The organism is Lysinibacillus cavernae (genome assembly GCF_009724685.1).
Classification (GTDB): Bacteria; Bacillota; Bacilli; order Bacillales_A; family Planococcaceae; genus Lysinibacillus; species Lysinibacillus cavernae.
In genome coordinates this window covers 115344-173014 of record NZ_WMEF01000004.1, presented here as the reverse complement: position 1 = coordinate 173014, position 57671 = coordinate 115344, and the positions used below count along the sequence as shown (strand labels likewise).

Sequence of the window (57671 nt, the reverse complement as noted above, 5' to 3'; positions counted from 1 at the left end):
TGCCCGGAAAATCATTTGTTGTGTCGATAGCGCATCACTCGTTGTATTGGCAGATTCATATAAAATACCATTTAAATTAAAGCCAATTGTGCCAGATAAGGCAGATTTTTCTCCCATACCATGCATGATATTTTGAATAATACCTGTTACTGATGTTTTACCATTCGTTCCAGTTACCCCAATCATCGTCATGTCCTTAGAAGGATAATCAAAGAACTTTGCGGCTAGTAAGCCCACTGCTCGATCTGTATCTCTCACAATTATTTGTGCAATCGTCTCTCCAAGTGGTAATTCACGTTCTGTTACAACGATTGTTGCACCGCCATCTACAGCCTTTTGAGCATAATCATGCCCATCCACTGTATATCCTTTGATACAAACAAACATACTATTTGGTTGCACACTTCTTGAATCTATTACGATATCACTAACCTGATCTGGCAGCACACCAATTATTTTTTTCAAAGGTAATGCGCTTAACAATTCCTCTGCATACATTTCATAGTCCTCCAATCAATCTCTACACTCATGTCATCATTTTTAATTATTCGACAAAAAACGACAATATGAATTCCCCCACGTACTATTGAACTTATTTTACTACTTATTTCACGATAAATAAAATGCCTCCTATGTGTTTTTTCAACGAAAACGCTTTCATATGAACAAAAAAACATGTTTTCCTCCAAATTTTCATTTATAATCACGAATCGGCATTTTTCGACATACCCAGGAAGGATTTTGAGAGAACACTCGTCTATGCTAATGAGAGGCTTTTTTACAAGGGAGGTACCAAAAGATATCTCCCTCGTTAACTATTTCATAATGGATCGTACAATTTTCACTTTTTGTTTATAAGGTGGGAACAATACATTTGTCTCAAGCTTGGAAGATTTCTTTAATATCGATTTAGGATGTGTAAAGTTTTCAAAGCTAGCTTTGCCATGGTATGCTTTTACGCCTGATGACCCAACACCACCAAATGGCAAATGTAAATTTCCAACATGTGTAATGGTATCGTTAATACATCCTCCACCAAATGGCAATTCATCTAAAAAGTATTGTGTGGCTTTTTCATGCTCTGAGAAGAAATATGCCGCTAAAGGCTTTGGTAATTGACGTATTTCATGAATCGCAAATGGTAAATCATTATACATCATGACAGGTAAAATTGGACCAAAGAGTTCTTCCTGCATCGAAGGATTTGTCCATTTTACATATTCGATGATAGTTGGCTCAATATATAAATCATCACGATCTATTCTTCCACCAAATGTAATGGCATCCCGCTCTTCTACAATTATTTGCTGTAAACGATCGAATTGTCTCAAATTCACAATGCGGCCATAATCAGGGCTTTTTAAAGGATTCTTGCCATAGAATGAACGGATTGTTTCTTTCAATATTTTCATAAAACGGTCATAAACATCTTTGTGTACAAGTAAATAATCTGGCGCTACACACGTTTGTCCAGTATTTGTGAATTTCCCCCATACAATCCGCTTCGCAGCTACTTCTAGGTTAGCTGTTTGATCGACAATAGCTGGACTTTTTCCACCAAGTTCTAAAGCAACTGGTGTTAAACGTTCTGCAGCTGCCTTTGCTACTACCTTCCCAACAGCTACACTGCCTGTAAAAAAGATGTAATCGAAGGGAGCATGAATGAGGGCTGTGACTTCTTCTTTTTCCCCCTCAACCACACGTACATAGGAGGAGTGGAACGTTTCTTCAATTATTTTTTTCACAATGGCTGCAGTGTGTACAGATGTTTCTGAAGGCTTGACGATTGCTGTATTTCCTCCAACAATGGCACCTATTAGTGGCTCCATTACAAGTTGAAATGGATAATTGAAAGGCCCAATAATTAATGTGACACCATATGGCTCACGAACAATGAAGCTCTTGCCCATCTGATATTGAATCGGTGTTTTGACCGCTTCAGGCTCCATCCATTCCTCCACATGCTTCACCATATATGAAATACTATCTAACACAATGCCAATTTCTGTTGCATAAGCTTCAAATTCGCTTTTACGGAGGTCTAAGTACAGTGCATTCAAAATGTCTTTCTCATATTTTAAAATCGAAGTTTTTAATTTCTTTAATTGCTCTTTTCGAAACTTTGCACTTTTTGTTGCACGAGAAAAATAAAATTGACGCTGCTCTGTAATCATATTTTCTACATCTTGAGACGTAAAATTCATCAATAAAGCACCCCTTTTTTTAAAATGGCATACATAGTTTTTTCATTTTGAAACAAACTATCTTTGTATATACGATACAACATCAAGAGGCAAAAATCCTCTTTCTACATCGGGGGTGAAATGGGTTTATGTGAAAATGAAATGTTTTAGTTTTTTCATCTCGGGAAATATACAACTACATATTAAAACCGAAACGGGGGCGTAGATGAATGACAACAACAACTGGGACATGGTGGGAATCCATTTTTTCTGGACCATTATCGCATGGAATTTGTGAAGAAAAATTATTGCTATTGCAAGATGAAGCTTTCTTATATCTCACTACAATACCTGTGAATAATGAAGAAAATTCTGAAGTAAATTAAAGAAAGCGCATTATAGGATGTCCCTATAGTGCGCTTTTATCATTTTTAATTGACGATTAATACTTGCTTTAATTGTGCTAACTCTGCTTCAAGTCTGCTGATAGCTTCTTCCTCAATGGCAAAACCACCTTCATCAAGACGAATAATTTGTTTATCCACAATATAAACAGAATGGGTAATTGAGGTAGCTCCTAACACAGATAAAACTGGCTTTAACGCATACTCCAATGCCAATAAGTGACCGATTGAACCTCCTATTGCAATAGGTAATATGGTCTTCCCTAGCAAGGCTTTTTGTGGTAGTAAATCCAAGTAAGTCTTTAAAATACCCGTATAGGATGCTTTATAAATAGGGGTTAGTACGACGATTATATCTGCTTCCTCAATCCACTTATTTTCTGCCTGTATTTCCTTACTTGCAAAATTTGCTGTTAATAAATCTGCAGCTGGTAGTTCATGTACATAATTGGAATGAACCACTATTCCTTGTGTGATAAAATGGTTTTCCACTTTTTCATGAATGGCAGTAACTCTAGAATTTTTCGAATTACTCCCATTAATAATTACTGCTTTTGTCATCATTCCCACTCCTTTAATTCTATTTCATCCATTAAACCACAGCATAATTGGCTACAGATTTTTTCGGGCTGACAAGTAGACGTTAACCTCAAACCGTCACGTTCTGTCACAAAAATTAACACAAGCAATCATCTTCCCCTCTAGAGAAGAGTTCTGAATCAAGATAAAAAAGGCTTCTATTTTACAATCAAACGGATTACCGTTTTGTAAAATAGAAGCCTCTAGATGCCTAGTCAACTTAAATACCAAGTATTCTTATAAAATTAATTTAACATAAATTTCTTTCATGTCAATAGCTTTTTAATTATTGGTGGATCGCTTTCCCAAAAACAGCTTTTGCAGCATCTCCAATATGCTCAGAAACAGTTGGATGCGGGAAAATCATATGTGCTAGTGACTGAGCTGTACCACCAGCATTTCTTACTGCTAAAATAGCATTAAGTATCTCTGTTGCTCCATCTGCTACAACACAAGCACCTAAAATTTGACCATTATCTTCTGTTGTTATCAGCTTCACAAAGCCTTCTGTATTTCCTTCCATCAATGCCTTTGGATTTGTTTGTAGTGGCATTTTTGTTACGGTGTAAGGCTCTTTTACCTGCTCTTCTAGTAATCCAAACGTGGCGATTTCTGGATGTGTATAAACACAACGAGGGATTGTTGTTTGGTCAATTGGTGTTGGTTGATTGCCCACAATATGATCTACAACATAGATGCCTTCAGCACTAGCAGAATGCGCAAGCTGATAACCACCCACTAAGTCACCAATGGCATAAATATGTGGCTGACTCGTCTCTAAATGTTCATTAACAGCAATTAAACGGCCATCAAATGTTAACCCTAAATGCTGAGCTATTTCTGTATTGGGACGACGACCAGTCGCAAATAAAAGATTTTCATATGTATAAGTACCTTTAGATGTATGAATTGTATTGCCTTCAAATTTTTCAAATTGGAAATCTGTCACAAGCTCGATATCAAGTTTCTGCATTTTTTCTCGAATAAGGGGTCTTGCTTCTGCCTCTTCAGTTTGTAAAATATCCTCACTATGATTAAGCATCGTTACCTTTGTACCGAGTGGTGCTAAACTAAAGGCCATTTCTACCGCAATAACGCCACCCCCAATAATCGTTAATTGCGCTGGTAGCTCATCTAAATCAAAAAATGTATCGGTCGTAAAATAGGTAGATGATTCTAACCCTGCAAATGGTGGGACAAATGGTTTACTGCCCGTTGCTAAAATAATATCTGTAGCCGTTAAAGTCTCTTTTCCAGTTGTTATTGTTAAATCCTTTGTTACTGATGCTTCACCGCGATACAGCGTTATATGATTACTGACAATATATTGCTCAATATTGGTTAAAAGCTCTTGAATAATTGTATCTTTTCGTTGCATCAATCGAGGAAAATTGATTTCCATATGAGGCACTTCTATTCCCCAGCTATTTCCCCGTTTTATTTGCTGTACGAGTTTACTATGCTCCAATAATATCTTTGATGGAATGCAACCAACATTATAGCAAGCTCCGCCCAGTTTATCTCGTTCAATTAGAGCGACTTTTTTGCCATGTTTTGCTGCATGAATCGCAGCCACATAGCCACCTGGCCCCGCTCCAATGATAGCAATATCAAATTTTTCCATTATTTTCACCTCATGTACCACCTTAACATTTGCAAAAATTGAATGCAATGACACAGCAATTATGCCTCGACGTAATTCCAACCAGATTTTTTCGAGCTTGCTCGAAAAGCTCCACTGCAATATTTGTGACATCAAATGAATCAAGATAAATTGCAGAAATAGTAAAAGCCTTTCATTTGAATGAAAGGCCTTATTGTCTTGCTCGGTATGTGCTTTCTTCTCGCGGGTATTCGCTTCCTTTCCGCGAGTATTTCAATCAACTCCGCGGGTATTCGTTTCCCTTCCGCGAGTATTTGATTCTCATAGATAGATTTGTTTAATAAATATTTCGTTGCCAAAATCGTTGTTGGGCAATGGCGTCTACAAACTTTTTCGCAAAATCTTTGTTACCAGTAGCTAACACAATACCTGGTCCTACATTAGCATTCGACATATTGAAAAATGTTGTGCCAGTAGTAGCAAATCCAATCGGCTTATAATGGCGGTATGCTTCATTAATATAATTGACGATATGTGTATTGAATTTTGCCTGATTGCTTGCCTTTACACCAACAACGTATAACGAGTCAAATAATACTGCATCGGTTGTGATAAATGTGTCACTAGCCGTTAATTGAACACCATTATTACCTGTCACTACCCCAAGTCGATCAGAGATAATGCTGTAACGTACACCTTGTCTTGTTAAATATTTCAATACTTCACCGACCTCATTTGCATCAAAACCATCACCGATTAGGACACCTACTTTAAGGGTATATGGTAATTTAATGGTATTCGCTTGACTAAGTGCAGGTGAAGAGGCTGTTACCTTGGATTGTTCTCCACTAGGGCGATTAACGCCAACATTGTCAGCCACTGTTGTAGCCATTGCTTTATCCACATGGACAAACATATCTACCACTTGCTGACGAACTGATTTACTTTTCACTTTTCCCACTTCAAAGCTAAATGCATCTATAATATGTTGTTTTTCAGGTGGAGACATACTGTTCCAAAAGAGCCTTGCTTGTGAAAAATGATCGTCAAAGGATTTACTCCGAGCTCTAGTAATTCGTCCCTCAACCTTTGTTTCATAATGAACATATCCACCCTCCCTTGCAGTGGAAGTAGCTGGTGTATTATTTGCCAGTGAATTTTTATGATAGCTAACCCTACCTAAATTAATAGTCTGTCGACTAAAGCCATTACGCTGATTATTATGCACGGGACAAATAGGGCGATTGATAGGAATTTCTGCAAAGTTTGGGCCCCCTAGACGAATTAACTGTGTATCTAAATACGAGAAGAGTCGTCCTTGTAACAGTGGATCATTTGTAAAGTCAATGCCTGGAACAACATTTCCGGGATGGAAGGCGACTTGTTCTGTTTCAGCAAAGACATTATCCACATTTCGATTTAATGTCATCTTTCCTATCTTCTTCACTGGCACCAGTTCCTCTGGCCAAAGCTTTGTTGCATCTAAAATATCAAAATCAAATTTAAATTCATCTTCAGGTTCAAGTATTTGTACACCTAACTCAAATTCTGGGTAATCTCCAATTTCAATGGCTTCCCATAAATCCCGTCGTTGAAAATCTGGGTCCTTTCCAGCAATTATCTGCGCTTCATCCCAGACAAGTGAATGCACGCCTAACACAGGCTTCCAATGGAATTTCACAAATCTCGATTTTCCCTTGTCATTGACGAAACGGAATGCGTGTACACCAAAGCCCTCCATCATTCGAAAACTTCGAGGAATGGCGCGGTCAGACATCACCCACATTACCATATGAGCAATTTCCTGATTACTGGCTACAAAATCCCAAAAAGTATCGTGTGCAGATGCTGCTTGTGGCATATCATTGTGTGGCTCTGGTTTTACTGCATGAATTAAATCTGGGAACTTAATGGCATCTTGAATAAAGAAGACTGGGATATTATTGCCCACTAAATCATAATTTCCTTCATCCGTATAAAATTTCGTAGCAAACCCGCGAACATCTCGAGCTGTATCCATCGACCCCAAGCTCCCTACTACTGTAGAGAATCTGACAAAAACAGGCGTTTTCTTTTTTGGGTTCTGTAAAAAACCTGCTTTTGTATACTCCCTCATGGATTCATACAATTCAAACTCACCGTGAGCTGCAAAACCTCTTGCATGCACTACACGTTCAGGAATTCGTTCATGGTCAAAATGCGTAATTTTCTCTCTAAGATGAAAATCCTCCATAATTGTTGGACCGCGAACGCCTGCCTTTAACGAATCCTCATCATTGGACACCCTTAGCCCCTGATTCGTTGTCATTTTCGTGCCCTCATTCTCGACACGAAACGGCTCTAGTTGATGATCCTTTGCATTTTCCTCTGTATTTTTGCGTTGATTCGACTTTGAGTTATCCACGCAATCCCCTTTCATACATTTACTGATTTCGCTCAATATACACTATATGTTGTTGAGAAATAAACATGCTTTCTTTTCAACAAAGCTTTACGTCCAAAGAAAAAGTAGGTTTCTATTCAAAAATAGAGAACCTACTTATCCTTAAAATATGTATCGTATCATTTCATGTATGTTACAGTAAGGGTTGTCACGGCTCTCCGTCTTTCGAAGAGCCATCATGTCTGTGCAGTTCTTAATCGCTACCTCATGTCGTAATGCAATCGGGGCAATGATGGTCTCATCAGCCTTATGACGAAAATAACGACTCACACCAAGATGCTGTTCCATTTTGTCATTTAAAACAGCGCGAGGATATTTTTCTGAACTGTCCACTTCTTCAAAATGCAACAGTAACCACAATTCAAATGCTTCATTTGTATAAGCAATATGAATATTTTTCTCCTCACAAAAATCATTAACCTCTTCTAATTGCTTTTCGGTTAAATCATCCTTATCAAAAACAATCCAAACCTCATCAAAATATTGATAACTGGAATCCCGATAAGCGTGTTGGGCAAGCTTGATCGCTGAACGTTTGACGTTTTTTATTTTGACACTTACCAATTTAGAGCGTTTTAAAATACGCATTTGCTCAAAATAAATGCGTTCCGTTTCACCTTCACAATAAATTAAAATGGTTTTACGCAGTGTTCGGCTCCCTTGTTGACGTACTCTCACTGCTCAAATACCTCCGTCTCTTCTAAATATTGTTCAGATAAATATTCATTGATAACTGGTGTTGCGCCAAACTCCCCTTTCAAATAGCGTTTCGCATATGAAAGATCTCCACGTTTCTTTTGTAAATCTGCAAAATCAAATAAGGAGTAAAGTTCAGATTCATTTTTAAAGCTTTTATTAACAAACCAAATTTGATCGGAACGCAGTGGTTGATCAAGCAATTCTATTTCATGACTCGTCACGACAAATTGATTACACATATTACGTTTGCTGTTCATAATGGCCATTAAAAACTCACAAATCGACACATGAAATGCCGTATCGAATTCGTCAATGAAAATAGTTTTTCCTTTATTGTAAGAATCGACCATCACACAGGCTAAATGTAACATTCGCACGGTACCCTTTGAATCCATCGTCCAATTAATCGTTTCCGTTCCTATTGGTGCGCCTGATTCATCGAATGATAGATAATGCAGATCAATATCTACTTCTTGAATCACCTCAGGCGTATCAAACTCATAGCCGATCGTATTTTTCTCTCTGCGTTCCACACGTCTGGCAGTAACATCTTGAATTGAAAAATCTGCAATTTTAAGGAGCTTGATTACCTCTTTTTTAAAAGGCTCCTCTTCAAGTTTACGAATTAGAGGATGACTTGATAACCGATTTGCTTCATCTAGAAACAGAATTTTATGTAAAAACCAATCGAATATCTTTAAGGCATCCGCGTCATTAAAAACATGTAATACGGATAAAAAGGCTGTATTGTTACGTGTATATTTTGTTAATTCCTGTGCTGTCGTTTGTGCTGTTTCATATGAATATTCAGTACCATCCCATTGTCTAACAAACAGTTCTTCTTTATCCGACTTATTTGTTTTCACAAGTCGCTCATACAAAACTTGAGAAGCATTATACTGTATTTCATAGTCATATAAGGCTCCATCTAAAAAAAGCGATATCATAAACTCTGTTGATTTGCCCTGATGCCGTCCTAACTTAAACGGTTGATAGGGTAGACGTAACTGTTTCACATTATTTAAACTTTCAAAATTAAAAAGTAAGGAACGTAATACTTTGATAGCCGTAAAAAGATTAGATTTTCCACTACCATTGGGTCCAAAAATAAATGCACTTTTCACCAGACGAAGTGAATCAAATTGTAATGTATGGGTGTCCTTCCATTTTCGAAGACGACTTCCCGCTACCATTGAAAATAACGTATCCTCTTTATAACTTAAACAATTTTTCACTCTAAAATCTACAAGCATATGTAAGCCTCCGTCCACAACCATTTCTTTAATGAATTATTATACTATAGACATAGAAAAAGACATATTACTGTGTGTAATATGCCTAAATACGTTCTTCATCCACTCTTTTGTTGGATTTCGGCTAATTTTTCATCTTGTAACGCATGCAATGTACGTTCAATTCCCTCTGCAAAAGAAGTTTTAGGTCTCCAGCCAATTGCCTTGGCTAATTTGTCATTATTTAAAAATGAATGTTCAATATCTCCCTCTCGTACTGGGGCATATTGAATTTCAAGTGGGTGATTTAAATGTTGAAGTAGTAAGATGACTTGGTGAATAGACCAAGCCTCATTTGTAGATACATTATACGTACCTTGCAAACGTGCCGTTACACCAGCATAAATAGCATCTGCAATATCATCTACATAAATGAAATCACGTGTTTGTTCACCATCACCAAAAATCGTAAAGGGTTTGCCTGAAATGCTACTTTTTAACATACTTGGGATAACAGCTGCTTCGCCTTGCATTTGTTGCCTTGGACCAAAAACATTAGCAAATCGGTAAATAAGAATGGGCAAACGATAATCTTTTTGCCATTTCTCACAATAGGTTTCTCCAATGCTCTTGTTTAGTCCATACATGGATATCGGTTCGCAGACATCTGATTCTTCTAATGGAGGATAGTGACTATCCCCATAAACAGAAGCTGAGGAGGCAAATACGAAATGTTTTACCTTATATTTGGATGATAAAAAAAGCATTTGGCTGAGCCCAACTATATTTGTCAAGATATCTTTTACTGGCTCTTGGATGGATTGTTGAACGCTTGTTTGTGCTGCACAATGGATGACTACATCAAAGTTTGTTTCTTTAAAAAGATGCTCACAAACCTCATCCTCAACATTTAATAGATAGGATTTATGCTCAAAGTCAACATTCCGTAAATGACCTGTACTTAAATTATCAATAATATAAATTGTCGCACCTTCTTCAAAAAAGCGCCTACCTACCGCACTGCCAATAAAACCATAGCCACCTGTCACTAATACATTCATCCTATCGCCCCCAAAAACAATATGATGATTTATATGCAGTATTTACTAAAAATATGCAAGAAACTTATTTGTTGGTAATTTTTAGTAAAACATCAATACTATAATGTAAAATGAAAAAGTATATATATTAGTTCATATAAAAAGCATGCTTGAAATCTACTCAAGCATGCCTGAAAAAATCTATTATTAAGCTGGGTTAATTTCTAGTTCAACAGTTATTTTAATATCTTTCCCAACAAGAACACCACCAGTTTCTAATGCTGCGTTCCAAGTTAGGCCAAAGTCTTCACGATTAATCGTTGTTTCAGCTTCAAAACCGTAAACTTCTTGCCCCCATGGATTTGTACCTTTTCCATTAAACTCTGTATCAAATGTTACTGATTTTGTAACGTCTTTAATTGTTAAATCACCAGTTACTGCATATTCATCGCCTGATTTTTTTGCAATGTTTGTCGATTTAAATGTAATTGTTGGATATTTTTCAGCATCAAAGAAATCTTCTGCCTTTAAATGATTATCGCGATCTTCACTACGCGTGTTAATGCTTGCTGGATCGATTGTAAAGCTAATGTTAGCAGTTGTTAAATCTGCAAGATCTGCTGCCTCAATGTCTGCTGAGTACGTGTCAAATACACCTTTAACTTTTGATACCATCATGTGTTTTACTTGAAAGTTAATTGCTGAGTGTCCTAAATCAATGTTCCATTTTGCCATTATAAATTCCTCCAATAAGTTGATTTTATCTCGATTTCGAGATATATTCTAAAATATGAAGCAACTACTGTCATTATGTTACCCTAAATTTAATAGGATAAACATTTGTAGTTACTTTGTTCTTTACACATCTTTGATTACGAAAAGTAATCAATTACTTTCTGTAACTTACTATATATTAATAATTAAGTTACGTCAAGTAATTAAAAAGAACTAATTTATAAATAAAAAGGATGTCCGAGTAATCGGTACATCCTTTTCTATTTTACGTCTGAACGTTTTACTAATTTCCCTTGAACGACAAAACGATGATCGTCACTCATGACAGAGTCCTTACAAGTAGATAAAGTTAGTATTTTATCGTCTGGGCTTATACCGACGTTCATTTGAATGGAAGATCGTTCTTGAACCTCCTCTAAAAATTGTTGGTAAGCCTCTCTGCTTTTAAAATCAGTTTCAATATAATAGAAATCAATTGTTGTCTCATAAGCAGCAAATACTTCAATATCATAGCCTTCATATAAGGTATCTAGATAGATGATTGGATGTTCATCCACATAGTCTTGCTTTAAATAATTATTTAAACTACCGAACATCGTATCGTTCTTCATTGCATGACCATACAAAATCGTGTTTTGGTTCATATCAAGAGTATTATTCCGATAATCCATAAAGACGCTACCTGCACGACTTTCCTGATCTTTAAAGTTATGGTTTAAATAGAAATCATTATTGTCAGCTTGTAGTATCGGATTATTCAGCTTTGTCCCATCTACTGAAATCCATCCAACGATATTAGGATTGATCGCTAATAATTCATTAAACTGTGGTCTTATAGATAAGGTTGATTCGCCATCCGTCATTTGATTTTCCACTATTTGATCTGATGGCTGCTCTTCAATAGCTGTCAATGTGGCTTGATAAATGGCTTGTACTTCCTTTAAAGATTTTGACGTTTCGTAGTACGTATATAGATACTTAGCTAATGAAAATGCAGAAAATAAAAATACGCCTAAATACAGAAATGTTAACAACTTTGAAGCCTTCTTTTTCATCCTATCACCATCTTATATCCCCACTGGCAACATATAATAGCCAAGCTGTTTATCTTCATTAAATATCGCATCGACCCCATAGACCTCTTTAATTACTTGTTTGGTAATTACCTCACGTGGTTCACCTTCTGCGAAAATTTGACCTTCCTTCATCAGAATAATATGGTCACTATAGCGAATGGCTTGATTAATATCATGAAGCACCATGATAATGGTTAATCCATGCTGTTCATTTAATGTTTTTACAAGTTCTAGCAATTCTATTTGATAGTAAATATCCAAATAGGTTGTTGGTTCATCCAAACACAATATTTCTGATTGTTGTGCTAATGCCATAGCAATCCACACACGCTGCCGTTCTCCACCTGATAATGCCTCTAAATTGGTTGTGCGTTTCTGGTGTAGATTTGTACAGGTAAGTGCCCAATCAATTGCTTTTGCGTCTTCATCGTGATTTTTTTTCAGCATGGTTTGATGAGGCAAACGACCGAAACCAACTAACTTTTCGATTGTTAAATCCTTTGGTATATCATTTTGTTGATAGACGATGGCAAGTTTTTTAGCAAATTCTTTCGGCTTGTAGTGCAGTAAATCTTTATTTTCTAATAAGACATTTCCTGATTTGGGTGAATGAAGGCGAGAAATGACACTTAATAATGTTGATTTCCCACAACCATTCGGACCAATGATTGTTGTAATGTTACCTTTTACAATCGTTGTTGAAACGCCATTTAAATGGTTACGTGTATTATCATGCGATACAATGATGTCTTGTATATCCATGTTTCGTCACTCTTTTCGTAATAAGAATATTAAGAAGGGACCACCGATAATTGCCATAATCGTTGAGGCTGGAATTTCGATAGGTGCAACAATTGTACGACCAATCGTATCTGCCACTAAAATTAACAGTGCACCCGCCAATGCCGTGAATGGAATGAGCACTAGATGATCATGTCCAACTAGGCGACGAGCAATATGAGGCACTAATAGCCCAACAAATGAAATAACGCCTGCGACGACCACTGAAACAGCTGCTAATAACACGGCGAAAGCTGCAATAAGCAAACGTGCACGTGCTACTTGGAACCCTAAACTTTTCACTGTTTTGTCTTGCAGTACAAGAAGATTACACCAACTATATAAAGCAAAAGCACCTATCAATCCAATTGTCCCATATGTCACAATTGTAGAGACATCTTTCCATGTACGCATAGTTAAATTAGAACCAATTACACTGGATGCCGACGTATTCAAGGAACCACCTAAGCTAATAAGTGCCTCTGTTAATCCTGTAAACATCGCATTAATGGCAATCCCTACTAAAATCAATTTAAGTGGACTCAAGCCAGATTTCCAAGATAGCGCAAATACAAGAGAACAAGCCAAAGCACCACCCATAAATGCTAAAATAGGTGTCATAAAAAATAGTGCAGGGAAAAAGGAGACAATAAAGAGCTGTACAAATGCTGCACCTGAAGATATACCGATGACACCAGCATCCGCTAGTGGATTACGCATCACGGATTGTAAGAGCACCCCAGAAACTGAAAGTGCTGCACCTGCAAATAATGCTACAATGATACGCGGGAAACGTAAATCTCGGATTGCCTCCATTTGGCTACTTTCTCCCTCAAATAGCGCCCCTATAAATTCAAAAAAGCCCATTTTAATGCTACCTGTTGTTGCTGAATAGACGATTGTCACAAGTAATAAAACAATTACAATAAAAAAACTGACGATTCTTTTTGTCATATTGGACTTCCTTTTTCTATTTATATTCCCTTATGGATAAGAAAAACGCTCTATGATAAGTAGTACTACTGATCATACGAGCGACATTTCTAGTTACTATTTACGATAGAAAATTTCCATCAGCTGTCCTAAAGCTTTAGGTACCTGTAAGGAGGCTGTCGTCCCGAATAATTCTTCTTCTAAATCATAGACTTTTTCGTTTTTGACTGCATCGAAATGTTTCCAAATATCATTCGTTTTAAATTCCTCATCGAACATTTTCACAACCTCATCAGGCATGCCATGTGATAAGCGCAAAATAATATCAGGATTACTGTTATGTAGATACTCTGTATTGGAAGATAAATACTCAGCGTCTTGGCCTTCCATGACATTGATTCCCCCTGCTCGCTTAACAAGATCACCTGCGTAAGAGTTTTCAGTTGCCACTAAGTAGCTTCCTGGAATACCAAGTAAAATTAGAACACGAGGACCTTCTTTATTCGCAGCTACACCTTGAACCGCTTCGATATTTTTCTGAAGGTCCTTCACTAATTCCTCTGCTTGTGTTACACGATTGTAGCGTTCACCAAGTGTTGTGATTTCCTTTAACATCGCATCAACGCTTTGGAAATTTAAAAAGTCGACAGGAATATTCAACTGCTTAAATTTATCCTGTAAATCATACTCCAAAGTCGATACAGATAATACTTCTGTCGGATTCAATGACTTTACAATCTCCATATCAGGCTCCATCGCATTACCGATAGATGGCAGACCTTCAAAACGTTTTGCTAATTGCTTTTCCGTTTCTGGTACAGCGATTGCATCAAGTTCCAGCTTATCTAGAATATCTGCCACTACAACTGTACCAGCAATGATTCGTTGCTCACTTTCTTCTGTTACCTGTTCTTTTTCAGCAACTGTTTTCTCATTTGTTGCAGGCTTATCACTGCCACTACAGGCAGCAAGAAGCAGTGATAGTAATGTCAGTACCAGTAGTCCTATTTTCCAATCCTTTTTCATTGTGTCATCTCCCACTTATTTCTGCTCAGTTCTATCCTGTTTGGCTTTTTTTACACGTCGAACAAGTAACCAGCCTGATCCAAGGCAACTAACGATAAGCAAAATAATTTTTACTATGTTTAACGGTTCAATCTGCTGACTTGCAGTAGACTGATTCACTATCTTTTCAGTTGTGGTTTCATCTTTTTTGTTTTCTTCCGGTGCATCTTTTACCGCTTTGTCCACTGATTCATCTAGTGTACGATCAAATGCTAATTTTTCTTCCTGTGGTACAACTAGCTTAGATTGGGTAGTTGGCACTGTCGATGTAGCTGCGTTCGTTGTCTTCTCAATTTTGGTTTGTACTAGTGGCTTTTGCACTTGCTTTTGCACTTGCTCTTTCACAACTATTTCTGCCCCTTTATCACGAACTTCAACTTCAGAAGAGGGTTCTTTAGAGGGTTTATTTAAAACCTTCGCAACCTGTGTTTGATCGAATACTAACTGGACAAAATATTGATGATGATAGGGAATGTCAGAAATATCAATCTTCACCCACATTCGTAATGGTTGTGCTAAATCTTCAACCTCGAATTCCACCATTCGTACATTATCTAAAAGTGAAAGCAACTTGGGTTCAACTTGCTCTCCTTTATAATCTACCTTTAGCCCTGTGACCCAAGCTGAATGTAAAATCGTCATTTGGACGTAGTATCTACCATCTTTTTCAATTACCTTTGCCACTGGATTCACATAGCTATTCATGATAGAAGGCTCTTGTTTACCATCCGCCAATAAAACATAATCCAACGCCCATTCCTGGCCAGTTATTCCCTCTGAGACAATTTCCTCAACTTGTTCTTCACCCTGTGGATTATTTGGTGAAAGTGTCTGCGTCTCTATTGTCAACTCTTGGGAAAACAAAGCATATTGTTCCTCCGTTTCAAGCGCTATATTGCCCTTTATTACAATTGGTTGATGTAATGCCAATACATCAAACTGAACTAAATTTTCTATTCTATCTAGTGTAAAAGAAAGTTCATTGCCTAACTGTTCGATATGTATATCTTTTATAAGATTTGGCTCTTCAAGTACCGCAGTTAATTGATATTGTCCATTCTTCACTGTGAGCGTTGCTACATGTTTAAAAAGACTTTCTTCAAAGCCTTCGATAGAAGAAAAACTTAGTTCAACTTGATAACTACCATCTGCGATGACAGATTCTTCGGCTTTTGCTTGTAGAAAAATGGAATGAGGAAAAAAGAACAATATGATTGTACTAACAGCCAATATGCAAAGGTTGTTTCTATTTAGTGTCATTGCATAATATCCTCCCATTTCTTTAAAAGCACAGTAACTTCCTTCCCCATGAATGTGAGAAAGGAAGTTGCTGTTAAGATTATTATTTATTCATGTATTGCAATGAGCCATTTAGAATTTTTGCCATATGTGAACGTTTTAATGGGCTATTTGCATCAATAACTGTTTTACCGTCTGCAGTAGGAGAACCCGTCATTACTTTACCTGCATACAGAAGTGCGAATGCCTTTTTCGCTTCTTCATCTTTCACTTTTGCCCCGTCAGCATAATAAGAAAGACTTGGATCACCAAAGTTCATTTCTTTCCCTGCTACATGTGTTACTGTGCGGTAAATCATTACTGCTGCCTGTTGGCGAGTTAATGTATCATTTGGATTAAAGTTTGTTGTTTTCTTAACAATCCCTGCTTCAGCTAATGCATTAATCGCTTGAACAGCTTCCGCACTAAGCTTACCTGTATCTTTAAATCCAGCATCTTTTGTAGAAGATACGTTCAATGCACGTGCAACCATTAATGCAAATTGAGAACGCGTAATGTTATCGTTTGGTTTAAAGTTGTCTTGACCTTTAACGATTCCTAAACTGTAAAGAGAAAGGATTGCATCTTTATTCGCATCTTTACTAATATCTTTAAATGGATTTACAACTGGTTTCACTGCACCTTCGACAGCGAAGCTAAATTGTACGGTATGATTAGAATCATACTTCACACCTTGTGCTGGTTCATTTACTACGATGTGTAATTGAGCATTCACAAGTTTCTTTAAATCTGCTACTTCAAATGAATACGTGCGAGCATTCGTTGTATCCTCTTGTTTCACTAAAGTTGCTTCTTTCCCCTCTACAGTGAAACCTTTTACATATTGGCCTTGAGGGAAAGTCATTGTCACAATATTTTTACCATCTTTCGCAGAAACGCCTACTTTTGGTGCTATATATTGTTTCATCATGGATTCTTCTGTTGTACCATTTTTGTAAACAGTGACAGCCACTTCATCCACTTTTACTTCTTCTTTTACTTCTTTCACTGCTTTTAAATCAAAGTCATACCATTTGTCCATATTTGCAGAAGGAACAACTACATGGATTTTTGCTGATTTAACTTCATCAACAACAACAGGGAAACTGTATGTAATTGTGCCATCGCTATTTTTTACCTCTGTTGCATCCACAAATTTATCGCCTTGCTTTGTTTGTAGTCCTGCAATCATTGGTGCAGATTTTGCTGTAACAGTAATACTAGCTTCAAATTTACCGTCTTTTTCAACAATCGAACCCTGCGGTACTAGATGAGAACTAATAGCAGGCTGCGCTTCTGTAGTACCAGGTTTAAAGATTTGGAAGTTCACAACTGCATCCTTTTTGTCTGCTTTCGTTGTTTCTGCTTTTACTTCTGTATTTGTTGTAACTACTTCAGCTGCAGATGCAAAGGATGGAACTGTAAGCGATGCTGCTAGCAATGAAGCTAGTACGATTTTAGTTGCGCGAGATTGACGTTTTTTAGCCATTATTGACCCTCCGATTTTGTTTGTAGTTTTTTTCTATAAAGTAAAAATGCAGATCCCACTAAAGCAACCATTAATAGATATGGTGTTGCATCACTTGTTTGTGGATTCGGCACCTGACTTTCTACATTAGATGCTGCTGGTTCTTTTGATTCTTTTGACGTTGTTTGTGAAGTTGAAGCAGCTGAACTAGCAGTCGATGCTGCATCAAATACTAGTGCTACGCTATATTCATGATGATAATTAATATCATCGATATCAATTTTCATTGATGTTATTACTGGTTTTGATAAGTCCTTAACCGTGAACTTCACAGTGCGTGTGTCGGCTGCTTTATCTTCACTCACAACCGTTGCCCCACCAGGTGGTTGAAATTTTGTAATCCATGCACTGTTTTTCAAGGTGATTTGTACCGTTGCAGTACCATTTTTCGCCGTTACATTCGCTGGTTTTACAAAATAATCGTTTGCAATAGATGCAGCGTTACTTTCAGGTTTATTGACCTGATATTTTATCGAATGAGTGCCATCAGCCAGTTGAGCAGATGCTTGTGTCAACCCTAAGTTAACAACAAAAATACTAACAAGCATGATCAACATGAGCATTTTCTTCATGTGTTGCACGCCTCCCTTGGTCATATTAAAACATCATAAGTGAAAAAAGTAATTTACATGAAAGCACTTTCACGTAAACGAAAATTATTCTCAATTACGATTCTACTCCCAAGAATAATCGCTGTTGCCAGTGTATGTCAACATTAAATCCAAATTCGACCTCAATATGTCAAATTTACCTCCTAATAAAAAGAACATTACCAAAATACGGTAATGTTCTTGCTATTTCTAAAATATCCTATCACTTTATTTAGCAAAAATTTCAAAAATCCCAATCGTGATTAGTAGCCAACCTGAAATCGCTGTTGAATGCTTGCCTATAAACGTCTTTGATAGTAAAGAGCCACATTGACTCCCCACACCAACTGTGATAAACGAAAACAGTCCGATGGAAATGACAGTCCAAAGAGCAGAGATACCATTCGCTCCTATAGCAATGCCTCCTGCTAAACAGTTGGCTGATAATACGAAGCCAAGTGCCATTGCTTCTCGAGTTGAAATCACTAAGTTTTTATCTTCATCAAATAGTTCAGGGTTTCCAGCTATCCGTTGATTAGAAAAATTATTAGACATTAAAGTCCATATACCAATTACACACAATAATAAACTTCCTAATAAATTGGCAGTATGCGGTGAAATATATTCAACTACCGTGCTGCCTGCTGTTACTGCGACATAGGTGACGATCATTGACATAATAGCGATCACAGCATTCGATAAAATCGGAATTTTAACTTGTTTGACACCATAAGCTAGGCCAATCCCCAAGTTATCTAAATTCGCAGCGATTCCAATTAGAATAATTGTAATCCAATGCATACTAAGCCTCCTCGAATCTTCGTCTCCATTTTCACCTATCATATGTCTTCAATAAAAAGATTTATGGGCAACACAACTTTATGTTTGAGGCATATATAATGCTTCGTTTCAATTTGACAAAAGTAGCAACTTGTTAATAAAATTAAGTTGTTACTTGTAAATTTTTCACTATAATGATTATCGAAGGGAGAAATTATATGAAATACGTAAGATTATCGAAAATAGCATTCGCTTTACTATGCCTACTAGTTTTAGCGGCATGTAGTTCGGCAGATGCGGGAATAAAGAATAACAACCAAAAAGAAATCAACTTGGCTTATGTTGAATGGGATACTGAGGTTGCTTCTACCCATGTAGTAGGACAAGTATTTGAGGATTTAGGATATAAGGTAACACTAACGCCATTAGACAATGGCATTATGTGGGAGGCACTTGTGAACGGAGAAGTCGATGGTATGGTGTCTGCATGGTTGCCTCAAACACATGCCCCTCAAGTCGAAAAATACAATAATAAAATTGAGAGTTTAGGTGACAACCTAAACGGTGCAAAGATTGGCTTAGTCGTTCCTAGTTATATGGATGTAGACTCCATTGAGGATTTAACAAACGAAGCTAGTCGCACTATTACAGGAATTGAACCAGGCGCTAATATGATGGCTACGACAGAAAACGCTTATAAAGAATATGAAAATCTAAAAGATTGGAAAGTATTAACCTCTTCTGCTGGTGCAATGACAGCAGCCCTTAGTCATGCCATTGCAAACAATGAGGAAATCATCATTACAGGTTGGTCTCCACATTGGATCTTTAATGCCTATGATTTAAAATATTTAGATGATCCGAAAGGTTTATATGGTACGGAAGAATATATTGGTACATTCGTTCGTAACGGTTTAAAGGAAGATTTCCCTGAAGCGTATAGTGTCCTTGATCGTTTCCATTGGACTTCAGAAGATATTGAAAGTGTGATGTTCGATATTATGAACGGTATGAGCGCAACAGATGCCGCAAAGAAATGGGTTGAAAGCAATCCAGACAAAGTGGCCGATTGGACGCAAGATGTAAAAGCATAATATTAGTACAAAAAATCCATTTACTAATGTCTAGTAAATGGATTTTTTGTGTTAGTCAATTACTTTAGGATGGAAGCCATCTTTTTGGAAGTAATCATCATGTGACCAAATATTTAATTTTGCATCTTGCACTACTTGCTGAATAGCTCTAAATGCTTCTTCAAATGTATTGTTCGTTTTATGAATATAACGTACAACTGCAAGACCTCCCTTTAATAGGGATTCCTGCAATAAACACATATTCTACAAAGACACAGGTAAGTACGCGATCATAATTGTCTGTCTCTGGGCCAACATCATAGACCGCTTCAATTTTTTACAATTACTTCTTTTCCAAAAACCATTAAAAAGACAGCTTATTCTACAATAGAATGAGCTGTCTGAGATTTTTAACGTTCCCAAAAAATGAGGGGGGTTTCAGGAGCGTAATCATGAACTAGCAAACTTCTGGAGAAAAGTAGCTAAAGTTCACCCTTTCTACACTGTATTGTAGTAAAGGAATATTCTTTATATGATAATGATAATCATTTTCAATTATTTTGTCAACCATATTCTAACGTTTTATTCTTCTTTATCATTCATATAAGTCACTAACAAGAATTGGTAAACCACTTTCTATCTTTGTATACAGACTACCATTTCGTGTAGAAATTAATAGGGCTTAAAAAATATAGATGCCCCATTCTCATCTAACCAAATAGAATCTACACTCTTTCATTACTTAGCCACTTTGTACAACCAATACAGTAAAAACAAAAGAATAACCTATCCATCAGCAATAAATCCCACATCTTTACTACTTTAGAAATGCCAAAACAAATTGTTATTATGGGAAATAGTTTACAAAAAAGCTGCTGTCTGTAAAACACAAACAGCAACTTCTTATAGTAGCTGTTATAATCTGCACAAGCTACAGTATTTTCTATTAATTTTTTTCACACTCAGCTTTTGAGATGCTTCTTTTTTAAAAATTTTAACTAATAAACAGCGATTGGCCCATAAGGTCCTTCAATAATTTCTATTTTTGTTTCAAAAATATCTGTCAAAATTTTTGAATCCATAACCTCTTCTACTGTTCCAAAAGCAGCAATTTGTCCATCTTTCATAGCACAAATTCTATCAGAATATTTGGCTGCAAAATTTATATCATGCATAACAGTCAGAATTGTTCTTCCAAATTCATTAGCCGCACGTCTCAAATGCTCCATCATTTGAACAGAACGAGCAACATCAAGGTTGTTCAGAGGCTCGTCCAAAAGTACATATTCAGTCTCTTGACACAAAACCATCGCTACATACGCTCTTTGTCTTTGACCACCAGAAAGTTCATCTAAATATCTATTCTCTAAATCAGTTAGGTCTAAAAAATCGATATATTTAGAAATAATAACCTCATCCTCTTTTGTTAATCTTCCCTTTGAATAAGGAAAGCGTCCAAATCCAACTAGTTGTCTAATAGTAAGCCTAGTTACAAAATGATTTTCTTGTCGCAATATAGTCAAAATTTTTGCTAAGTCTTTGGATTTGGTTTCAGAAACATTCATACTTGCCACCTGAATTTGACCTTCCTCTATATCCAAGAGTCTTCCAATCATCAAAAGTGTCGTAGACTTTCCAGCGCCATTTGGCCCAATTAAAGAAGTAAAACCCGCTTTTGGTATTTCAATATCCAAAGGTCCTATTTTCACCTTATCAGTATAGAACTTTTTAACATTATCAATTTTTATCATAAAGCCCTCTTCCTTAAAATTACAGTTAAAAATACTATTCCACCAAATAATTCGATAATAACTGAAACTACACCTTGAGCATGGAATACATGATACATTAAAAAGTATGCACTCGTTATTATCAAAAATCCTATAGCAAGAGCCATTGGAAAAATGTATCTATGATCATAAGTTGACGCCGCCTGATAGCTCAAAGTTGCTACTAAAAAGCCATAGAAAGTAAGTGGTCCAATCAAAGCTGTTGAAATTGACATCAAAATAGCAACTAATACAAGTGTATAAATTACACTAGGTTGATATTTAACTCCAAAAGAAGTAGCAACATCCTTTCCTAGTGATAATACATTTAAATTCTTAGAATGAGCAAGAATTAATAATGCTACAATGATTACCATAGGAATGACGATAGGAAAATATGCAGAATCTGCATTATTAACAGAACCAAACAATCTTGCCTGTAAAATATCAAATTCAGAAGGTGCAAGTAATCTTCTCATGAAAGTTGACACAGAATTTAGACCAGTACCAATAATAATTCCAACTAAAAGCATAAGTTGTAGATTTCCATATTTACCAGAAAGTAACCATCCGTATAGTATCAAACTCATCAATACCATAACAACAACTTGAAATAAAAATGATCCAATTCCACTAAAGTTTATCAATGCACTAGCACCAAAGAAAAATATTGTGCTCGTATGTATTGTTGAGTAAAGGGATTCGAAACCCAAAAGCGAAGGCGTTATTATCCTATTATTCGTAATCGATTGGAAAGCAACAGTCGACAAGCTCTGACAAACTGCAGCAATAATCATTGCAACAAGAGCTACTATCCTTCTCATAACAACTGGGATAAAAGAAGGTGAATCTATCGGAACTGGATTGTTATAAACTAAAAGTCCATATGAAAAAAGGATGCCCAAAGCAATCAATGTTATCAGTAAAATCCAATAACGTTTTTCTTCTTTCTTAGAACGAAAAGCCCTAGCTGATCTATTCTTATTATGAAGGCTAGAATCGATTTCGACATTTTCTTTATTTCTATATTCTAATGTGGTCATCGTAGCCTCCTTGGTTTTCTTTGTCTCAATAAAATAGTAATAAATACGACTGCCCCCACTGTTCCAAGTATTAAAGAGACAGGTACTTCAAATGGCATTATAATAGTTCGAGAAATTATGTCACAAGCAGTTATAGTACCCATTCCTATCACACAAACCCAAGGTAAATTACTCCTAAGATCATCGCCTCTAAACATTGAAACTATGTTAGGGACAATTAAACCTAAGAAAGGTAAATTTCCAATAACAGCTGCAACAATTCCAACTGCAACAGAAATAAGGCCAGTCCCAAAAAGAACAATCCTATTGTAGTTAACACCAAGGCTTGTTGCGACATCTTCTCCTAGTCCAGCTAAAGTCAGTCTATTAGCATAAATAAAAATAAGCAAAGTAACAATAACAATTAGCCATAAATATTCATATCTTCCCACCTGAACTGGCGCAAAAGAGCCTACAAACCAAGCTTCAATACTTTGCGTCATTTGGAAAAGGAGTCCCATAAAAGTGGAAATTGCAGAAATGACTGCTCCAAGCATCAATCCAATGATCGGAACTATTAAAGACGAACGAAGTTTAACTCTTCTTAAAAATAAAAAGAAAATCATAGTTCCTATAAACGAAAAAATGATTGCACCCGTCATTCTTAAAACTAAAGATGGAGCAGGAAATAATAAATAAACAAAAAGCAGTCCTAGACCTGACCATTCAATAGTTCCTGTTGTGGTAGGTTCAACAAAACGATTCTGTGTAATAAGTTGCATTACGAGTCCTGCCATTGCCATTGCAGCTCCAGTAAGCATTAATGCAGCTGTTCTTGGAACACGAGTTATGAAAAACATCTCCATTCCATCCTCTTGTCCACGTATATCATAAACTCCAGTAAACAGTGATATAATGCCTAAAATAATAACAACTATAATCGCTAATATAAAAGGTTTTGTCCATATCTTATTGTGATTATAAAACTGGGGTTGAGAAAAACTCTCAACCCTAGAAATTATATTTTTTGGCACCGTTTTATACTCCTTTACACTACTTAGCTAAAGCATTTGTAAGGTTTTCAAATAACTCTAAATAAGTCTGGATTGATTCATTCGTGTAAGTATCTGCTGGTGCATAAATAATCTGTTCTTTAGAAACAGCAGTTGTATTTTGAAGAGCAGGTGCGTTAGCAATAACATCCTGAGCAGGAGTTGAAGTAGCAGCATCAGATGTTCCTGCATCACGATCTAATACGAAAAGCCAATCAGGATTACTTTGTGCAATAGCTTCAACAGAAACTTCATCACCTTTATGATCTGTAGAAGAATCAGTAACTTCTAATGCTGGAACCCATCCGAAAATTTCATACATTGGTCCCCAAACACGCCCAGAATGAGGAGCTGCAAAGCCAATATCTCCACCAGAAACAATAACACTCATCACTTTATCTGTTCCGTTATATGCAGATTTAGCATCTTCGATCACTTTATCAAAATCAGCTACCAATTGTTTAGCTTCCTCATTTTTATCAAAAATTTTACCTAAAGAAATTGTAGAATCTTTAAGTCCATTTACTAAGTTTTCCCCAGGTGTAGCTGCTTCCTCAGAAACATCAACATTAAGATCAATAACAGTGGCATTTGGCACTAATTTTTTTATTTCTTCGTAATAGTCAGCAAATCTTTGTCCGACAATTACAAGTTCAGGGTTTGCTGCCGCTAGAATTTCAAGATTTGGTTCACGGTGATTCCCAATATTTTGAACTGAATCATCATTTTTATATGAAATACCCTCAGGCATTATATCCTTTGGAACAGCTGCTAGTTCAATTTTCCAATCAGCTAAAGTTTCAAACGTTCTATTATCCAAGGCAACTACATTTTTTGGGTTTACAGGAACAGTAACAGTTCCATGTGCATCAGTGATTTCAACCGTCGTAGGCTTAGCAACCTCTTCACTTCCGTTAGCTTCAGATGACTTTGACTCTTGTTTACCTTCATTACTTGAACTTGAGCAAGCTGCTAACATCAAAGTCAAAACCGCCATAAGAACAACAAATTTTAATGACATAAATTTTTTCATACATATACTCCTTTTATGTAGTTTATTTTGAAAATGAGAAGAAGCTCATAGATTGAATGAAATAGTACTTGCTATCCAATTTAATCGCTATTGATAATCATTTTCATTTGTGCGTCCTGTGGAATAGTATAGTCATTAATTATGTGAAAATCTTGTGAAGGATGTAAATTGATAAATAAAGTTACATCAAGCATAAATTGGGTACAAAAAGTATTACATGAAGTATTTTTTAAGGTTTCCGTAACTTCAATTTCTTCCAGAAACAATTTGGTTTTAAAATTTAATAGAACAAAAAAACGAGCAAAACTGGTTGAAACTGTTTTTACTCGTTTTTTTCGATTATGTTAATATTTATTACTGTGACAAACTGTACTTTACCTATTATCTTATTGTCACTATTCAATCATTGAATAGCCTCTACCGTGTATTGTTTGAATATATCGGTCTTTTTTGTCACACTTTAGCTTTTTTCTTAGATACCCAATATATAAATCCACTACATTTGGATTGACTGCTATGTCATATCCCCAAACCTGGTTCAAGAGTATTTCACGGCCCAATATTTTATTTTTATTCTTCATTATAAACACTAGTAAATCATACTCGCGCTTAGTAAGCTGGAGATTTTCACCACTTTTTGTCACAGTACTGCGTGATGCATCAACGAAGAGATCTTTAAACCGCAAGAAATTATTCTCGATAGTGTGGATATAGTCCCCTCTTCTTAAAATAACTTTTATCCTTGCTACTAATTCTTCTTTCTCAAAGGGTTTTCTTATATAATCATCTGCCCCTGCCTGTAATCCGTCTATACAATCCTTGCTAGACACATTGTCGGTCACAATGATTATCGGTGTCGTTTTAACAGCCCTTATTTGTCTGCAAATTTCCGGTCCAGATATACTTAACGAATCCCAATCCAATACGATAATATCCCAATCTTGCTCATATACAATATTTAAACCTTTTTTTTCATTGTGAAGTGTCCAAATGAAAGAGCCTTCTTGCTTTAAACCGCTTACAATTTTTTTTGCTAAAGACCGTTCATTCTTAATTACCAACACTTGCTTCACCTGTGATTCACCTCTACTTCACTAAATAAAATATTTATCACAAAAAAGAATATCGGATTTATAAATATTAAATTTCTAAAAACCTATTATAACAACTTATCAGGGTAGATTTGAGGCTAACTCTAACACAATGTTTGAAGTATATGTGACAACACATCGGCACTGATGTGTTTAATTGTATTAGCTAAGTTCTTATTTAGTTGAAGCAGAAGATTTTATGACGTAATCAAAAGCGTTCCATCGTTAAATCAGTGTTTACTGAAATCGCAGCTTTATTACCTTTAGCAGCTGAAATCATTAAAGAGGATGGTTTAGATCTTTCGGTTTCCCCTGCAATATATACGTTTTTTTGGGTTGTTCTACCAACACCATCTGTTATAACTTTTCCATTTTCATGAATTTCACAGCCAAGCTTCTTAGCAAATTGATTTGGGCGATAATAAGATGGGGCAACAAATCCACCTGATCTTATAATTGTTGCGCCTGTTTCAAACTCTATTTTTTGTAAGTAGCCGTCATTACCTAGTAAGCCTTTTATCTTTTCCGGTATAATTTTGATATTGTGTTTTTGTAACGCCATTTTACCCTCAATAGATAATTGAACTCCATTCGTTAAGACAACCAAATCCTGCGACCAATTATAAATTAACTTAGTCAAATGCAGTACATGCTCTTCTTTTTCTGCAATAACCACTAATGGCTTATCTTTTTGTTCCCAGCCATCACAATACGGACAACTAAATAGACTTTTCCCATAAAACTTTCTTATACTTGGTATAGTAAATATTTCTTGAATACCGGTGGCGAGTATTATTTTTTCTGAAATAAATTCCTGACTAGTAGATGTTTTGACAGTAAATCGCTCATTACCTATATCCTTAATAATTTCAGTAACTGTTGCAGTAAAATATGATACGGACGGGTAATTCTCCAACTCTTTTAACGCTATTTCTTTTAACGCTTGTGGTTTTATCCCATCACGAGTAATAAATCCATGTGACGCTTGTGTCACCCTATTCCTATTCGTTCTATCGTCAAATAATGCAATGTTTCTCCTAGCCCTTCCTAAAGTTAAGCTAGCACTTAACCCCGAAGGACCACCACCTATAATGATACAATCAAGGACATTCATTTTTTTACCTCCGTATTGTTTTGGTTTTATTTTGCATTGTTATTTGCATAAGAGAACTACATTATTTCCTACATCATGGATTTCCATTCTTTACACACTAATATTGGTTTTCTTGTTTTTATAACGAAGAATTTTTGTTTATTCCACTATGCTGCCCCGTTGTTTAAGTTCATTTATTCACGATAAATTCTTGATATTCGAATGAGTAGTGGATTACCTTATTTATTAATTTCCTCATATTGTGCGGTAAGGTACTTTGTTTTTGTGACACTCTCCAATGAAAAAAAAGATTATGTTAACCAAAAACTAAATTTATATTAACTTATATACATACCATTATTTAGGGGTGTTTTTTTGACTTACAAGAATAAAACATTACTTTGTTCAGTTAGTAGTTTGGCATTATTTACTGCAGGGGCATATAAAATCTTTACAAACAACTTAGAAACTATGTCAATACTAGTAGCATACATTTTCTTGGTTAGCGGATTGATAGGTTTTGTTTCTAGTGTTGTAATGTTGTCTAAAATTGAACGAACTTAGCGTTGCTTTTGCGCAACGCTTTTCTTAATGCTTCTGAACAATATCTTGCAGTAATACACTTAATACATTGGTGTAATTATATATTGCACTTTGATATATTTGCTCAGTAAGTTCAATAAAGAAAAAGAGCTGCATATGCAACTCAAATGTTCAATGATCTTTAATTAACGCACTCGTTAGCTTAAGTGCATTATTTCACAAGCTCTAAATTTCCTTTCAATTATTACAGGAACCCTGCTCATAGCGATATAACAAAAGAACTTTTATAATTTAATAAAACCCCATAAAAGACACTGACTAAACAGCCACTTTAGCAGTTTAAGGAAAGTCCATTAAATTCCTATTTTACTTATAATTAACAGGCAAATGAAGGGCTATAAACAATAATAAACGCTATTTCCAAGGGGAAACTAATAGTTTACACCCCTGCAACGATGCGGTTCTTTAGTTTTTTAGTACAAATAAATATACTGTGGATAGGAGTTGATCATATGTATTTTTCTTCAAAAATAAAAGAAGAACGTCAAAAGCATAATATGTCACAACAACAGCTTGGTGAAAAACTTAATATTAGTAGACAATCTATTTCAAAATGGGAACGTGGAGAAAGTTACCCTAGTATTGAATTGTTAATTAAGTTAAGTGACATATTTGATATTACTCTTGATGAATTAGTAAAGGGGGATAATTCTTTGAAAGAGAAACTCATAAAAGATAGCCAAACATTAGTCTATCCACGGTGGAAATTGTTTTTTGATATTCTTCTAATAATTGGATTTTTAATCATACTAGCTAAGATATTCATTGTAATAGGTAATAAGTTATTTGATTTAAACATTGTGTTCTTACAGGATTCTCTGTTATTTCAAGTTGGACCGTTTTTTATGACTATCATTGGAGCAATTGGCAGCGAATCTCTAGCCAAGAAATACAAATAATCATTTTGGATTTATAGTTATACACTAATTATATAGGAAGAGGCTGGGACAAAAAGAAAAAATGTTAGACCGATTGTATTTCGGTCTAACACTTTTTTGATTTAGGAAGGAACACTCTATTCATTGAAGCAAAAAAGTTATTATCTGTTTTCGCTATTTTTCAAAATAGTCGAGTTCTGTCCCAGCCTCTTTTTCAGTATATATCTTATTCAACTAACCTGCCCCGTTAGCTTAAGTATATTTGTTCACAATATCTTTGGTATACAGTCTAATCGTTTATTCAAGAATCTGTAATTAAGGTTTAGAACGATTAAAAATGCAGGTTTAAAGCGTCAAACTTACAGGTTTTTATTCAAATAACACACTCTGAATAACTTTGAAAAATACTAAACGTCATACATTTTTCCTTTAAAGGCTTCCCCAATTTTTCTTCTACACTGATGTTGTAATCCAAATCTACCACTCCAAAATCATCTGTAATTTCATTAACCCTTTTTTTAAAAGTACAGTTTTAAATTACTTTTTCTTAATTTATTAGCTTCTTTAATTAAGTTGATTTTTTCTCATGTATATTATTTAGTGAGCTTATTGCATTTTCTACGATTGCCGGAGCATCGTTTCCTAAGTTTGGTAAATTCTGATTTAAATATCCATATAAAGCCTTTTTTTCAATAGTGGAAGGAACGGTAGGTGCTAGAGGCAACTCGAATGTTGATTTATTTTCTGCCAATTGTTGAGGTGTATTATATAGAAATTGAAAGGCATTTTGTAGCATCCTCCTTTGCCTTTCATCAGTCACCTCATACATACCTTGTGAGTCAAGAGTAATTCGATCAAATTCAACCATTACTAACTTGGCTGGTTTTCTATTTTTCGTTCTGTAGTAAAGCATAACCTTTAAAACATCTTGTTCTGAAAGCTCCTTTATCGCTTTGAATTTCCCATTTTTAGGATTAGGAACCTTATAAACTTTATTTTCTTTAGAAATATACAACCATTTTATACCACCCATAATCAATCCTCCTAATAAATCAAGAACATCCGTTCTCTATTAAATTATAATGAACAGCAGTAAAAGTTCAAAATATAAATAACCCATTGAGTTCCAACTATACAAAATTCTCAAAAACAGATTGATTAAAAGTATGCTGTGAGCATTTATATTTTCAATAGAAAAACTTCATTCATTGACATCCATCTGAGTTAAAAAGATAAAATTGGACCTTCATATAATCATTGTTTTGGCAAAAAATCCACGAGGAGTAATACCTCATGGATTTCATTTTAAGTAAAATAGTATTTTTTGCTTTAAGTATTACCCCTACATCTCCTCAGGCTAAGCAACCTTAATAAAACGGTAAGTTAACCATAGTAAAAATGCTTACGATTTTAGGTAAAGCAAAATAGATTCATCTCCTTCTATATGTTATTGATAATCATTTTCATTCGAATGTGTTCTAGGGAGAAGTATAGCTTTATTTTCTGTGGAAATACTGTGAAGGTTAAATTTGTTACATTACTAAAGAAGATAGGAATAAACGATGCGTTTTTCCGTTCCAATAAAACTTGAAGCAGGAATTAATGGTTAAATAATAATGCTAGTTGTTTTTGGGAGACAACGAATAACTGAATTCCAAACATCCTTATTATTCTAAGAATAAGTTTTTATAATCACAGGCTGTATATTTGATTCAACATTAATGCAGTAAACTAGTTCCAATAGCTCCCGCAACTTGGTTTAAGGTACTATTAATACTGTAAACCCGTGGTGGTGTCTGTTTAAGTGTTAATGAATTTAATCCATGTATTTGTATAGCATATTAACAAGATAAATACTTACATTAGAATTACATATATTTTCGCAATATACAAACTTGATGTATTTTCAATTATCCAATCTTTCAAAACTAAAATAATACTAGCTAATATTTGGATATCAACTAATGTTAAATTTTCAGCAATCTTCTCGGACTTAAAATTCCCTTTAGAATTGCTTCAGGCAGTAAGATTAATCCTGTTTCTAAAGGAACTTAATCCTTGTGTATTTTGTAAATTACTCCAGTTCCTTTTCTGATTGCACTACTGGAAATGCCTAATTTTAGATGTTTTTTTATGGTAAACACTTGTGAATTGTTCAAACAAAATGGGGAAAATCCACCTGCATATGCTATACGTATACTAATTTTGACAACAAAAGGATTCTATCTACTATTGCTTATACGATGCTTACGGAGAGCAGTAGACTCCATCTACGCAAGTGAGTCGGCCATTAAACTCGGTATTTAATACTACAATAATCACTATTTATACTGGAATTTCTATAATACGACCTATATTTCTGAACATAAACAAACACCCCATCCATACATGAGGTGTTTGCATTTAACTTTTACTATTTTGAAAGCTGCTCTTTTCCATCTTCATCGTTTATATAAGAGTGAGAGTTTGCGGCTTCTTCAATTTCCTTGAATGCCCAATGTGTTGCTTTGACATCTGGGAAGCTTGGTTTTGTGACGCCGTTTAATGGACCACGTTCAAACATGCGGTTCATCATCACGACAGCTTGTGCACGTGTTAAAGCTGCATTTGGTGCGAAACTTCCATCCTCAAGACCATTAATGATGCCTGCAGCGCGGTTTGCTTCAATGACCCACTGTGCCCAATGGCCTTTTGTATCCTTGAAAGTAGTTGCGCCCCCTTCTTCTACAGAAAGCTGCTTAAAGTTGGCTACGACTGCGGCCATTTCTGCACGCGTAATGTTCGCATTTGCATGGAAGTTACCGTGTTGATCACCATTCATAATGCCTTGTTCTTTGACAAAGGCAATCGCTCCTGCAGCACTATGATCTTTTACCACATCTTTAAATGGTGATTTGTTCACTGATTGTCCTTCTGAATAACCTAAAATACGAGCCATCATAATGGCTACTTGTGCACGCGTTACATTCTTATCAGGACCAAATGTTCCATTTGGGAATCCTTTAATATATGCCTCGTGCTCACTTACCTCTGGTTTTTCAAATTGAATAATCGTAAACGTACTGAACTTATCTACAGTGAAACGTAGACCAAGTTCACCTTTTTCCATTGTCACGACTTCAGGGAAGACCACTTTTTTCTCGCCATCTGAGTGTTCAATAAACACGGCTAGTTGCTCTAAGAATGCTTGACGTGCAGCTGCTTCTGTTGGCACCTTTACGTCTCTTAGTGGTAGTGTTACTTGTACTGGACGACTTGGCATATTCGTTTCAATTGTTATTGGACGAGCTACCACACGCACATCGTTACTTTGTAGTGTCTCACGGACAACTTTCTCCACTCTAGCGCGTTCTTCAATCGCTTGACGCTCGCTTTCCTTCTTCACTGGTACTAAACGGAAGTAGAAGTTGTCGTCAATGCGTTCCATTGAGCTATGTAGAATCGCAATATGACCAGTTTCTGTTGAAATTTCTAGAGATAAACCATTGTCACGTAACGTTTGTAGAGATTGCTTTGGAATTTCTACCGTTACTTGATCTACTTCATCATTCACATCAGGAATGACGATACGTGCAATACTATTGCCAGTTTGTTTTGCTTTTTCTACTGCTTCTAATGCTTTCGCTGGTGTTAAGTTCACAAAGTCTGTTACTTCACCATTCGCATGCTTAGTGCGTTCAATTTCTACTGTTGTTTTTTCAAGTGGATTGTCACCATCAATTTCTAATGCCACTTGGATTTTCGTTGTTGTCGTGCTTGGATTAGTTGTTGGAGGGGGTGGATTTGGCGTCCATGTACCACCGCCACTACTTGATTTTTCAACAGTAAAATTAATTGTATATGTTTTTGTTGTAATCCCATCTTCTGCTGTGACAACAATTGTTGTTGTACCTGGTAAACTTGTTGCATTCGTCACAACAGCACTCGCTTTATCCTTATCTGTAACAGTCGCAATTACTTTCGGAACCGTAGTAGTGTGTGCCGGTAATTCTACGTTGTATATTTCCCTTTCAGATGCAAACTCTGCTACAGTTGTGGCGTTAACAGTTAAATTACTCAATGTTGCATTATTACTTACAGTTGGTTTTAAATTTTTAACCGTAAAATTAATTGTATATGTTTTTGTTGTAATCCTATCTTCTGCTGTGACAACAATTGTTGTTGTACCTGGTAAACTTGTTGCATTCGTCACAACAGCACTCGCTTTATCCTTATCTGTAACAGTCGCAATTACTTTCGGAACCGTAGTAGTACGTGCTGGTAATTCTACGTTGTATATTTCCCTTTCTGATGCAAATTCTGCTACAGTTGTGTCGTTAACTGTTAAGTCCCTTAATGTTGCATTATTGCTTACAGTTGGTGTTGAATTATTTTCAACATCCTCTAAAGTCTGTTCAATATTGCTATCTAAACTATAAAAATACTCAACTGTTTTAGATTCACCAGGTATCATCTTACCAACAGCAAAAGTTAAACCAATCAATGAATCATTTGTTGTTTCAGCTACTTTACCGTCATTATTAAATGCTATTGGATCAAATGGGTTGAAACTATTAATTGATGCGCGTGATTTTGAATCTGTAGACATTAATATCAATGCATTCCCAGTAATAGGACCTTTCGATAATACAACAGATTTAGCATCATTCGGATAGTTAAATGGAACCGAATTGATAGTATCAAATCTAGAATTCTTATCCGCATCAATATCAGGGTCTACAGAACGCATATAGCGTACATCTAAAAGTTCTCTATCTGTCATATTCGTCATTTTAACTGTAGCTTTAAAGAATTTATCATTTGCTTTAAATGAAACAGTTTGTTCTATTTTCAATGCACCATCAGACGTTACCCCACTAGTTTTTGCTACTAAACTATCTTCTGTTGATAAGTCTTCATTAGTGCTCATTAGAATCTCCATAGATCCTAAAGAATTTAAAAATACTTTTGTGCTAACATCACTTTCTTTATAACCAACATAAAATCCTTCATATGGGCTTCCAGGTAAGAAATAATCGCCACTGCTCATTGCTTCTCCACTATCAAACCCATCAGAATCCACTGTAAATCCTAAATTTTGACGTCCAGTAGGATGGAAACCTATTGGGGCTGCACTTGCCGTTCCAAACGAACCGCCTTTTGAAATCCCCATCTCAATGTATTTCCCTCCAAGGAAGATCTCATCACCAACTTTTTCATGTCTTGCATAGGAAACATCTTCTGGTGCTATCGTCTCCTCAGTTTGTGAACCTTCCGGCGCTGTTTGTGATTCTTCCGGCGCTATCGTCTCTTCAGTTTGTGATTCTTCTGCTCCTACAGAATATACAGGAAACAAGCTAAGTAATAACATACAAATTGTCATTATCAATAATTCTTTGCTTTTTTTCACTACTTTCTCTCCGTTTCGAATATAGAATAAAAATTAATAGGATAATGCCTCGTTTTGCATTTTGTATAATGAGTAAAAAGTATTACATAATTTTTAAACTCTTCTAGTCCAACGACTAAACGCAGATTCATTACATAGTTATAATAGAAAAACACACTCTCAAATAACTCTCAAATAAAAATAAAAACTCTTCCTATTTAGATAGAAGAGTTTTATTAGTCTTTAATAAATACATTTTATCCACACTTAAATTTGAATACTTATTCCTTTTATGTTATACAATAATTCATCTGATTTAGTCAGTTATTTGCCTTGAAAAGGAAATTTAATGGTATAATTTTATTATCACTTAATAGAGTCTTAATCCACCAGATAAAACCAAGTCCCTTCTTTAAAGAGATAGGAAATTTTAATTATTTTATTTCTTTGCTGGTAGAAATCCAGCATCCTCTGCCTCTTCTTCAGTGCAGAATATTTTTTCAGCTATTGTATTGTCATAATTAACTTGACCAGGCATATGATAAATCTTATTTCCTTTTGAATTGATATTACCTTTTATTACACAACTGTTATTATTAGTAATAGATTTTTCATTTTCTGTTCTCTTATCATTCTTATTATTTTCTGTAGTAGCATAATAAGCATCCTTGTCGTACCCACGATTCGTTACATAGTCTTCAATTGACCAAATACCAATAGCTGACTGTTGTGCAGTTTTTTGAACCGATTTAAACCAATCTACATGCTTCGTATTTGGTTCATATATATAAGCCACACGTGCTAATCCATTTTTCAACAACTGCTCTTGAACACTTATACCCTCTTTGGTATAAATATAAGCAAGTAGTCTTTTATATTTATCGCGATAAGAAACATCAAATTCTAAATATACTGTATCTTGACCAGCTAATAGTTGCTTAGTAAATTCTTTAGCTTCTGGTCCGTACGGTTGCTCTCCTAATGTCTCATGATTAGTTTCAGGGGTATCAACAAGTAATAAACGAACTTTTTCAGAGCTGCCGTTATATTTTATTCTTATTGTATCACCGTCAATTACACTTTCTAGTTCATATTCTTCAAACTTACTTACATCGTGTTTCTCAGCATTTTCTATCGATGATGATATAAGACCTTCTATATCTTCATTCATAATAATATTCGTACTAGTTTCTTCTGCGCATGCACTTAAAACCAATGTAGAAATGAATAAAGCAAAAATAATTTTCTTCAAATTTACACTCTACTTTCTAATTTATACCCTCTTATCTCCTCAGTTAAATAAAACTGAAGATCTTAGATTTATTTGAATATCAAATATAATACAAAAGCTAAAATAATTGTCCCACTTGTAATTAGCGTCTTAATATCTTTGTCACTCATTTTCCGTACCTCTCTTCTAACATTCATTAATATCTTAAATTTAAGTCTATTATCATTACACTAATATCACAATGAATTTGATTTATTATCTACTAAGAATTTTCAATTACAATTTAATTATTCCCTTACACATAAAAAAATCTTCAGTCTCAAAACCGAAGATCATAACACCAAGTGTATTCTATTGTTTTGAGACTGATATAATTGTCTGTTTCTGGGCCAACATCATAGACTGCTTACACTTTTTTAGCCTTTTCAATAAATTCTTTTGCTTGTTCAGCATATGGCTGGGCGCAACCTTTGTCATAATTCATTTCTGGTGTATCAACCATTAACAGACGAATTTTTCGTTTCTCACCATTAATTGTCGCCTGAATCGTATCGCCATCATATGCTTTAATATAGTCTATCTCAAAGCGTTTATTCCACTTGTTCGATGGATATAGTACCTTGCTGATCCGCAGGAGATCTGCCAAATATCATGTACAATGTTACAGCAAGAATAATCGTACCACTTGTTATTAATGTTTTTATATCTTACATTTTCATGTAGTAGGCTCCTCACAACTAGTCATCTTTTTTTATACTTAAGATTTGTCAACTCATCGTCCTGAAGACAAAAAGTTTCACGATTTTTCTATTGTAAAATATTAAGCTACTACATTCAAGCTATCATGTTGTTACAGCTACCCAATGGTTAGGAGAAACCTCTACAAGTTGGCTATTTTCCACTTCATAGCGAACTTTCACCTCTTCTGTATGTTCGGCATCACTATATTTCTGTTTTTCAATCACAGGATCTGGAATTGGAATGGAACGCAATAAGGCACGTGTATAGGGATGCTGTGGATTCGCATATAGCTCTTCACTTTCCGCCAATTCTACAATTTTTCCACCATACATGACCGCTACACGATCACTAATATGCTTCACCATCGATAGATCATGCGCAATAAATAAATACGTCAAACCAAGTTTTTGTTGTAATTCCTTTAACAAATCGACAATCTGCTTTTGAATGGAAACATCTAATGCTGATAAAGGTTCATCACAAACAATGAAATTAGGCTCAACCGCTAATGCTCTAGCAATGCCTATTCGCTGTCGCTGACCACCTGAAAATTCATGAGGATAGCGCATAGCATGCTCTTGCTTTAAACCGACAAGTTCAAGCAATTCTTCTACTCGTTGCAGTCTCTCTTCATGGGTCTTCACTAAACCATGAATATCAAGAGCTTCCCCAATTATATCTAAGATTTTTTTGCGGGGATTTAACGACGAATAGGGGTCTTGGAAAATAATTTGCATATGACGACGCATTGCCTTTAATTGCTTTTTCGTTAGTCGTGTTACAGGTATTCCTTGATATAAAACCTCTCCATTTGTTGGTTGATGAAGCTGGAGAATTGTTCGACCTGTGGTGGATTTACCAGACCCTGATTCTCCTACCAAGCCTAATGTTTCACCAGGATAAATATGGAATGATAAATCATTGACAGCTTTCAGTGTTTGACCACGGCCTAATGAAAATTCTTTGGACAGATGAGTTACCTCAATCAAAGGCTTATTTTTATCGATACCTGGCTGAATATTAGCAATCTCTTTTGGCTGTTTTTTCTCATGTAGCTTTGGTAACGCATTCAATAGTTTTTGAGTATACGGATGCTTTGCATTCGCAAAAATCTCTTCCGTTGTACCCTGTTCTACAATTTCGCCTTCTTTCATGACGATGACACGGTCACACATACCTGCAACAACGCCTAAATCATGGGTAATTAAAATAATTGACGTCCCCATCTTCTTTTGCATATTACGCATCAACTTTAAAATTTGAGCTTGAATGGTTACATCAAGTGCTGTTGTTGGCTCATCCGCAATAAGCAGAGACGGATTACATGCGAGTGCCATAGCAATCATCACACGTTGGCGCATACCACCCGAAAATTCATGAGGGTATTGTCGATACCGTTCTTCTGCATCTCGAATACCAACCAGTTTTAATAATTCAATAGTATGTTGATAGGCTTCTGTTTTTGACATGGACTGATGCTTGATTAAACTTTCGGCCACTTGATCTCCTATTCGAATGGTAGGGTTTGTAGATGTCATCGGATCCTGAAAAATCATACTAATATCTTGTCCACGAATCCCTTCCATTTGTTTTTCACTTATTTCCGTGAGTTCTTGCCCTTTAAACACAATCGTGCCAGATTTCAGAAAAGAAGGTGGTGATGGTAATAAACGCATAATGGATCGTGCCGTTACACTTTTTCCACTACCAGATTCTCCTACAATTCCGAGTGTTTCACCTCTATTTAGATGGAAGCTTACGTCTTTAACAGCTTCAAATTCTGTCTCCCCTGTGATAAAGGACACGCGAAGATTATTGATTTCTAAAAGCTTTTCACTCATTCGACCCATCCTTTTTAAAATTTGTGATTGACTTACTTTCAAGTATAATCCATACTTTACAATACTGATAGGAATTATACAATATAATGCTGAATATTTTATTTATGTTTGGAGGAAATGCATGGTTACTTCAAAAAATCATTTAAAACCTAAGGAATTTATGTTCTTTTCTACGGTTTATCAAAAACTAATGCATCAAAAGCCTTACAATTTGATTCTTTTTCTATTAAGTATTTTAGTTCACCCTTTTACATACTTCATCTATCGGAAAAGAAAACATTCAAACACTTATAATCAGGCTTTTGAATTGCGTAGTCAGTACTACATGGAGAATGGTTTGGTTGCTCAATGGCAGAAGGCCTTTGAACAACAAGAAATAGCAAAAGCTACATTCTTTAAAGATGCAGTACTAGAATCACAAATTCAGGCAACAGCTAAGCAATTAGCTCAAAGAAAGCTACAACAGCAAGTGGACCAGGATTTACAAAAAGAGGATATACAACAACTATCCTATGACCAATTTTTTAATCGGCAACTAACAAACAAACGTTTCGTGGCTCTTACCTTTATACCAGCTGTTTTATTTTATGTAGTACTGATCTTATTTGCGAATCCATTCTTGCAATTTACCATTGAACGTATTTTACAAAGCTTCATAGTCATTGTCGGAGTGGCTACATTAGTGTTTACCATTTTGTATTTATCACCATTTGACCCAGCAAGAAATTTACTCGGAGTTGAAGCAACTCCAGAGCAAATAACGAACTTTAATCGAATTCACGGTTTAGATCAACCTTATTTAACACAGCTATGGAATGCACTATCAGGACTATTCACTTTTGATTTAGGTACATCCTTTGCAGGTAAAGAAGATATTACACACAGTATTGCTAATAAATTCCCAGTCACACTTGAAATTGCCGTTTTGTCCTTGTTAATGGCTATCGCCATTGCTATTCCAGTCGGTATTATTTCAGCTGTTCGTCCAAATTCGTATTTGGATTATACCTTTATGTTCATTGCTTTAATCGGTTTATCAATTCCAAGTTTTTGGCAAGGTTTAATATTTATTTTGACGTTCGCTTTAAAGTTGCAATGGTTTCCAGCAACCTATAACCCTCAAAATTGGTTATCGCTCATTATGCCAGTTATTGTTTTGGGCACATCCATCACAGCATCCATTGCTAGGATGACACGGTCAAGTATGTTAGAGGTAATTCATGAGGACTATATTATTACAGCAAAAGCAAAGGGCTTAAGTGAATTCAAAGTAATTTCAAAGCATGCCATTCGCAATGCCATGATTCCGATTATTACGGTGATTGGACTTCTTTTTGGAGGTATGTTGGGGGGCGCATCTGTTACAGAAAAGGTATTCAACATTAGTGGGATTGGTAGCTATATCGTTGATAAACAATTTATCCCTGATATTCCAGCCATTCTTGGAGGCGTTGTTTATATTGCCATCACGATATCTATTGTCAATTTACTGATTGATATCATGTATGCCTTTTTTGATCCACGCATTCGTTCAAAAATGAAGAAGTCTTAAAGGAGGATCACCTGTGAAAAACATCTTACATGTCAAACTACTCTTGAAGATTACACAGGAATATGTCAATTCTCATTTTACTTTTGTCTTTTCCTTACTGTTTTCTTTATTGTTTCTGGCCTATAGCTATAATTTTTCTTCTACTAGCTGGCGACCAGTTGTCTTACTCTTTTTTATTACTTACGCCGTTACCACGGCTTATGTAGCTTTCGTAAATTTAAGACTTAAAAAGGATTTAGCAAAGCATGGTGAAATTCAAAAAAGCACCCGTATGTTTGGCTACCCACTGTTATTAACTATATTGTCCGGTAATATTTTTTCGACGTCTTTTGCGTTTATGCTTGTGTCAAAAAGAAAGACAGCCGAATATACTTTTGCTGCCTATGCCTTTATTACACAATTTTTCATCATCGGTATTGCAGCGTTGAACTTATTTAAACCATATGTAACAGATACCTTTTTACTGGCGATGGGTGTTTTCTTAGTACTCGCTCTTATTTATATCGTGATGGCTATTTTATGCACTAAATTTGTCACACCCACTGATGCGCCTAAATGGATGTTCATTCCTGGTATTTTACTGCTATTTGCCACTTTCACTGGTAATCTATTTGCGACATTACTAGGATATAGCCTTATTCAAAAAGCACGAAAGGCAAATCCTTCTTCTATTGAGAAGTGGCAAAAAATATGGGAAAAGATTTTACGCAATACGATGGCAGTATTCGGCTTATTCTTCATTATTTTCATGTTCTCATTGTCTGTCACAAGCTCTTGGACCTTCGACTATGACTTTGCTACAGAAAATAACTACGGAGCATTATTGCAAACACCATCAATAGAATATCCACTAGGCACAGATAATTACGGGCGAGATTTATTTTCTCGCATTGTATTCGGGGCGCAGATTTCGTTAATTGTCGGATTTTTCTCAACGATTATTCCAGCAGTTATCGGAGGAACATTAGGAGCGTTTTCGGGCTATTATGGGAAATCAACAGACAACATCATCATGCGCAGTCTTGATATTTTATATGCCATCCCGGGCATTTTGTTAGCGATTGCTATTATCGCTGCGTTTGGTGCTAATACGGTGAATCTCATTATTGCACTGAGTGTTGGAGCAATTCCAACCTATGCTCGTACAATGCGCGCAAATGTTATGCAGCTTGCTAATTATGAATTTGTAGAATCAGCAAGAGCTTTAGGTGCATCTGATGCAGCTATTATTTTCAAGCACATTGTACCCAATTCATTAGCACCAATGATTGTAAAAGCAACCTTAACGATTGGTGGAGCCGTTATCTCAACAAGTAGTTTAAGTTTTTTAGGGCTTGGTATTGAGCCTCATATTCCCGAATGGGGCAATATTTTAAAAGTTGGTAGTACGTACCTGGAAACACATTCATATGTCGCTATTTTCCCAGGTCTTTGTATTATGCTTCTCGTTCTCTCCTTTAACTTCTTAGGAGACGGTTTGCGAGATGCTTTAGATCCAAAAACAAATTAATTGGAGGTAACTATGAAGAAATTTCTTGTATTTTTATTCGTCGCAGTTTTAGCTTTAGCTGGCTGTGTACAAACAAAAACGGATGTAGAAGGTAATAAAGATTCGAAAGATGGTGACAAGAGTAATGGTAAGGTTGCCATTGAACTATTAGGAATGTCAGCTTCTGAAGAAGATATGAATATTGTACGCGATCAACTCGTGAAAAATGGTTTTGATGTGAAATTAAATATTCAACCAGATTACGGTTCATTCTCTGCTCAAAAAGATGCGGGTAATTATGATCTTGCTCTATCAAGCTGGACGACAGTAACAGGGAATCCTGATTACGCAGTTCGTGGTTTATTTAAAACTGGCGGTGACTACAGTGTTGTTGCAGATTCAAAATTAGATGCGTTGATTGATGAAGCAAGTACATTAACTGCTGATGAAGCAGCAGCTAAATATAAAGATTTAGAGCAATTATTAGTATTCGACCAAGCTTATATTGCTCCATTATATATTTCCAATAAGTATCAAGGTATCTACTCTGAATTAGTAAATCCTAAAACTGTACTTTTACCAAAATCTCGTGCACAAGTATGGGAAAAAATTGAATTTAATGATTCGGCTAAAAACGCAACTGAACCTTTGATTTTACACCAAACGATCAATTCCCTTACTTCACTTGACCCAATTAAAGGGAATGATGGTTCAATTAATACATTAAACACCAATATGTATGTTCGATTGGTTAACTTAACAGACACTGATGAAGTTGTTTCAGATGGTTCATTATCTTATAACCATGTAATGGCTGAAGGCAATCAAGAATATTACTTCATTTTACGTGATGATATCCATTTTGCAGCTGTGAAAGACGGTGCAGCAGTCGATACAGGTGAATTAGTGTCAGCTGAAGATGTGGTCTTCTCATTAAACCGTGCAAAAGATGCTAACTCAGTACCAGATCATCGTACTTATAGCATTCATGAAAACATTGAAACAGTGGAAATCGTTTCTGATTTAACTGAATTACAAAATAAAAAAGTATCTGGCTCTGATCAATCAGTTCTAGATGCATTATCACAAAACCTACCTGCTTCGGTTGCTCAGTTAGCAAAGGAAAAAGGCGCTGTTAATAATGCGGCAGGTGCATTCCAAGTTGTCAAAATTACAACACCAACACCATTCCCACAAGTGTTAAATTATTTAGCACACCAATCTGGTGGTATCGTGTCTGAAAAACAAGTAACAAGCATTAATACGTATGATGTGGCTAGCTATGATCCTGATAAAGACATTGCCTACGGTGATCAAGCTACAATAACAGAAGGTTCAGCAACATTCAACAACCAACTATACGCAAGCGGACCTTATATTTTAGTGAAGAAAAACGATTATGAAGCACAATTTGTGAAAAACCCTGCTTACCGTGCTGGTAGCGAATATGAACCAAAAATCGCTAAAATCAATGTTCGTTTCATCTCTGATGTTGATAGTGCATTATCAGCATTACGTAATGGTGAAATTCATGTTCTTCAAACAGTACCAGAAACAAAACTTGATATTGTTAAATCAGACGCTAAATTAACATTAAATACTGCAGATAGCAATGCTGTTTCTTACTTACAAATGAATACGTCTGGACGTGCAGTTTCTGAATCAGCAGATTTACGTAAAGCGATTCTATACTCCATTAATCAAGACGAATTCATTAGCTATTACCAAGGCAATAAAAAACCAGCTGTATCCACAGTATCTCCATTAATCGATACTGGTTTAAAACTTGAGGCAAATAGCGACAAAGTAAAAGAATTTGTAAAAGCGTATAATGAGAAATAGTAAATATAAATAAAAAATAGCCTATACTAATTTGAGCCTTCTCATCATTTGAGAAGGCTCGCAGACTGTAGACAAACTCAAAAAACTTGAGAGTTTGCCTACAGTCTTTTTACTTTTACAATGAAATAAAGGAAAGCCGTTGATTTCCACTACGGGCGGACGCTTTCCGCGGGCGGAGTCGCCGCCCTTCGTTCCAATCAACTTCTACATAAAGAACTCCTTATTCATATGTGATAAAAAGTAAACTTTCGAGGTGATCAACCATGAAAAATCAAATCAATGAACGTGAACAATGTTAACGATTGAACAATAGGTACCTGAAGATCTTTTAGTACGAAAACTAAAGGCTGCTATTGATTTTTCTTTTATCTATCCATTAATAGACAACCTGTCGTTCTCTTTAAAATGACGTTTATTCAATATGTCTTTGACATTCGCTCCATGCGTCAAACCATCAAAGAAATCGAAACGAATATCCTATCGCAGGTTTTTAGGATTTGGTTTCCATACAGAAGTTCCGCATTTCTCTACCTTCAGTAAAAATTATGTTCGCCGCTTTCAAGACACGGATGTGTTTGAACAGATTTTCTATCGTATATTAAATGAAATTATACATCAATGACTCCTGCATGCAGGCGATGCTTACTTTTGCTGCCATGAATTTAAAGAAACTGGCTACTTGGACATGGCAGCCAGCTTAAAAGAGTTCTTATGCTTGAGGAGTATGTTTAAACGGGTAGAAAATCACCATTTTTAAACATATTCATAGAAGAAAAAAGACAAAAGGAATCGAGTGTGCACTTCTCGATTCCTTTTGTCGACAGTCTGTGAGACTTCTCATCATTTGAGAAGGCTCATTTTAATATAGTAGAAACTCATATTAAATTTCATTATGCGATTTTGGTTTTGGCCCTAGCTCTTCGGGTTCGATATCAGCAAATGTTTCGCCTTCTTCTTCTAGATCACGCATACGGTGAGCAATACGTGAAGCCGCTGAAGCTGCTATACTGCCAACTAAATCATCTAAGAACGTGTTGACATGATGTCCAGGTTCTGTGTCGAGTTTTTTGATAATACCTATTTTTTGCTTGTCTAAATGACCAAAAGTGGTAACAGCAATGCTGCCATATGTAAAAACGGATCCTAGTGCAATTGTTTCATCTACACCAAATAAACCTTCATCCGATTCTATAATTTGCTGTAATGGAGAAGATAATAACTTCTTCTCTGCTAGTTCATCTAATTCTATGCCTACTAATAATGCATGTTGCACTTCTCTCTTACGTAATACACGCTCAACTGAATGAACACAATGTTCCAGTGTTAAACCTTCATTATAGGTTTTTTGCATTTCGTAAACAATTTGCGCGATATCCTCTATCGCTACACCTCTACGATTTAACGCGGCTTGTGCTGCCTTCGCTACTTCGTCAGAGTGCACACGAATACTTTTATTATGCATAATTAACCCTCATTTCGATTTTATTGCTAGTATAGTGCTAGCCCAACCTATTATACCTTTACTTAAGTAATATGGTACAATTTTGTCACAAACACAAGAAGGAGTGTCATCATTGGATAAGGGAACAGTACAGGATTTAACATTCTATAGTGAATCATTACAGGAAGAATTACAGCTCTATATTTATGTTCCTGCAAATTATTCTCCACTATATAAATACAACATTTTAATCGCATCAGACGGTAAAGATTATTTCCAAATTGGCGGTATTACAAAGCTAGCTGATGAACTGATTGATGACTATGAAATCGAAAATTTAATTATTGCATTTGTTCCTTACAAAGATATTAAAGATCGACGTCATAAATATATTCCAAGTGGTGAGCAACATGAAGCCTATCTTCGCTTTTTAGCACATGAGCTAGTACCCTATTTAGATAGTGAATATGCCACTTACCAAATGGGTATGAGCCGCGGAGTAATTGGTGATTCTATGGCTGCTACTGCTTCATTAATGGCTGCATTAAAGTACCCAAGCATCTTTGGCAAAGTCATTCTACAATCGCCATACGTGGATGATGATGTTTTAAAGGCCGTTGAAAATTTTAAAGATCCTGGGTCTATTTCTATTTATCATATAGTAGGTAAAGGCGAAGACCAGGTTGTTACAATGGATAAAACCATAAAAGACTTTTTAACACCTAATCGTCAATTACATCAAATGATGATTAGTAAAGGGTTTACTACATTTTATGACGAGTTTGATGGCAATCATACATGGAAATATTGGAAACCAGACCTTCGACGTGCATTGATTGAAAATTTCAATTAATATTGGGTTATTCAAATTACGAAAAGTGAAATTTCTGGTATACTTAAATAGAAAAATTGTTTATTTTCGGGAGGTAATGGACTATGAAGTACGGTATTGTGGCATTTCCATCAAAAAAATTGCAAGATTTAGCGAACACTTATCGCAAACGATACGACCCTCATTATGCAAAGATTACACCGCATATGACGTTAAAGGACAGCTTCGATGCGTCTGAAGAAGAGATTCAAACCATCGTCAAGCAATTAGATGAACTTGCTGCTAAATATGCACCTTTAAACATTCATGCATCTCGCATAAGTTCGTTTTTCCCTACAACAAATGCGATTTACTTCCGCATTGAACCAACTGAACAATTAGCAGCATTCCAACATGAACTGCAAGAAAAAATGCCTAATGGGGAAATGAAACATGTATTTGTTCCACATATTACAATTGCTCAAAAAATGTCAGACTCTGAACACGACGACATCTTTGGACAATTGCGAATGACTGGCGTTGATGAAAAAGATACAATTGATCGCATTCATCTTTTATATCAATTAGAAGATGGCTCATGGACAACATACGAAACATTCCGTTTGTCTGGAGCTGAATGATTATTGCATAACGTTAAGGTTGTTGATACAAAGCAAGAACACGATGATGTCTTCGCTATTCGTAAAAAGGTATTTGTTGAAGAACAAGGTGTTCCACTTCATCTAGAATGTGATGCAGAGGATGCAACTGCAACACATTTCATTATGTATAATAACGATGAGCCTGTAGGAGCAGCACGTTTACGTAGTATAGACAACAAGACAGCTAAAATTGAACGTGTTTGCATTTTACAATCTCAACGCGGCAAAAAATTAGGAGCTTTAATCATGAAGGAGATGGAGAAGTATGCCATTTCTGTAAATAAGAAAACATTAAAACTTCATGCACAAAGCTATGCTATACCCTTCTACGAAAAGCTAGGCTATATGGTAACCTCTCCAGAATTTATGGATGCAGGTATCCCACATCGTGCTATGGAGAAATTGATTTAATAAAATGGTGTTACGACATGCGCTTTTTGCATATATCGTAACACCCTTTTTTATTAAGAGACGAATTCGCTTGCCACCATTTATCTACTCTATCGTAACAAGCTGCTTTGCCAAGTAGATAGGCCATGCGCTACTTCATCATTCTAGTGATTTTATCGAAATCTAGTGATCCACCATCTTGAATAATAGATTGTACTAACTTATCTTCCAACTCTTGTGTAATGGATCTGTTAGATATTTTAGCAACACGTCGTACAATTTTTCTTACTTGCTTTTCACTGGTAAAATCCGCATGTTGAATGGCATTGGCTAATGCGAAGATTTCATCCATCGATACACCTGTTTTTTGCTCAATTGAATTAAAAAACGAGCGATGCATGTTTTCCCTCCTATCATTAAAACTCAATATGATCTTGCGTCTTGCACGAAACATTTCGTAAATGGTGGAGGCCTTAACTTTATTTAGATTTTCCTAAATAAAAGCTAAAGCCTTATTATGTTCTTCAAATTAGATGAAAGTAGCGCCTACAATAATTAATAGAATGAATAGGACAACAATTAGAACAAATGTAGAACCATAACCATAGCTGTTACCTCCAGAGTAACCTCCGCAATAGCTATTGTTCCACCCACCAACATTATTTCCATACGGTTGTGAGCACCAGCCTTGATAGCCCATAAAAGCACCCCTCCCTTCTACAACCTATAATATGTTTAGGTTGTAGAAATGGGAGGGGTATTCGTCTAGTCTATATTTCCTTTTGGTTTAAAAATTAATGCACCAATAAAGCCAAAGATAATAGCAGCACTTATGCCTGAGCTTGTTACTTCAAACATTCCTGTTAACACACCAACAAGTCCATGTTTTTCTGCTTCCGCCATTGCTCCATGTGTTAATGAATTGCCGAAGGATGTGATAGGCACTGTTGCACCTGCGCCAGCAAAATTGATCAGCGGCTCATATAAGCCCATACCATCCAATATGGCACCAAGGACAACTAACGTGCTTAGAGTATGCCCTGGTGTTAAATTACCTATATCCATTAATAATTGGCCTATGACGCATATAATACCACCGACAATAAATGCAAATACAAATGTCATAACCATAGTTTTTGCCTCATTTCATTGTAATTTCTATCGCATGTGCCGTACATGGAATTGTCTCCCCTTGCTGATACGACAGTGGAGATAATAATGCCCCTGTCGCCACAAGTAATACCCGTTTATAGCTCCCTGCGCGCATTTGTTGAAGTACATAACTAAAAAAAACAGCTGCCGAACAGCCTGCTCCACTTGCCCCTGATTGGAATGCTTCATCCTGTCCATAAAACTCGGCACCTGCATCACGTATCAAGGTTAGCTCTTCATTCTTCACACCATTTTCAACAAGCATTCCTTTCAGTAGCTTTAAACCAAGCTGCCCTAAATCACCCGTTAAAATTAAATCGTAATGATATATTTTTTGGTTTCTCTGCTGTAGGTGAGATTGAATTGTTTGAAAGGCCGCTGGTGCCATTGCAGCGCCCATATGGAAGGGATCATCCATACCATAGTCTACTGATTTCCCAATCGTTGCCGCTTCTATAGAAGGAAACTCCTCACGATGCTTACCAATTAGTGCATACCCAGCAGCCGTTACAGTCCATTGAGCAGTTTGTGGCTTTTGAGCCCCATAGTTGATGGGGTAGCGAAATTGACGTTCAATCGCATTATGCTGACTAGATGCACCAGCTAATGAAAAATTAGCGGCACCTAGCTCCGTTAGCAGGCATGCCACAATGACTGAAGACATAGATGTTGCACATGCCGAAAATAATCCAATAAAAGGGATTTCTAAATCTCTAGCTGCAAAATTGGTCGGTGTCATTTGATTGACCAAATCCCCACCCATCATAAAATCAATATCTCCGTTTTGTACGCCGATTTTTTTCATAGCAAATTCACATGCTTCTTCAATCATTTTACGATGACCTTGTTCATTTGTTTTCATTTGCCAGCGTTCATCATCATACACAGAGTCAAAGTACTGACTAAAAATACTTCGATTCTCCAAAGGTCCTGCTACAACTCCACCAGCAAGAAGAGATGGCTTCGATTGAAAAATAATTACCATGAAACCACTCCTATCGTCACGAGGATATATTTAAAAAGGGCTACGAAAAATGCTGACACTACCCCAAATAATACAACGGACCCTGCTAATTTAAATAAATTTCCGCCGACTCCCAGTACGAGCCCTTCTGATCGATGTTCGATAGCTGCTGAAATAACAGCATTTCCAAAGCCTGTTACTGGTACGGCCGATCCTGCCCCAGCAAATTGGCCAATTTTTTTATATAGACCAAGACCCGTTAAAATCATGGCGAAGAATACCATCGTTGCAACAGTTGGATTTCCTGCTGTTGCTTCTGTAAAATTGAAGAAAATAATATAAAAAAGGGACACAGCTTGGCCAATTGCACAAATAAGACCGCCGACCAAAAATGCCTTTGCTACATTCTTTAAATAAGGCGGCTTTGGTGTAACATTTTGCTCTAACTGTTGATATTGCTCTTTTTCCATTTATGTCTCCTCCTTTGCAAGCTCTATTAGTTCTGTAATTTTATCGCTTAATTTATTATCTTCAATCTGATCCTTTTTTATTTTATTGGCTTCGTAAAAAATTTTATAATCAGCTGAGACAAATACATCTTTGTTTGGATATTTCTCTTCAAATTTCTTTTGCAACTTTTTCTCTAATTTAGTCTTTTTCCACTTTTCCCATGGTTTAATTTGTACTGCAACAAGCATACTACCGTCATACTGGATAACCGTTGAACGATCAACATAGTCTTCTTCGTTTATAAGGGCTTCGACTTCACTCTCATTCTGCGGCGAACCATAGACAATAAATTTTTCTTTTTCAGCACAACCATTTAACAGCGATAAAACGACTAAGAGAGGTAACATCATTCCTAATAGCCTCAAGTTTTACCCTCCTTTTCTTTAAAGTTTCTCCACACATAAAAAAACTATTCATTCGAAGATATATACGAAAGCCCGAGTCCAATTTTCAAAAGTACATATTGTAGAAGTAGTAACAAGGAAAGGAGGTGACAATATGGGTTGTGGTAAGCCAACAAATCCTATTGGACCAATCCATTCAGCAGGCTGCGTTTGTGACGTAGTTCGCGCTATTTTAGATATTCAAAATCAAGCGGTGCGAGATGAATGTTCTCCATGTACAGCAAACTGTTTCTTAGAACCACTAGGCGGGATTGTTAGTCCTGCACGCTCTCAAGCAGATACACGTGTATTCATGTTAATTACAAAAGATGGTACTCCTTTCAAAGCATTCTTTAATTCTCCAACAGCAGATCCTTGTATTTGTACATCCGTATTCTTCCGTGTAGAAGATATGTTTGATGAGTGCTGTGCGACTTTACGTGTTTTGGAGCCTTTATGTACATTTGACTCTAGTGAAAGTACAGTAGACTTATTAAGTCGTGACGGCTGTTGCGTAAACATGAAAAAGATCTGTAAAGTAGATGACTGGAACTCAACAGATAGCTGTATTACTGTAGATTTATCTTGCTTCTGCGCTGTACAATGTATCGCTGATGTTGACTTAGGGATTTGTGACTAATTCTTTCACCTTTGACACACACACATAAAAAAAAGTGTACAGCATCCTCTGCTGTACACTTTTTTTATAATGTTGGTAATTTTCTGCCACGCCAAAGTATTTGTTGTATATCTTCAAAATAGATGATTTCCTGTGTTTTTAATTCTAATGACGTTAGCATTAACGAATCACTCTGTACTTCTGAGGCAGTACCAGTTAATTTTCTACCATCCTTTAAGCATACTAATAATGGCTGATAGGCTCTCTGACGAAATGGCTTTTCTAAAAACTGGAGTTGTTTTAGTAAATACGGATCTATTTGTACATCTCCTACGACATCCTCTTTTCCATCAACTGTTTGCTCATCGAAAATGTGGTCCTTTTCATATACAGATGTACTTTCATCCAAATCAAGTTCATGTAACACCTTAGAAATATTTAAAAAATATGATGGTGATTTTATAAACAAGCGTGGCTCTCGATCCACTTTACTCACTTCCCTTTTTTCCATACAATATGCGAAAGTGAACAAATTGGTTCTTAGCCTATTTGACTTAAGAAAACTGTCGCTAAACCTAAATAAATTAAAATACTTGTAATATCATTTAAAGTTGTAATAAAAGGTCCTGATGCCACAGCAGGGTCTATTTTTAGTCGATGCATTAATAACGGTATAAATGAACCAGCTAATGTCGCTACTAAAATCGAACCACAAAGTGCTGCACCTACTAACATTCCTAGAACAAGTTCATGTTTCCAAAAATAAACGATACCAATAACAATTAAGCCACAAACAATCCCTGACATTAAGCCCGTACCCGCTTCGCGTAACAGTAACTTGAATTTACTATGTTCTTCCACGTCACCTGTAGCAATACCTCGGATCGCCACAGCTAATGCCTGTGTTCCACTATTCCCTGAAGTCCCTGAAATTAGCGGAATAAAGACTGCTAACAAAGCTACTTTATCTAAAGTATCCTCAAATTGCCCCATTAAATTTGCTGTTAACATACCTAAGAACAATAGAATAACTAACCAAGGCAAACGTTTTCTGGCTGCTTGGAATGGTGTTACATCAAATTTATCCATATCTGAAATACCGGCTAATTTAGAGTAATCCTCAGAAGCCTCTTCATCAATAACGTCAATAATATCATCGACCGTGATAATACCAAGTAATTCCCCTTTATCATCAATAACAGGTGTCGCTAAGAAATTATAATCCTTCATAATTTGTGCGACCTCTTCTTGGTCATCACCTACATGTACCATCACAACACGTTCATTCATAATCGAACGAATAAGTGTATCCTCATCAGCAATGATTAAATCTCGTAACGATATAACACCTGTCAAACGATGGTCTTCATCTACTACAAAAATATAATAAACAGTCTCTGCATTTGGTGCCTCTTTACGCAAAATGGCCATCGCTGAGCGTACTGTTGAATTTTCTGGTATAGCAACATATTCAGTTGTCATGATAGAACCAGCTGTATATTCATCGTAACTTAGTAGCTCATTAATTTCTTCAGCCGCTTCCTCATCCATCATTTCCAAATAGCTTTCACGCTGCGCCGTATCTAATTCATTTAATACATCAGCTGCATCATCAGCAAACATATGAGATAGCATTTCTGCACCATAGGATGGATCCATTTCAGCAAGATATGCTTTATACTCATCATCTTCGATATCGATTGCCTCAAAAATATCAGCCATTTCTGTCGGAGACAAGAACGAATAGATGATCTTCCTTATATCAGGTTCCACCTTTTCATAAAACGTTGCCTGATCATATGGATGAAGTTCTAAAAACTCATCACGGAATGCGTCAATGTTATGTGCTTCGAGCATATCTCGTAGATGTGCCTCGTCAAATTGCACATCATCCTTTTCTTTTCTTTCCTCTATCATGCTTGTCCCCTCCTTCCGAGCTTTCAATCATTTTACGGGCAATGCCGTAAATCTACCTTCTATATAATAGAGTGTATTATACCTTTTCTGCAAACCCTTTTTTAGGTTATTGATATGAGTATTTGTACAACCCTTTATATAAATGGGGTTTTCCTTCTAAAATCTTGAATATTCTATTTTACTATACATTATATTCGTCATTTTTTTATGAACTAGGTGTAAAGATAATCCCCTTATCCTGTTCCTATGTCAAAAATGATAAGGAGATGCCCGTTTGTGCGAACATCTCCTTTATATCATAAATTTAAGCAGAAGACCCCTTCAATACATTTTGCATGTCTTCATTTAACATACTTGTAAATTGTAATGGCACACCTGTTAAAGGTTGCTCCATACTTAAGGACACACAGTGTAATGCTTGTCGATCAATATAATGACGGCTTCCTCCATATAGATCATCACCAACAAGAGGATGCCCAAGATACGACATATGCACACGAATTTGATGTGTACGACCTGTATGCAATTTGATTTTTACATGTGTCATTGGTACATCATCTACATAAAAGCGCTTGAGAACTGTTACATCTGTATGCGCATATTGCCCATCTACTCGTACTTCTCTCTCAATAATACTGTCTTCTTTACGTCCTATAGGCGCATCAATAGATTGGAAATTTTGCTTAACATGTCCATGTACAATCGCTTCATATTGCCTTGAAATTTCCCCACTCCGCTGGGCAAGTCCAGTTAAATGATGGATGTGAGCATGCTTGGCAATACAGAGTAAGCCTGATGTGTCTCGGTCAAGTCTTGTGACAATATGAGCAGTGGAAGGTAATCCTTGTTGCTGAAAATAACCGCAAACTAAATTAGCAATGCTATTGGTCGGGTGCTCTCGAGAGGGAATCGTACATTGGTGAGCTGGTTTATCTAGCACTAAGATCGAGTCATCCTCATATACAATGGTCAAATCACCATGTTCGATAGCGAGTCCGTCACTTCTTTCCTCAGGAGGAAATGTCACTGCCACACAATCACCTACTTGAAGGACATGTCTCACATTTCGTTCAATACCATTCACGGTCAATAAGCCGCCATCAAACTTAATGGCGGTTAAAGCTCGTTTGGAAATACGCCATTCTTGAAGGGCTTCTCGTAATAATTGACCCTCTTTCTTAGCTGTAAAGTGCAATGTAAATCTTGTATCCATTTTATTCATTAGCTACAAATGATTCATGCACACGCTCCCAAAATGGGAATGGTCGGAAACGGGCAAACCGTACTCTTTCATTTGCTACATTAAATGCAATGGCTTTGACATCACCTTGTGTTATTTGCAAGTGGTCAACAGTCATATTAAAGTTTTGCTCATTCACAGGACGTAAGACACAATGATGGTGTGCTGGTAAAATTAATGGTGAACCAACTGTTCTGAAAACTCGATTATTTATTGACGCAATTTCAGTGATTTGGAGTGCAGCTAATGTGGGATGTATGATCGCTCCACCAAGTGCTTTATTATAGGCTGTACTACCAGAAGGTGTTGACACACAAAGACCATCTCCACGGAAACGCTCAAATTGATTGCCATTTAACTCAACATCCATAACAAGTGTTACATCTGGTGATTTGACTGTTGCTTCATTTAACGCTAGATACGTATTTGATTCTGCATTATGATGTTCCACCTTCACTTCTAACAGTGGATACTCCACAACATTAAAATCCTTTTTAGCAATGGACAAAACTAATTTTTCTAACTCCGATGGCTTCCAATCCGCATAAAAACCTAAATGTCCTGTATGGATGCCGACAAATGCTACCTGATCTAATAAATGGGAATAACGATGGAAAGCATGTAAAAGCGTTCCGTCTCCTCCAATAGAAACAACTATCTCTGGTGTTTCTTCATCATAGGTTAGGCCAAAATCCTGTAAATAGGTTTTAGCTAGCTCCATTAGCTCGTTAGATTGTGCATCTCTACGTGATTGAATCGAAAATTTCATTGGGCGTCACGCTCCTTCTCTGTTAGTAAATTAGGATTCGATGCTTCTTTGTATTCGCTAAAGTAGGCCTGTGCCTCTTGAATTTCACTACGAATCAATGACATTTCCTCGTCCAATCGAAAGGCTGCTTCAGCTGCACTTTGTAAACGATTTTTAATTTCCTCTGGGAACATGCCCTTATATTTATAATTTAAAGAGTGCTCAATTGATGCCCAAAAATTCATGGCCAGTGTTCGTATTTGAATTTCGGCTAACACTACTTTTTTCCCCTGAATCGTTTCAACAGGATATTCAACGATCATATGGTAGGAGCGATAACCACTTGGTTTATTATGTGTAATATAATCGCGTTCTTCCACTACACGAATATCTTTACGCTGACGAATAAGCTCCGTTACCGTTGCAATATCATCAACAAATTGACACATAATACGAAGGCCAGCGATATCTCCAAGTTCATCACCAAGTTGTTTAGAAGGCTCAAAAGCTAAACCCTTTTCCAACGTTTTATCATATATACTTGCTAAAGGCTTTACACGTCCTGTTACAAATTCAATTGGTGAATTGGCATTAACAATACCAAATTGCGAACGCATGCCCTTTAATTTTACTTTTAATTCATCTACTGCTTGTTTATAAGGACTTAAAAATATTTCCCATTGTCCCATTGTAAAAACCTCCCGACATTCGGTTCGAACACCACCGTCTGTTCGTTTTGTCTTTCTATTCAGCGAGAATTGCCTCAAAGTGGTGTTCCACTGCTTGGACAAATTCTGCCCCGTAATTATAATTTCCTTCAATATTATACACGAGCATTTCCAGTTCCTCGTAGAAATTTGTTAGCTCAATCGCTTCTTTACCTATTCGTAGTAATGGATTTTTCTTTTTTTGTAAAATATGTACAAGATTCTCCCAACTACTCGGTGGAAAACGCAAGTAATGATAGTCTTCACCTGCATCCAGTAAATAGATAAATGCAAAATCATCTGAATCTGCAATGAGTTGTCCAGCAGGTTTTAACTGTAAATTTACTTCATTGTCGTTTAAACTAAAATGAAGTTGATCTTGTTCAAAATTCGATGTTTCTATTGTATAAATTTTACGCACGTGCGGTTCCCCTTTTCGTTGTACTCTTCCTCTTATTTTAGCACACAGGGTAAATAGTTGCAGTGAGTAAATATTAAATCAAGCGAAACAGCGGATGAAAAATAAAAAAATAAATAGGTGACTATAAATGACACAAGAAATTGAAATCGAGTTTAAAAATCTATTAACAAAACAACAATACGAGCAATTATTACAAGACTTCCACATAAGCCAAAATGCTATTCATCGTCAAACAAATCATTATTTTGACACACCTACTCAGGCTATTCGCAAACTACAAAGTGGGCTGCGTATTAGACAAATTGGCGATTATTATGAATGTACGCTCAAAGAAAAAAATGCCGAGCATGCTCATCTTGAAACAACGGATCAATTAACAGTGGCACAGGCGCAGAAAATGCTTGATGGAGAAGGTTTTTATGCCCAAGAGGTGGCTAAAAGATTAGCCATTCACAGTATCCCATTAGAACAATTACGGGTATTCGGTTCTCTCACTACGGATCGTGCCGAAATTCCTTATAAAGAAGGGCTTCTCGTTTTTGATCATTCTTACTATTTGCAGTGCGACGATTATGAGGTAGAATATGAATCAAAAGATGCAATAAAAGGAAATACAATTTTCGACGAATTTCTCCATCAATATGGTATTAAAAAGCAAGAAACCGATAAAAAAATCGCTCGCTTTATGAAGGTTTTACAAGCACAAAATTCATAATAGTATAAAAAGGAAGGTGACTGACTCCTTGGATATTCAATCACTAAAATCTTTACTTGAAATTCAAGCATTGCAAACACTTGGATCTGCTGAAAACTCATCAACAAACAATGATTCTATTTTTTCTGACATGATGAATGAATTATTAGGAGAAGCATCGACAGCAAGTAATGCCAAATTGTCTAGCTTGCTTGCCACGGGTACATCAAATAACTCAGATTTCGTCAATCAGCTGTCCATGTTAGCAAATACTTCTGATCAAAGCACACTTGAATCATTGCTATACAAAGGCTCTAATGCTGTCTTCATACCTGAATCTGTCAAACAGGCGTTAGCAAATACATATGCTGATACAAAGCTTGATTCCTATGTTTCAGACGATGTTATAGGCTCTACAGCATATGCAAATTCACTAGCAGGAGCAAATCAATATGCTGCCATTATTGAAAAAGCTGCCGCTACTTATCAGGTACCTGAAAAGCTTATTGCGGCCGTAATAAAGCAGGAATCTAATTTTAATCCAACAGTAGTGAGTCATGCGGGAGCGCAAGGATTAATGCAATTAATGCCCACAACAGCACAATATTTAGGCGTTACAAACGCTTTTGACCCAGAGCAGAATATAATGGCTGGTGCAAAATATTTGCGTCAAATGCTAGATAAATTTAATAACGACCCTACACTAGCATTAGCCGCCTACAATGCAGGTGCATCACGTGTTACAAAATATGGAGGTATTCCTCCCTTCAAAGAAACACAGAATTATGTCAAAAAAGTGATGAATTACTTCACAGTGTAATCGCATCTTTTCCGGTATCCATGCCTTTTCCAACAAATTTCACCCATCGTGGTGAAATTTGTGCTTTCTTAGCGAACAACAATTCGAAAGAGCTCTTTATTTGTGTTAACGAAAAGACGTTGATAGAATGAAAGTAGTCACAAGAAATTCACATTTTGATGATGACGGAGTATATCAATTACGCCAAGATAAAATGATACTTTACGATATAAAGAATTAAAGGAGCATATAACCTATGAGTCGAAAATACACTGTTCCTTATGAGGAGCTGGGAGCTGAAAAACTGTCAGAACTTATTCATGCGTTCTATAAAAGAGTTGCTCAGCATCCTGATCTTATTCCAATCTTTCCAAAGGATTTGACAGAGACAGCCCGTAAACAAATTCAATTTCAAACACAGTATTTAGGTGGACCAAATCTATTTACTGAAGAACATGGACATCCGATGATGCGTGCACGTCACATGAATTTTCCAATTACTCCTGACCGAGCTCAAGCTTGGCTAGAGTGTATGTCAGAAGCAATGGATGAGGTGGGTTTGGAAGGGAAGTTCCGCGAAACTTATTATCAACGTTTAGTATTAACAGCTCATCACATGGTTAATACGCCAAATGACGATGAGGGGGAATTGTTACGTGAATAATATTCAAATGCTGCAAGAGCCAACGCCAACGATTTCTACTGCAAACAAGCCAATTGAATTGTATATTTTCGTAGATCCACTTTGCCCTGAAGCTTTCAGTATGCAAGCAACTCTTCGTAAATTACAGCTTGAATACAATCACTATTTCACATGGCGCTTTGTTTTAAGCACAGAACTTACTTCTTTAAACTGCTTAAGTAAGCGTGTTAAAGGTTGTATATCAGGGATAGAACTTGATATTAACCACCCTGTTTTACCTTCTATTGCTATTAAAGCAGCTGAATTACAGGGAAAACGTGCAGGTGCACGCTATTTGTCGAAACTACAAGAATATGTATTACTAAGCCATCAAGATGTAAACTCCTATGCTACGCTTTTAAAAATTGCAGAGGATGTTCAACTAGATATGAACGAGTTTACTGTAGACTTTGGTTCAAAGGAAGCAGCACGAGCTTTCCAATGCGATTTATATATTAAACGTGAAATGGAAGTTGACGAAGTACCAAGCATCGTGTTCTTCAATGAATGCATTGAGGATGAGGGACTAAAAGTTAGTGGTAGCTATTCCTATGAAGTTTATGAACATATATTACAAGAAATGCTGAATGAACAGCTTGTACGTCATCCATTACCATCAATAGAGGACTTATTTTCTAAATTCCATACACTTTCTACAAATGAAATAGCTTTTATCTATTCATTAACAGAGCAAGCAGCAGAGCGTGAACTAAAGAAACGCATGCTACAACAAAAGATTGAACGAATACAGACTACTCACGCTACGTTATGGCGTCTTAAATAATACAATAGATCACAGGGACCCCATTCAACAAGGGGTCCCTCAGACTGTAGACAAACTCAAGAAATTTGAGAGTTTGCCTACAGTCTTTTTTCTTTTACAATGAAATAAAGTAAAGCCGTTG

The 57671-nt window shown here is 36.2% G+C and carries 58 protein-coding genes (1 of these 58 only partly in view); 15 read left to right on the top strand and 43 right to left on the bottom strand.

Translation table 11 applies throughout. The features are described 5' to 3' along the window. Together GJU32_RS11435 and GJU32_RS11430 are read right to left on the bottom strand one after the other, a co-directional pair. Window positions 1-498 carry the start of a UDP-N-acetylmuramoyl-L-alanyl-D-glutamate--2,6-diaminopimelate ligase gene (locus GJU32_RS11435; RefSeq protein ID WP_155592077.1) on the bottom strand. The gene continues 969 nt to the left of window position 1, outside the view, so only the first 498 of its 1467 coding nucleotides appear in the window; the start codon lies at window positions 496-498; its stop codon lies beyond the left edge, outside the window. Between the two features lie 317 nt (window positions 499-815). Beyond that, the gene (locus GJU32_RS11430; RefSeq protein ID WP_155592076.1) at window positions 816-2204 is read right to left on the bottom strand and encodes an aldehyde dehydrogenase; all 1389 of its coding nucleotides are present in this window, start codon (window positions 2202-2204) and stop codon (window positions 816-818) included. Between the two features lie 209 nt (window positions 2205-2413). Here GJU32_RS11430 and GJU32_RS23165 point away from each other — a divergent pair, with 209 nt between their 5' ends. Further along, window positions 2414-2569: a hypothetical protein gene (locus tag GJU32_RS23165; protein WP_196426668.1), complete on the top strand. Its 156-nt coding sequence runs from the start codon at window positions 2414-2416 to the stop codon at window positions 2567-2569. 45 nt (window positions 2570-2614) lie between these two features. Here the strand turns inward: GJU32_RS23165 and ssuE are convergent, their stop codons facing one another. The 16 genes from ssuE to GJU32_RS11355 form a co-directional block, all read right to left on the bottom strand. Beyond that, window positions 2615-3148: an NADPH-dependent FMN reductase gene (gene ssuE / locus GJU32_RS11425; protein WP_155592075.1), complete on the bottom strand. Its 534-nt coding sequence runs from the start codon at window positions 3146-3148 to the stop codon at window positions 2615-2617. Beyond that, window positions 3148-3276 (bottom strand): hypothetical protein, encoded by a 129-nt coding sequence (locus tag GJU32_RS23590; protein ID WP_274381814.1) that lies wholly within the window; start codon window positions 3274-3276, stop codon window positions 3148-3150. The genes ssuE and GJU32_RS23590 overlap by 1 nt, the downstream gene beginning before the upstream one ends. Window positions 3277-3452: 176 nt before the next feature. Continuing rightward, entirely contained in the window at window positions 3453-4790 is a 1338-nt protein-coding gene (gene lpdA / locus GJU32_RS11420) for a dihydrolipoyl dehydrogenase (protein WP_155592074.1), read from the bottom strand. A 316-nt stretch (window positions 4791-5106) separates the two neighbouring features. Then, entirely contained in the window at window positions 5107-7188 is a 2082-nt protein-coding gene (locus GJU32_RS11415; RefSeq protein ID WP_196426672.1) for a catalase, read from the bottom strand. A 126-nt stretch (window positions 7189-7314) separates the two neighbouring features. Further along, complete coding sequence (locus GJU32_RS11410; RefSeq protein ID WP_155592072.1) at window positions 7315-7890, bottom strand: RloB family protein; 576 nt, start codon at window positions 7888-7890, stop codon at window positions 7315-7317. Further along, a complete protein-coding gene (locus GJU32_RS11405; protein ID WP_155592071.1) occupies window positions 7887-9164 on the bottom strand; it encodes an AAA family ATPase in 1278 nt (425 codons plus the stop codon). Before GJU32_RS11405 ends, GJU32_RS11410 begins: the two co-directional genes overlap by 4 nt. 98 nt (window positions 9165-9262) lie before the next feature. Beyond that, window positions 9263-10204: an NAD-dependent epimerase/dehydratase family protein gene (locus tag GJU32_RS11400; RefSeq protein WP_155592070.1), complete on the bottom strand. Its 942-nt coding sequence runs from the start codon at window positions 10202-10204 to the stop codon at window positions 9263-9265. 186 nt (window positions 10205-10390) lie between these two features. After that, window positions 10391-10918 (bottom strand): YceI family protein, encoded by a 528-nt coding sequence (locus GJU32_RS11395; RefSeq protein WP_155592069.1) that lies wholly within the window; start codon window positions 10916-10918, stop codon window positions 10391-10393. A 260-nt stretch (window positions 10919-11178) separates the two neighbouring features. Beyond that, window positions 11179-11973 carry a class B sortase gene (gene srtB / locus GJU32_RS11390; RefSeq protein ID WP_155592068.1) on the bottom strand — a complete coding sequence of 265 codons (795 nt, stop codon included), beginning with the start codon at window positions 11971-11973 and terminating at the stop codon, window positions 11179-11181. 12 nt (window positions 11974-11985) lie between these two features. Then, window positions 11986-12756, bottom strand: coding sequence for an ABC transporter ATP-binding protein (locus tag GJU32_RS11385; protein ID WP_155592067.1), 771 nt, complete (start codon window positions 12754-12756; stop codon window positions 11986-11988). Between the two features lie 6 nt (window positions 12757-12762). Continuing rightward, on the bottom strand, window positions 12763-13728 hold the full coding sequence (locus GJU32_RS11380; RefSeq protein ID WP_155592066.1) for a FecCD family ABC transporter permease: 966 nt from the start codon (window positions 13726-13728) through the stop codon (window positions 12763-12765). Window positions 13729-13824: 96 nt separating this feature from the next. Then, window positions 13825-14733, bottom strand: a complete 909-nt coding sequence (isdE, locus tag GJU32_RS11375) for a heme ABC transporter substrate-binding protein IsdE (RefSeq protein WP_155592065.1) — start codon at window positions 14731-14733, stop codon at window positions 13825-13827. Window positions 14734-14748: 15 nt separating this feature from the next. After that, window positions 14749-16032, bottom strand: coding sequence for an NEAT domain-containing protein (locus GJU32_RS11370; RefSeq protein ID WP_230875022.1), 1284 nt, complete (start codon window positions 16030-16032; stop codon window positions 14749-14751). Between the two features lie 82 nt (window positions 16033-16114). Further along, the gene (locus tag GJU32_RS11365; protein ID WP_155592063.1) at window positions 16115-17539 is read right to left on the bottom strand and encodes an NEAT domain-containing protein; all 1425 of its coding nucleotides are present in this window, start codon (window positions 17537-17539) and stop codon (window positions 16115-16117) included. Further along, window positions 17539-18150, bottom strand: a complete 612-nt coding sequence (gene isdC / locus GJU32_RS11360) for a heme uptake protein IsdC (protein ID WP_230875021.1) — start codon at window positions 18148-18150, stop codon at window positions 17539-17541. The genes GJU32_RS11365 and isdC overlap by 1 nt, the downstream gene beginning before the upstream one ends. Window positions 18151-18396: 246 nt before the next feature. Then, window positions 18397-19011, bottom strand: coding sequence for a manganese efflux pump (locus GJU32_RS11355; RefSeq protein ID WP_155592061.1), 615 nt, complete (start codon window positions 19009-19011; stop codon window positions 18397-18399). Between the two features lie 155 nt (window positions 19012-19166). Here GJU32_RS11355 and GJU32_RS11350 point away from each other — a divergent pair, with 155 nt between their 5' ends. After that, a complete protein-coding gene (locus GJU32_RS11350; RefSeq protein WP_155592060.1) occupies window positions 19167-20042 on the top strand; it encodes a glycine betaine ABC transporter substrate-binding protein in 876 nt (291 codons plus the stop codon). 51 nt (window positions 20043-20093) lie between these two features. Here the strand turns inward: GJU32_RS11350 and GJU32_RS11345 are convergent, their stop codons facing one another. The 7 genes from GJU32_RS11345 to GJU32_RS11315 form a co-directional block, all read right to left on the bottom strand. After that, window positions 20094-20282 (bottom strand): thermonuclease family protein, encoded by a 189-nt coding sequence (locus tag GJU32_RS11345; RefSeq protein ID WP_230875019.1) that lies wholly within the window; start codon window positions 20280-20282, stop codon window positions 20094-20096. A 737-nt stretch (window positions 20283-21019) separates the two neighbouring features. Then, window positions 21020-21772, bottom strand: a complete 753-nt coding sequence (locus GJU32_RS11340; RefSeq protein WP_155592059.1) for an iron ABC transporter ATP-binding protein — start codon at window positions 21770-21772, stop codon at window positions 21020-21022. Next, window positions 21769-22833 (bottom strand): iron chelate uptake ABC transporter family permease subunit, encoded by a 1065-nt coding sequence (locus tag GJU32_RS11335; protein WP_155592058.1) that lies wholly within the window; start codon window positions 22831-22833, stop codon window positions 21769-21771. Before GJU32_RS11335 ends, GJU32_RS11340 begins: the two co-directional genes overlap by 4 nt. Continuing rightward, window positions 22830-23846 (bottom strand): ABC transporter permease, encoded by a 1017-nt coding sequence (locus GJU32_RS11330; protein WP_155592057.1) that lies wholly within the window; start codon window positions 23844-23846, stop codon window positions 22830-22832. The genes GJU32_RS11335 and GJU32_RS11330 overlap by 4 nt, the downstream gene beginning before the upstream one ends. Before the next feature lie 19 nt (window positions 23847-23865). Beyond that, window positions 23866-24897, bottom strand: coding sequence for a siderophore ABC transporter substrate-binding protein (locus GJU32_RS11325; RefSeq protein ID WP_155592056.1), 1032 nt, complete (start codon window positions 24895-24897; stop codon window positions 23866-23868). Window positions 24898-25292: 395 nt separating this feature from the next. Further along, window positions 25293-25970, bottom strand: a complete 678-nt coding sequence (locus GJU32_RS11320; protein ID WP_155592055.1) for a response regulator transcription factor — start codon at window positions 25968-25970, stop codon at window positions 25293-25295. 226 nt (window positions 25971-26196) lie between these two features. Further along, the gene (locus GJU32_RS11315) at window positions 26197-27102 is read right to left on the bottom strand and encodes an NAD(P)/FAD-dependent oxidoreductase (protein WP_155592054.1); all 906 of its coding nucleotides are present in this window, start codon (window positions 27100-27102) and stop codon (window positions 26197-26199) included. Window positions 27103-28136: 1034 nt separating this feature from the next. Between GJU32_RS11315 and GJU32_RS11310 the strand changes: the two genes are divergently transcribed. Continuing rightward, window positions 28137-28583: a helix-turn-helix domain-containing protein gene (locus tag GJU32_RS11310; RefSeq protein WP_155592053.1), complete on the top strand. Its 447-nt coding sequence runs from the start codon at window positions 28137-28139 to the stop codon at window positions 28581-28583. A gap of 547 nt (window positions 28584-29130) precedes the next feature. Here GJU32_RS11310 and GJU32_RS11305 read toward each other — a convergent pair. From GJU32_RS11305 to GJU32_RS11285, 5 genes are all read right to left on the bottom strand, one after another. Then, entirely contained in the window at window positions 29131-29595 is a 465-nt protein-coding gene (locus GJU32_RS11305) for a hypothetical protein (protein ID WP_155592052.1), read from the bottom strand. A gap of 1380 nt (window positions 29596-30975) precedes the next feature. Next, window positions 30976-33951: an S-layer homology domain-containing protein gene (locus GJU32_RS11300; RefSeq protein ID WP_155592051.1), complete on the bottom strand. Its 2976-nt coding sequence runs from the start codon at window positions 33949-33951 to the stop codon at window positions 30976-30978. 418 nt (window positions 33952-34369) lie between these two features. Then, on the bottom strand, window positions 34370-35182 hold the full coding sequence (locus GJU32_RS11295; protein WP_155592050.1) for a thermonuclease family protein: 813 nt from the start codon (window positions 35180-35182) through the stop codon (window positions 34370-34372). A 385-nt stretch (window positions 35183-35567) separates the two neighbouring features. Beyond that, window positions 35568-35807: a thermonuclease family protein gene (locus tag GJU32_RS11290; RefSeq protein WP_230875018.1), complete on the bottom strand. Its 240-nt coding sequence runs from the start codon at window positions 35805-35807 to the stop codon at window positions 35568-35570. Between the two features lie 196 nt (window positions 35808-36003). Further along, window positions 36004-37743, bottom strand: coding sequence for an ABC transporter ATP-binding protein (locus tag GJU32_RS11285; protein WP_155592049.1), 1740 nt, complete (start codon window positions 37741-37743; stop codon window positions 36004-36006). Window positions 37744-37864: 121 nt separating this feature from the next. On the opposite strand from GJU32_RS11285, the gene GJU32_RS11280 reads away from it, so the two are divergent. From GJU32_RS11280 to GJU32_RS23835, 4 genes are all read left to right on the top strand, one after another. After that, entirely contained in the window at window positions 37865-39295 is a 1431-nt protein-coding gene (locus GJU32_RS11280) for an ABC transporter permease (RefSeq protein ID WP_155592048.1), read from the top strand. A gap of 13 nt (window positions 39296-39308) precedes the next feature. After that, the gene (locus tag GJU32_RS11275; protein ID WP_155592047.1) at window positions 39309-40805 is read left to right on the top strand and encodes an ABC transporter permease; all 1497 of its coding nucleotides are present in this window, start codon (window positions 39309-39311) and stop codon (window positions 40803-40805) included. Window positions 40806-40817: 12 nt separating this feature from the next. Beyond that, window positions 40818-42626 carry an ABC transporter substrate-binding protein gene (locus tag GJU32_RS11270; protein ID WP_155592046.1) on the top strand — a complete coding sequence of 603 codons (1809 nt, stop codon included), beginning with the start codon at window positions 40818-40820 and terminating at the stop codon, window positions 42624-42626. Between the two features lie 405 nt (window positions 42627-43031). Further along, on the top strand, window positions 43032-43166 hold the full coding sequence (locus tag GJU32_RS23835) for a hypothetical protein (protein WP_476638809.1): 135 nt from the start codon (window positions 43032-43034) through the stop codon (window positions 43164-43166). Window positions 43167-43506: 340 nt separating this feature from the next. Here the strand turns inward: GJU32_RS23835 and GJU32_RS11260 are convergent, their stop codons facing one another. Beyond that, window positions 43507-44088 carry a phosphatidylglycerophosphatase A family protein gene (locus tag GJU32_RS11260; protein ID WP_155592045.1) on the bottom strand — a complete coding sequence of 194 codons (582 nt, stop codon included), beginning with the start codon at window positions 44086-44088 and terminating at the stop codon, window positions 43507-43509. Between the two features lie 112 nt (window positions 44089-44200). On the opposite strand from GJU32_RS11260, the gene GJU32_RS11255 reads away from it, so the two are divergent. The 3 genes from GJU32_RS11255 (at window position 44201) to GJU32_RS11245 (ending at window position 45951) form a co-directional block, all read left to right on the top strand. Continuing rightward, a complete protein-coding gene (locus tag GJU32_RS11255; RefSeq protein ID WP_155592044.1) occupies window positions 44201-44920 on the top strand; it encodes an alpha/beta hydrolase in 720 nt (239 codons plus the stop codon). A gap of 83 nt (window positions 44921-45003) precedes the next feature. Next, window positions 45004-45519, top strand: coding sequence for a YjcG family protein (locus GJU32_RS11250; RefSeq protein ID WP_155592043.1), 516 nt, complete (start codon window positions 45004-45006; stop codon window positions 45517-45519). 3 nt (window positions 45520-45522) lie between these two features. After that, window positions 45523-45951, top strand: a complete 429-nt coding sequence (locus GJU32_RS11245; RefSeq protein ID WP_155592042.1) for a GNAT family N-acetyltransferase — start codon at window positions 45523-45525, stop codon at window positions 45949-45951. A gap of 130 nt (window positions 45952-46081) precedes the next feature. On the opposite strand, the gene GJU32_RS11240 is transcribed toward GJU32_RS11245, so the two are convergent. From GJU32_RS11240 to GJU32_RS11215, 6 genes are all read right to left on the bottom strand, one after another. After that, on the bottom strand, window positions 46082-46330 hold the full coding sequence (locus GJU32_RS11240; RefSeq protein ID WP_155592041.1) for a stage VI sporulation protein F: 249 nt from the start codon (window positions 46328-46330) through the stop codon (window positions 46082-46084). Between the two features lie 129 nt (window positions 46331-46459). Beyond that, a complete protein-coding gene (locus GJU32_RS11235) occupies window positions 46460-46630 on the bottom strand; it encodes a YjcZ family sporulation protein (protein ID WP_155592040.1) in 171 nt (56 codons plus the stop codon). A 65-nt stretch (window positions 46631-46695) separates the two neighbouring features. Continuing rightward, window positions 46696-47055: a stage V sporulation protein AE gene (gene spoVAE, locus GJU32_RS11230; RefSeq protein WP_196426671.1), complete on the bottom strand. Its 360-nt coding sequence runs from the start codon at window positions 47053-47055 to the stop codon at window positions 46696-46698. 16 nt (window positions 47056-47071) lie between these two features. Then, window positions 47072-48067, bottom strand: a complete 996-nt coding sequence (locus GJU32_RS11225) for a stage V sporulation protein AD (protein ID WP_155592038.1) — start codon at window positions 48065-48067, stop codon at window positions 47072-47074. Further along, complete coding sequence (gene spoVAC, locus GJU32_RS11220) at window positions 48061-48516, bottom strand: stage V sporulation protein AC (RefSeq protein WP_155592037.1); 456 nt, start codon at window positions 48514-48516, stop codon at window positions 48061-48063. The genes GJU32_RS11225 and spoVAC overlap by 7 nt, the downstream gene beginning before the upstream one ends. Beyond that, complete coding sequence (locus GJU32_RS11215) at window positions 48517-48921, bottom strand: YhcN/YlaJ family sporulation lipoprotein (protein WP_230875017.1); 405 nt, start codon at window positions 48919-48921, stop codon at window positions 48517-48519. Between the two features lie 133 nt (window positions 48922-49054). Between GJU32_RS11215 and GJU32_RS11210 the strand changes: the two genes are divergently transcribed. Next, window positions 49055-49579, top strand: a complete 525-nt coding sequence (locus tag GJU32_RS11210) for a CotY/CotZ family spore coat protein (protein WP_008174263.1) — start codon at window positions 49055-49057, stop codon at window positions 49577-49579. Between the two features lie 64 nt (window positions 49580-49643). Here GJU32_RS11210 and GJU32_RS11205 read toward each other — a convergent pair whose 3' ends face one another. The 6 genes from GJU32_RS11205 to GJU32_RS11180 all read right to left on the bottom strand — a co-directional run bounded on the left by GJU32_RS11205 (window position 49644) and on the right by GJU32_RS11180 (window position 54591). Beyond that, window positions 49644-50069, bottom strand: coding sequence for a hypothetical protein (locus tag GJU32_RS11205; protein WP_155592036.1), 426 nt, complete (start codon window positions 50067-50069; stop codon window positions 49644-49646). A gap of 29 nt (window positions 50070-50098) precedes the next feature. After that, window positions 50099-51475, bottom strand: coding sequence for a magnesium transporter (mgtE, locus tag GJU32_RS11200; protein ID WP_155592035.1), 1377 nt, complete (start codon window positions 51473-51475; stop codon window positions 50099-50101). 304 nt (window positions 51476-51779) lie between these two features. After that, on the bottom strand, window positions 51780-52688 hold the full coding sequence (locus tag GJU32_RS11195; protein ID WP_155592034.1) for an RluA family pseudouridine synthase: 909 nt from the start codon (window positions 52686-52688) through the stop codon (window positions 51780-51782). A 1-nt stretch (window position 52689) separates the two neighbouring features. After that, the gene (locus GJU32_RS11190) at window positions 52690-53484 is read right to left on the bottom strand and encodes an NAD kinase (RefSeq protein WP_155592033.1); all 795 of its coding nucleotides are present in this window, start codon (window positions 53482-53484) and stop codon (window positions 52690-52692) included. Then, complete coding sequence (yjbM, locus tag GJU32_RS11185) at window positions 53481-54152, bottom strand: GTP diphosphokinase (protein WP_155592032.1); 672 nt, start codon at window positions 54150-54152, stop codon at window positions 53481-53483. The genes GJU32_RS11190 and yjbM overlap by 4 nt, the downstream gene beginning before the upstream one ends. A 55-nt stretch (window positions 54153-54207) precedes the next feature. Then, window positions 54208-54591 (bottom strand): UPF0738 family protein, encoded by a 384-nt coding sequence (locus GJU32_RS11180; RefSeq protein ID WP_155592031.1) that lies wholly within the window; start codon window positions 54589-54591, stop codon window positions 54208-54210. Between the two features lie 127 nt (window positions 54592-54718). On the opposite strand from GJU32_RS11180, the gene GJU32_RS11175 reads away from it, so the two are divergent. The 4 genes from GJU32_RS11175 to GJU32_RS11160 all read left to right on the top strand — a co-directional run bounded on the left by GJU32_RS11175 (window position 54719) and on the right by GJU32_RS11160 (window position 57550). Next, complete coding sequence (locus GJU32_RS11175; protein WP_155592030.1) at window positions 54719-55306, top strand: CYTH domain-containing protein; 588 nt, start codon at window positions 54719-54721, stop codon at window positions 55304-55306. Window positions 55307-55334: 28 nt separating this feature from the next. Beyond that, window positions 55335-56105, top strand: a complete 771-nt coding sequence (locus GJU32_RS11170) for a lytic transglycosylase domain-containing protein (RefSeq protein WP_155592029.1) — start codon at window positions 55335-55337, stop codon at window positions 56103-56105. Between the two features lie 235 nt (window positions 56106-56340). After that, window positions 56341-56748: a globin domain-containing protein gene (locus tag GJU32_RS11165; protein ID WP_004227447.1), complete on the top strand. Its 408-nt coding sequence runs from the start codon at window positions 56341-56343 to the stop codon at window positions 56746-56748. Beyond that, the gene (locus tag GJU32_RS11160) at window positions 56741-57550 is read left to right on the top strand and encodes a DsbA family protein (protein WP_155592028.1); all 810 of its coding nucleotides are present in this window, start codon (window positions 56741-56743) and stop codon (window positions 57548-57550) included. The genes GJU32_RS11165 and GJU32_RS11160 overlap by 8 nt, the downstream gene beginning before the upstream one ends. Window positions 57551-57671 lie beyond the last annotated feature (121 nt).

Coding starts and splice junctions, on each gene's coding strand:
- GJU32_RS11305 (WP_155592052.1), bottom strand. CDS start 29,595: ATGGGTGGTATAAAATGGTTGTATATTTCTAAAGAAAATAAAGTTTAT.
- ssuE (WP_155592075.1), bottom strand. CDS start 3,148: ATGACAAAAGCAGTAATTATTAATGGGAGTAATTCGAAAAATTCTAGA.
- GJU32_RS11370 (WP_230875022.1), bottom strand. CDS start 16,032: ATGACACTAAATAGAAACAACCTTTGCATATTGGCTGTTAGTACAATC.
- GJU32_RS11345 (WP_230875019.1), bottom strand. CDS start 20,282: ATGTGTTTATTGCAGGAATCCCTATTAAAGGGAGGTCTTGCAGTTGTA.
- GJU32_RS11165 (WP_004227447.1), top strand. CDS start 56,341: ATGAGTCGAAAATACACTGTTCCTTATGAGGAGCTGGGAGCTGAAAAA.
- GJU32_RS23165 (WP_196426668.1), top strand. CDS start 2,414: ATGACAACAACAACTGGGACATGGTGGGAATCCATTTTTTCTGGACCA.
- GJU32_RS11285 (WP_155592049.1), bottom strand. CDS start 37,743: ATGAGTGAAAAGCTTTTAGAAATCAATAATCTTCGCGTGTCCTTTATC.
- GJU32_RS11335 (WP_155592058.1), bottom strand. CDS start 22,833: ATGACCACATTAGAATATAGAAATAAAGAAAATGTCGAAATCGATTCT.
- GJU32_RS11195 (WP_155592034.1), bottom strand. CDS start 52,688: ATGGATACAAGATTTACATTGCACTTTACAGCTAAGAAAGAGGGTCAA.
- isdE (WP_155592065.1), bottom strand. CDS start 14,733: ATGAAAAAGGATTGGAAAATAGGACTACTGGTACTGACATTACTATCA.
- GJU32_RS23835 (WP_476638809.1), top strand. CDS start 43,032: ATGACGTTTATTCAATATGTCTTTGACATTCGCTCCATGCGTCAAACC.
- GJU32_RS11365 (WP_155592063.1), bottom strand. CDS start 17,539: ATGGCTAAAAAACGTCAATCTCGCGCAACTAAAATCGTACTAGCTTCA.
- GJU32_RS11260 (WP_155592045.1), bottom strand. CDS start 44,088: ATGCATAATAAAAGTATTCGTGTGCACTCTGACGAAGTAGCGAAGGCA.
- GJU32_RS11405 (WP_155592071.1), bottom strand. CDS start 9,164: ATGCTTGTAGATTTTAGAGTGAAAAATTGTTTAAGTTATAAAGAGGAT.
- mgtE (WP_155592035.1), bottom strand. CDS start 51,475: ATGATAGAGGAAAGAAAAGAAAAGGATGATGTGCAATTTGACGAGGCA.
- GJU32_RS11385 (WP_155592067.1), bottom strand. CDS start 12,756: ATGGATATACAAGACATCATTGTATCGCATGATAATACACGTAACCAT.
- GJU32_RS11415 (WP_196426672.1), bottom strand. CDS start 7,188: ATGAAAGGGGATTGCGTGGATAACTCAAAGTCGAATCAACGCAAAAAT.
- lpdA (WP_155592074.1), bottom strand. CDS start 4,790: ATGGAAAAATTTGATATTGCTATCATTGGAGCGGGGCCAGGTGGCTAT.
- GJU32_RS11325 (WP_155592056.1), bottom strand. CDS start 24,897: ATGAAAAAATTTATGTCATTAAAATTTGTTGTTCTTATGGCGGTTTTG.
- GJU32_RS11340 (WP_155592059.1), bottom strand. CDS start 21,772: ATGATAAAAATTGATAATGTTAAAAAGTTCTATACTGATAAGGTGAAA.
- GJU32_RS11270 (WP_155592046.1), top strand. CDS start 40,818: ATGAAGAAATTTCTTGTATTTTTATTCGTCGCAGTTTTAGCTTTAGCT.
- GJU32_RS11190 (WP_155592033.1), bottom strand. CDS start 53,484: ATGAAATTTTCGATTCAATCACGTAGAGATGCACAATCTAACGAGCTA.
- GJU32_RS11380 (WP_155592066.1), bottom strand. CDS start 13,728: ATGACAAAAAGAATCGTCAGTTTTTTTATTGTAATTGTTTTATTACTT.
- GJU32_RS11350 (WP_155592060.1), top strand. CDS start 19,167: ATGAAATACGTAAGATTATCGAAAATAGCATTCGCTTTACTATGCCTA.
- GJU32_RS11395 (WP_155592069.1), bottom strand. CDS start 10,918: ATGGCAAAATGGAACATTGATTTAGGACACTCAGCAATTAACTTTCAA.
- GJU32_RS11205 (WP_155592036.1), bottom strand. CDS start 50,069: ATGGAAAAAAGGGAAGTGAGTAAAGTGGATCGAGAGCCACGCTTGTTT.
- spoVAE (WP_196426671.1), bottom strand. CDS start 47,055: ATGACATTTGTATTTGCATTTATTGTCGGTGGTATTATATGCGTCATA.
- GJU32_RS11250 (WP_155592043.1), top strand. CDS start 45,004: ATGAAGTACGGTATTGTGGCATTTCCATCAAAAAAATTGCAAGATTTA.
- GJU32_RS11235 (WP_155592040.1), bottom strand. CDS start 46,630: ATGGGCTATCAAGGCTGGTGCTCACAACCGTATGGAAATAATGTTGGT.
- yjbM (WP_155592032.1), bottom strand. CDS start 54,152: ATGGGACAATGGGAAATATTTTTAAGTCCTTATAAACAAGCAGTAGAT.
- GJU32_RS11355 (WP_155592061.1), bottom strand. CDS start 19,011: ATGATAGGTGAAAATGGAGACGAAGATTCGAGGAGGCTTAGTATGCAT.
- GJU32_RS11400 (WP_155592070.1), bottom strand. CDS start 10,204: ATGAATGTATTAGTGACAGGTGGCTATGGTTTTATTGGCAGTGCGGTA.
- GJU32_RS11240 (WP_155592041.1), bottom strand. CDS start 46,330: ATGCATCGCTCGTTTTTTAATTCAATTGAGCAAAAAACAGGTGTATCG.
- spoVAC (WP_155592037.1), bottom strand. CDS start 48,516: ATGGAAAAAGAGCAATATCAACAGTTAGAGCAAAATGTTACACCAAAG.
- GJU32_RS11210 (WP_008174263.1), top strand. CDS start 49,055: ATGGGTTGTGGTAAGCCAACAAATCCTATTGGACCAATCCATTCAGCA.
- GJU32_RS11175 (WP_155592030.1), top strand. CDS start 54,719: ATGACACAAGAAATTGAAATCGAGTTTAAAAATCTATTAACAAAACAA.
- isdC (WP_230875021.1), bottom strand. CDS start 18,150: ATGAAGAAAATGCTCATGTTGATCATGCTTGTTAGTATTTTTGTTGTT.
- GJU32_RS11430 (WP_155592076.1), bottom strand. CDS start 2,204: ATGAATTTTACGTCTCAAGATGTAGAAAATATGATTACAGAGCAGCGT.
- GJU32_RS11280 (WP_155592048.1), top strand. CDS start 37,865: ATGGTTACTTCAAAAAATCATTTAAAACCTAAGGAATTTATGTTCTTT.
- GJU32_RS11315 (WP_155592054.1), bottom strand. CDS start 27,102: ATGAATGTCCTTGATTGTATCATTATAGGTGGTGGTCCTTCGGGGTTA.
- srtB (WP_155592068.1), bottom strand. CDS start 11,973: ATGAAAAAGAAGGCTTCAAAGTTGTTAACATTTCTGTATTTAGGCGTA.
- GJU32_RS11225 (WP_155592038.1), bottom strand. CDS start 48,067: ATGGTAATTATTTTTCAATCGAAGCCATCTCTTCTTGCTGGTGGAGTT.
- GJU32_RS11310 (WP_155592053.1), top strand. CDS start 28,137: ATGTATTTTTCTTCAAAAATAAAAGAAGAACGTCAAAAGCATAATATG.